The sequence below is a fragment of the Phenylobacterium sp. genome (assembly GCF_035309685.1).
Taxonomy (GTDB): domain Bacteria; phylum Pseudomonadota; class Alphaproteobacteria; order Caulobacterales; family Caulobacteraceae; genus Phenylobacterium.
In genome coordinates this window covers 1-57,671 of the sequence record NZ_DATGEX010000007.1, presented here as the reverse complement: position 1 = coordinate 57,671, position 57,671 = coordinate 1, and the positions used below count along the sequence as shown (strand labels likewise).

The window sequence follows — 57,671 nt, the reverse complement described above, 5'->3', positions numbered from 1 at the left end:
CGGCGGGGGCGCGCTCACCAAGGACAATGTCCGGGTGGCCTACCTGCGCGCCGATGGCGACATGCGCGCCTACGGCTTCGACAGGAACTTCCTGCTGGACGGTTCGCTCACGCTCCGCAAAGGGCTCACCGGCCTGGGCGCGACCCGCCAGGGCGCGGACCTGGCGACCCGCGAGTTCGCCGCGCCCGACGCCTTTCTGGTGCGCGCCACGGCAGGCGTCAGCGCCCCGGTCGCCGGCCCGATCAGCGCCAGCCTGCGCGCGCAGGCGCAATACTCGGACAAGGCGCTGACGCCCTATGAGCAGATTTCGCTGGGCGATCTCAGCGTCGGGCGCGGCTATGACCCGGCGGTCGTGCTGGGCGACACCGGGGCCGCGGCGGCGCTCGACCTGCGCTACGCCTTCGTGCAGCTCTATCCCCAGATTCTGGCCTCGCCCTTCGTCTTCTACGACCAGGGGTTCGTACACAACAACGAGGCGGGCCTCTCGGGCCTGACCCCCAGCCGGACGCTGCGGTCCTTCGGCGCAGGGGTGACCTTGCGGCTGGCCAACCGGGCCAATCTGGAGCTCACCTACGCCAAGCCGATCGACGCGGTGACGGCCGGGGGCCCGCGGCCCGCGGGGCGCCTGCTCGTCAACCTGACCGCCAGTTTCTTCTAGGGGGAGACGCCAGCATGACCTCTTCGCCCGCCCGCCACATCAACCGCCACCGCGGCGCCCCGGCCCGGCGCGATCTCCTGTGCCGCACCGCGCTTTGCGGCGCCCTGATGGGCGTTGTCGTTTCCATCGCCTCGCCGAGCTACGCCCTGCCGGTCTGGACCGGGCAGAGCCAGGTCAATCCGGGCGGCGCCCTGCCCTCGATCAGCAGCACGGCCGGGACCACCAATGTGGGGCTGAACGCGCCGCGCACGGTGATCGACTGGTCGACCTACAACGTCGCCAGCGGCGAGACGGTCAACTACAACTTCAACGCCCGCAACTGGATCGTGCTCAACCGCATCCAGGACAACAAGACGCCGGAAATCGACGGCACGATCGCCGGCCACGTGAACGGGGCGTTCGGCGGCAACATCTGGTTCGCCTCGCACAGCGGCATGATCATCGGCGAGGGCGCCCAGATCGACGCCGGCGGCCTCCTGCTCAGCACCGCCGCGCCGGATCTCGCGACCTTCCTCGATCCGAACAACCTGACCTTCGTCTTCCCCGGCGCCGAGGTCGTCGACCAGCCGGCGATCGGCATGCTGCCCGGCTCTTCGATCAACGGCCACGGCGGCCTGGTGGCGATCATTGCGCCGACCATCATCACGGGCGCCGGGACCGCCGTCACCGGCCAGAACGGCTCCAACGTCCTTTACGGCGCGGCGACGGGCTTCAAGCTCACCCTGGCGCAGAACGCACCCGGCGATTTCGACCTGGTCGACTTCATCATTCCCAACGGCAGCGACGCCCAGGTCCTGATGGACCTGCAGAACTCCACCAGCGCCAACTCGGTGTTCGTGGCCGCGGTCAGCCGAAGCCAGGCCTCCAGCTCGGTGATCAACCTGCAAGGCATGATCACCGCCCAGGCGGTGACCGCCGACGGCGGCGACATCATCCTGTCGGGCCGCAGCGGCATCGTCGGCAAGCAGCCGGGGCCGGACGCCGGCGGCACCCCGACCGACATCTATCTGCGCACCTCCTCGGCCTCGCGCGACATCGTGCTGGAGACCGGCGGCCAGGTGTTCGGCGACCCCTATGTGCGCCCGCCCCCGCCGCCGCCGCCGGACGGGCCGCCGCCGGCCTTCGTGCCGCCGCCGCCGCCTGGCGACGGCTGCAACAATCTCGACGCCATCGGTTGTGACGGCGGCGGCGGCAACGGCTTCGGAGGCGGCGGCGACGACTGCATCAGCGGGTGCGAACTGGCGCTCGGCGGCCCGCTCATCTCGGCGCGCCTGCACAGCGTGGTCAACGACCTCGAGGTCTCGAATCTCACGGCCGGCCGGGACACCATACTGATGGCCAGCGAGGCCATAAACCTTGGCTCGGCAAAAGCGGGCCGGGATCTCATCATCGACAGCGACACCCTGCAGGCCAACAGCCTCTCGGCGGGCCGCGCCCTGACGCTGAAGAGCGAAGGCGGCGACCTTCTCGCCGGATCGGTCACCGCCGCAGGCGCCGGCACGATCAGCTCGGCTGGCTCGGTGCAGTTCGACAGCCTCAGCCTGACCGGCGGCGCCGGCCAGACGCTCAATGTGCAGTCGGCCGGCGACATCGGACTTGGCGACGGATCGGGCTCCGCCTCGGGCGGATCGATCGTGCTCAACGCCGCCGGCAACGTCACGGTCGACCTGGCCTCCGCCTCGCTCACCACGGTGACCGCCGGCGGGACCGCCAATCTGCAGGCGGGCACGCTCAACGTCGGCACGGTCAGCGCCAACGAGGTGCTGCTGCAGGGCGGCGGCATCACGGTCGCCCACGCTGTCAGCGCCAACGACATCTACGTCTCGTCCTCCGGCGGGGCCTCGGTGGGGACCGCCAAGGCGGGCGACGACATCTATGTGCTGGCCAGCGGCGGTGACGCCTCCCTGACCAACGCCACCCTGACCGGGGCCGCTGCGGACCAAGTCGGCCCGGGCTTCGGCGGCAATCCCGACAAGGCCGGCAACGGCCGCGTGCTCGCCGTCCAGTCGGTCTCCGGCAGCGCAACCCTTGGCTCGGCGACCGGCTCGGTGACCGGCGCCACGGCGGTCAGCGTGGTCGGCGGCCTCGACGCCACCGTACAGCTGCCGACCGCCTTGCCCGGCGCCCTGACGGTGACCGCGGGCCGCGACGCCAGCCTGACGGCGCCCAGCGTGACCTTCAACGCCGTGACCGCGGGCCGCGACGTGACCCTGATGACCACCGGCGGCGATTTCACCTCGTCGGCGGCCCTGGTCGCCACCCGCAACCTGAGCATCGGCGCGGTCGGCGCGCTGACGGTCGGCGATATCACCGCGTCCTCCGGCTCGATCACCCTCACCGGCCGCAGCGTCACCGCGGGCGCCGTCATGGCGGGCCAGGACCTGACGCTGAAAGCCTCGAACGGCGCGGTCAACGTCGCCAAGTTCCAGGCCGGCCGCGACCTCATCGTGCAGGGCTCCAGCCTGTCGCTGGGCCAACAGCTCGCCGCCATCGGCCGCGACCTGTCGATCACCACGCCCGGCGCCTTCACCGCCGGCAGCGCCTTGACCGCGGGCCGCAATGTCACGCTCAACGTCGGTGGCATGGCCACGCTGCAAGGCGTCAACGCGCCCGGCAATGTCGACATCATCGCCAACGACCTGACGCTCGGCGGCGCGATCAACGCCCAGAACGTGCAGATCGAATCCGCCACCGGCGCCCTGCAGGTCGGCGGCGGCTCCGCGCCTGCGTCGGGCCTATGGCTCGACAACACCGAGTTCGGCCAGATCCACGCCAAGGGCCAGGTGAACCTCTATGCGGGCCTCGCGGCCGGCGCGACGCGCGGCGATCTGACGATCCTCAACCTGGACGTCAATCCGGCCTCGACACCGCAGGTGAACTTCCTGGTCGGGACCGGGCACAACGCCCTGGTCCAGGGCCTGATCGCGCCCACGGCCTCGGGCGGCGTCGTCCACATCGGCGACAACGCCAACGGGTCCTGGAAGCCGGATTCGATCCTGGTCAGCGGTCAGATCGGCGCGGCGGCCTACAGCAACGGAAGCTATTCCAACGTCCGCGACTTCGACGACGTGCGGCTGTTCGCGACCAACGACATCATCATCGGCTCTCAGCGCTTCATCAGCCTGATCCAGTCGACGTCCAATGCCGACATCGAGATCGGCAAGAACAAACCGGCCGGCGTGGCGGCGACCGCCGCGGAGCAGAACCGTGTGCTGGTGGCGGCCGGCGACCTGGAGCTCTCCGCCTCGGGCAAGGTGGTCTCGCAGAACACCGGCCCGACGCCCGACCAGTCGGTGGGCCTGTTCCTGACCGGCAAGCCCGGCGCCACCGCCGTCACGCCGGACCTGATCATCGATCCGCCGCAGCTCGTCGACCTCTACGGCTCGTTCGTCAGCCAGGGCGGCCAGGTGGTGTCGAGCTTCTCGGCCGGCGCGGGCGTGGCCTTCACCATCGTCGACTCCGCGGGCAATCCGACCTCCGCCCCGCTAGGCGCGATCTACCGCTTCGACAGCTGCACGCTCGGCACCAACCAGTGCGCGGGGGCGACCACGGTGACCAGCAACCTGGCGCAGAACACGCCCACGCTGAATGTCAGCTCGACCGGCGGCGGCGGACTGGGCGCCGACACCGCCGGCGGCGGGTCAGGCGATTCCGGGGACTCCGGCGACGGCTCGTCCGGCGGCGGCTCCAGCGGCGGCGGCAAGGGCAGTGCGGCCAAGGCCGCCGGCGGACGCAACAGCGGGCCGCCGCTGTTGTCCTCGGCGCCGCCGGAAGCCGACGCCGTGCTCACCGATCCGGTCACCACCGGCGCCGGCAGCGAAGAGATCTGGCGCAAGCGTGACAAGGACGCCAAACCGAGCCCGCAGGGGAGCAAGCCATGACCGGCGCGCGGATCCCGCTCATCCGGACTTGGGCCGCACTAAGCGGCGCGATGCTGCTCCTGGGCTTCACGGGCGCGGGCCACGCCCAGACCCGGGCCGACCTGATCCCGCTTGGCCGCAGCGCCGCCTCAGGCGCGGTCTGCGAGGCGGTGCGCGACTACGACGACCCGGTGGTGCAGGCGCAGGGCCGGCGCGGCTGGAACATCCATTGCCGGGGCTGGGACGTGAACCTTGGCCGCATCTATGTGCTGCCCAACGCCGCCGCCCAGAGCGCCTGGAGCCAGGCGCTCGCGACGCGGGCGACCTGCGCGGCGGCGAAACCGGAGACGATCGCCGGCCTGGGCGCCGTCGACCGGCGCGCCTGCCATGCGGCCTCCAGCAACGCCACCTACCTCACCTACGGCGCCAGGAAGGGCGGCGGCCTTTACGTCGCCGAGGGCGCCAGCCAGATCGCCGACGTGCTCGAGACCGGGCTGAAGGTGGTCTCCGGCGCCGCCAGGCCGCCGAAGGTCGCCGAGGTGCAGGTCTCCGCCGCCAGCGCCGAGATCGCCGCCGACTTCGGGGGCGCCTCGGGCGGCCTCGCCCGCGCCCAGGCCGCCGCGGCCACCGATCCGGCCCGCCTGAAGGCGCGCGCCTATGTGCAGAACAACGAGTGGCATTTCGACGAGGCCGAGACCGACTTCCAGGCGCTGGCCACCGACGCCCAGGCGCGCAACGCCTCGCCGCGCGAACAGGGCGAGGCCCTGCTGAACCTGGCGCTCAACATTTCCAACAATGGCCGCTTCGCCGAGGCCGACCGCCAGTTCGCCGCCGCCGATGCGCAGGTCGCCCAGGCCGGCGACCCGGTGCTGGCCGCCCAGGCGCTGAGCTACCACGCCCTGCATCTGCGCAATGAAGGCAAGTTCTCCGAAGCCGTCACGGCCGCGCGGGCGACGCTGCAGGCCCGCGAACAGGTCCGCACGGCCCGCGGCCTGACCGTCAAGGGCCCGACCGTCGTGGCGACCGGCGGCGTCGTGGCCATCGGGTCCGACCTGTCGCACGCGCTCAACACCCGCTCCGGCGGCCAGGACCTGATGGGCGGTGGCGGCGCGGTCTCGATCAACGACCAGTTCCTGGTGCAGGACGCCCAGGCCTGGGAGGTCATCGGCTCGTCCCTGGCCGCCCAGGGCGACGACGCCGGCGCGCGCGAGGCGCTGGCCCAGGCCGGCCGCACCCTGACCGCCAGCGAGGCCGACGGCGCCCTCAACGTCTGGCTGCGCAGCCGCGTGGAGGCCGATATCGCCGACCTGGATCTGGCCGCCGGCCAGCCCGGCCAGGCCGCCGACCGCCTGACCACCTCGATCCAGATCCTGCGCGCCCGCCATGCCGGCACGGCGACCGAAGGCGGCCTCCTGCTGCAGCTTGGCCACGCCCAGATGCTGGCCGGCCGCGACGACGCGGCGCTGGCGAGCTTCGGCCGGGCGTTTTCCCTGTTCCAGAGCCAGCGGGGCTCGCTTGGCGCCTCGGCCGACGACGCCGCGCCCTACTTCGACCTGCTGCTGGCCAAGATCGCCTCCGATCCGAGCCATGCCGACGACTATAAGGGCCGCTTCTTCTCGGCGGCCGAAAGCGTGGTCTCCAACGCCACCGCCCAGACGGTCTCCAAGCTGGCCGCGCGCGTGGCCTCGGGCGACGGCGCGATCACCGGCCTGGTGCGCGCGCTCGACGACACCAAGCGCGAGCTTCGCGCCACCGAGGCCAGGATCGCCAACGCCCAGGCGCAGGGCGCCTATGCCGGCGAGGCCAAGACCACGCTCGACGCCCAGCTGAAGACCCTGCAGACCCAATCCGACACCCTGGAAGCCCAGCTGCTGGCGGCCAATCCCCGCTACGCCCAGCTGGTCGCCTCCACCGCCGCGATCGGCGACCTGCAGAAGGCGCTGCGGCCCGACGAGGTCTATCTGAAGCTGGTGCTGCTGGGCCCGCGCGGCTACGGCATCCTGGTCTCCAAGACCGCCGCGAAATCCTATGCCCTGACCCTGTCGCGCAATCAGGCCGCCGCCGCGGTGCGCGCCATCCGCGCGCCCTTCGAGGCGGAAGACAACCTGCCCGCGTTCGACATCGCCAAGTCCTACGCCCTCTTCCAACAGCTGGCCGGGCCGGTGCGCGGCGAGATCGCCGCCGCCAAGCACCTGATCTACGAGCCGGACGGCGCGCTGATCTCGCTCCCGGTCGCCACCCTGGTGATGGACGACCCGGCGCCGCTGCTGGCGGGCCTGGCCAAGGGCAAGGAGCCTGACTACCGCAAGGTGGCTTGGCTGGGCGCCCGGCTGGACAGCTCGCTCGTCCTGTCGGCGGCGAGCTTCATGCAGTCCCGCGCCTTCAGCCCGTCCCGCGCCAAGCAGACCTTCCTGGCCTTCGCCGACCCGGCCAGCGCCAAGGCCGAGCCCCGCGCCTACGCCTCGGTGCTGAAGCGCTCGGGGACGATCGCCGGCGGCAATGGCGCGAACGTCTGCGAGGGCACCCGCCAGGCCCTGCTGCGCCTGCCGGAACTCCCCGACACCGCCGACGAGGTGCGCAAGGTCAGCGCCAGCCTGCACGACACCCGCCCCGACGATCTCCTGATCGGCAAGGCGTTCACCGACGACGCGGTCAAGTCACGCAGCGACCTGGGCGACTTCAAGGTGCTGTATTTCGCGACCCACGGCCTGCTGCCGCAGCCCTCGGCCTGCCTGCCGGAGCCGGCGCTGGTCACCTCGGTGGGCGCGGGCGCCGACAGCGACGGTCTGCTGGACGCCAGCGAGATCCTCGACCTCAAGCTCGACGCCGACCTGGTGGTGCTTTCGGCCTGCGACACCGGCGGCGCGGGCTCCGACGCCGCCGACCTCACCGGCCTGCAGGGCGGTGGCGAGGCGCTGGGCGGCCTGACCCGGGCGGTGATCTACGCCGGCGGCCGGGCCCTGGTGGTCAGCCACTGGTCCGTGGACTCCGCGGCGACGGTGCGGCTGATGACCGGCCTGTTCTCCACCCAGGGCGGCAGCGAGGCCGAGGCCCTGCAGAAGGCGCAGGTCGTCCTGCAGCAGAGCCCCGACTGGTCGCACCCCTACTTCTGGGCGCCCTTCACCATCGTGGGCGATGGCGCGCGGGCCATGCCGACCTCGTCCGCCGCCGCGGCGGCCGGCCAGCCCTAGCGGACGCCCCGGCATCGCCGCGTCTCGCCCCGCTGCGGCCGGTTCCGGCAACGCCGCGATCTATTTCGATCGCGAGCCCTATGACGCCGCCCTGGCGCGCCCGCTGGGCCGCCAGTCGGCCGGCGAGGGCTTTCTGCGCGGCTTCCTGCAGCACGCCGACGTCGAGCAGGTCTATCTGTGGAACGTCCGCGACCGGCCCGTGGCCGAATTCGCACCGCTGCTCGAGCGGCTGGGTCCGCCCGGCAAGCCCCTGACCTGGATCGGGCCCGACCGCGCCGCGCTCGCCGCGCCGGGCGCGGTGCACATCCCGACGCCGGAGCTGCGGCAGGAGGCCTGGGCGCGCCGCGAGGCCGGCGCTGCCAGCTATTCCCTGACCGGCGTCACCCACACCATCGCCGAGCACCACATCATGGCCGAGATCGCCGGCCTGTTGATCGGGCCGGTGGAGACCTGGGACGCGCTCATCTGCACCTCGCCCGCCGTGCAGAGCGCCGTGCAGACCCAGCTGGCGGCGGTCGCCGAGTACCTGCACGACCGCTTCGGCGTCACCCGCATGCCGGCCGCCCAGCTGGTCACCATCCCGCTGGGCGTCCACACCCAGGATTTCACGCCGGACCCGGAGGCGCGGCGCCGCTGGCGCGACGCGCTCGACGTGCCGCAGGACGCCTTCGCCGCGCTCTATTTCGGCCGCTTCAACATCGCCACCAAGATGAACCCCGCGCCCATGGGCCTGGCCCTGCAGGAGGCGGCCCGCCGCACCCGCCAGCCGGTCTATTGGATCCTGTTCGGCGGCACCTTCTCGCCGGACGCCGACCAGGCCTTCCGCGAGGCCGCCCAGGCCTTCTGCCCCGACGTGCAGCTGCGCTTCGTCGGCGAGGCGCAGCCCGACGCCCACGGCCCGATCTGGTCGGCGGCCGACGCCTTCATCTCATTTTCGGACAATGTGCAGGAGAGCTTCGGCCTGACGGTCCCCGAAGCCATGGCCGCGGGCCTGCCCTGCGTGGTCTCCGACTGGGACGGCTATCGCGCCAGCCTGCGCCACGGGACGGACGGCTTCCTGATCCGGACGACGACGCCCCGGCCCGGCCTCGGCGCCGATCTCGCCTACCGCTACGCCCACGGCATCGGCGGCTACGACCGCTATTTCATCGCCCAATCGCAGTTCACCGCGGTCGATGTCGAACGGGCCGGCCAGGCGCTGGCGGCGCTGATCCAGGACCCGGAGCGGCGGGCGCGCATGGGCGCCTCGGCCATGGCGCGCGCGCGTTCGGTTTTCGACTGGAAGGCGGTGATCCCGCAATACCAGACGCTGTGGCGCGAGCTCGAGCGGCGGCGCAGGGCCGCGCCGGCGCAGGCGCCGGGCGTCGGCCTGGAGAACCCCTGGGCGCTGGACCCCTTCCGCATGTTCGCGGCCTATCCGAGCCACACGCTCGCCCACACCGACACGGTGCAGCTGACCCGGGCGTTCGCGCCGGCCGACCTGGCGGCGATCATGGCCGCGCCTTCGGTGCGCGGCGCGGAGAGCCGGCTGCCCACCTTGCCGCAGACCGAAGCCCTGATCGCGGCGCTGTCGCACGACCGCCCGGCCGCGGTGGGCGCGATCCTGAGCGGATTTCCGCCACAAGAACGGCCTTTCCTGGAGCGCGGCCTCGTGTGGCTGGCCAAGTACGGCCTCGTCAGATTTTCGAGGGTAACGTTAAAAGAATGACAATTGGCCTCACCCTTGCTTGAGGCCAAACGGTACCGCGGCACGTACCTTTGTGGTACTAGAGAAGAACAAACCTCACCGCTTTCGCGCGGTGGTTGAACAAGAGGTTCCGTATGCGTCGCTTCATTCTTGGCGTTCTGCTCGCGGCCGGCGTGGCCGGCGCGGCGAACGCCAGCGACTACATCGTCGTCAACTCAACGGATCCGGGCATCAAGCGCGGCATGGCGCTGGACGCCGGCATGCGCGTGCCCGTGGCGGCCGGCAAGAGCGTGACCGTGATGCGCGCGTCCGGCGAGATCACCACCCTGCAGGCCGGCGCGGCCGGCGTCACGCTCCCCGGCGCGAAGCTCGCCGCCAGCGACGGCGCCAAGTTCGACAGCCTGAAGTCGCTGATCGACCCGCCGCCGGCCGGCCGCACCTTCGGGGCCCGCCGCGGCGGCGCGCTCTGCCCTGACGCCAACAGCCTGGACGACATCCTGAAGCTCGCCGACACCCCTGGGTGCAAGAGCGAGGCCCGCGAGGCGCTCGACGCCTACATCGCCAAGAACGGCGGCGGCGCCAACTAGCCGCCGGCGCCGAGGCGCGCGAACAGGACCAGAGTCAAGGTCACCATGATCGCGCCTCCGATCCGCGTGGCGATCTGGGCGAAGGGCATCAGCTGCATGCGGTTGCCGGCGGTGAGGATCGCCACATCGCCGGTGCCGCCCTGCCCGGAATGGCAGGCGTTCACGATGGCCGCATCGATCGGATAGAGCCTGACGAACCGGGCGACCACGAAGCCCGTCCCCATCAGCGTCGCCACGGTGACGACGATGGTGGTCAGCGTCGGCAGGTTGAAGGCGCCGATCAGCTTCTCCCAGGGCGTCTTGGCGGCCCCGATGGCGAACAGCAGCGGGTAAGTCACCGCCTGGGAAAAGAACTGGAAGTTGGCGAAGGCGCCGCGCTCCAGCCTGGGCGAGGCCACGTGGCCAAACTTCATCAGGACCGCCAGCGCCAGCATCACCACCGGGCCGGGCCAGTTCCACAGCTTCTGGGCGAGCGCGCCGACCAGATAGAGCGTCACCGCCATCACCAGCGCCGCGCCGACGTCGGCCGGGGTCACCGGCGCGCGTTCAGCGTCCGGCGTGGCGAAGGGCTCGTCGTCCTGCTCGCCGGGTTGCAGGCGCCCCTCGCCGGTCAGGTGCGGATAGCGTTTGCCGACGGCGTTCAGCGCGCCCGCGAACAGGATAGCCGTCAGGCTCCCCAGCATCACCGCCGGCAGCACCTGCGCGAACAGCTCGCCCTGCGGCTGGTGCGAGAAATTGGCGTAGCCGATGGTCAGGGGAATCGCGCCCTCGCCGACCCCGCCGGCCATGATCGGCGCCACAACCTTGAAGAAGGTGTGCGACAGCCCCAGCCCCAGCGCCGTCCCGACCGCGCAGCCCACGGCGCAGGCGACGACCGATCCGATGGCCAGCGGCACGAAGATTTTCACGAACCCGGCGATCAGCACGCGCCGGTCCATGCCCAGGATCGAGCCGACGATGATCGCGGCGATGAACAGGTAGAGGAAGTTGGAGTTGTCGGTGAACGCCGTGATCGACTTCACCAGGCTCCCCGGCAGCAGGTGGGCGTAGACCAGGTACGACGGCAGGAAGGTCGCCAGGATCGCCGCCAGGCCCAGGTTCTTCAGGCCGGGCGTGCGCTTGCCGATCTCGGCGCAGAAGAAGCCGCCCACCGCCAGCACCACGATGTTCATCAGGATGTCCGACGGCGGCGCGCCCAGCCAGACGAAGGCGGCGGTGACGGCCACGCCGACAATGGCGACCGGCACGGGCACCATGCCCAGCCGCAGGTCCATGATCCGCCACCAGGCGGCGCGTGGCCCCGGCTCACTCACCGGCGAAATCCAGCGATTCCCATGCGGCGCTCCCCTTTTGAGCTGAGCTTGCCCGCCGCGCGGCGGGAGCGCCAGCCCAGCGGCCTCCCCTCCCCCTTGCGGGGAGGGGTCAGGGGTGGGGGTGCAAGCTGTGAGGACTGCGCTTCGGCCCATAAGCACGGCGATGACACCCCCACTCCCTACCCTCGCCCCGCAAGGGGGCGAGGACGCCAAGAGCACTCGATCCCGCCGATTTTCGATTCAGCCTACTCGTACCTCAGCGCGCGCGAGGGCTCAGCGCGGCTGACCCGGATCGCCTGCTCGGCCACGGTCAGCACCGCTACCAGGACCGCCGCCAGGCTCGGGACCAGGAAGAAGACGGGATTGAGCCCGATCCGCTCATTGAAGCCCGCCAGCCACCAGCTCATGGCGAGGTACGCCACCGGCCAGGCGATCAGGTTGGCCCACAGGACCGGACGCAGGAACTCGCCGATGAGCAGGCGCAGGACGTCGGCGGTCGAGGCGCCCAGGGTCTTGCGGATGCCGATCTCCTTGACCCGCCGGCTGGTGTTGAAGGCGGCCAGCCCATAGAGGCCCAGGCAGGCGATCGCCGCCGAGAGCACGGCGCCGGCGGCGAACAGCTGCCCGCGCCGCGCGTCGCTGTCGTAGAACGGCTTCATGGTCACCTGCACCGTCTCGCCCTGGAACGGCGCGCCGGGCGCGAGGCCGCGCCAGACCGCCTCCAGCCGCTGGCGGACCTCCGCCTGCGTCCCGTCACGCACCCGCACCGCCGCGGACCAGGCGCTCGGTGCGTTCGGCGGACCCAGGCGGCTGTTCAGGAGGTAGAACTGCGGCGGCGGCGGCAGGCGGGGCGAGTCGAAGCGAACGTCGGCGACCACGCCGACGATGGTGGCGATCGCCCGATTGCCCTTGTCGCTCCGACTGAAGATGATCTGCTGGCCCAGCGCCTTGGCGGGATCGGTGAATCCGAGTTCGCGCGCGGCGCCCGCGTTGATCATGGTGTTGATGCCACGGCCGGCGTCAGCGATCTGGTCGTAGGTCTCCCCCGCGCGGTCGTCGGCGCCATGGCTCTCGTCCAGCACCCGGCCCGCGACCAGCTTGAGGCCATAGGTCCGCGCGTAGTCGGACCCGATCCGTTCGTACAGCAGCGAGGGCTTGATCTCCGGCTTCCCGACCAGCTCCACATTGGTGTTGCTGTTGGACTCCGGGTCCGGGTGGCGGTCCGAGGCCGTCACCGAGAGCACGCCCGGCGTATGGCGGAAGGCCTCGACGATGGTGCGCATCTGCGGCGCCACCTGCTGGTCGCCCAGGCCGCGCACGATCAGCAGGCCGTCGCGCCGGAAGCCGACCTCGGCGCCGCGCAGATACTGCATCTGGGCGAAGATCACCGCCGTGCACACCATCAGGCAGATAGCGATGGCGAACTGCCCGACCGCCAGGGCCTCGCGCAGCCGCGCGCCGGCCCGTCCGCCGCCCGGAGCCCGGGCTGAGGCCAGGACGGATGCGGCGCGGAAGCGCGCCAGCACCACCGCCGGATAGACGCCCGCCGCCAGACCGACGACGAGGCACAGGCCAAGCAGGGGCAGGAGCATGCCCCGCGCGCCGAAATAGGTCATGCGGATAGGCTCGCCGAGCACCGCGCTCACCGCCGGCAGGGCGATCTCGATCAGGGCGGCGCCGATCAGTCCCGCCGCCAAGGCGACGGCGACCGACTCGCCGACGAACTGGGCGATCAGCATGCCGCGCGTCGCACCCATCACCTTGCGGATCGCCACCTCGCGCGCCCGCATCCCGGCCCGCGCCGTGGCCAGGCTCACATAGTTGACCACCGCGATCAGCAGGGTGACGGCGCCCATCACGCCCAGGGCGGTCACGAACAGGCCGTCGACGGCGGGCCTGAAAACGTCCACGGTCGAGTCCGTGAGGTGCAGCTTCGCCAGCGGCGCCAGTCTATAGTGGACATGCTGGCTGGCGGGCTTCTGCATATCGGTCGCCTCGCGGTCCACGAAGGCCGGAAATTCGCGGTCGATGGTGGCCGCGTCCGCCGGCGAACCCAGACGCACGAAGGTAGCCATCCAGTTGGACCCCCAGCTGGGCATGAAGTCCTTGCGGCCGGTCAGGATCTCCGGGACCAGCCGGACCACGATATCCAGCACCAGGTTGCTGTCGGGCGGCAGGTCGCGCAGCACGCCGCTCACGCGGTAGTCGCGGGGCTGGCCGTCGATGACGATGGTCAAGCGTCGGCCCACGGCCTGGTCGGTTCCGAAATACTTGCGCGCGGTGGCCTGGGTGATGACTGCGCCGGTGGAGTCGTTGAGCGAGCTCGCCCGGTCGCCCGCCACGAACGGGAACGGGAAGATGTCCCAGACCGACGGGTCGGCGAAGATCACCCGCTCGAAGGCCTGCTGGCCCCCGTTGCGGGCCGTGTTGCGGACCACGTAGCTGTTGTCCATCACCCGGGCGGCGGCGCGGATCTGCGGGAAATCGGCCAGGAGGCGCGACTGCAGAAGGTAGGGCGTCTGCGAGGAATGGTGCGGCGGCTGGCCGGGCCAGGTGGACATCTGGTTGACCCGGAAGATGGCGTCCCGGTGCGGCGCCCAGTGGTCGAAGCCGGTCTCGAAGCGGACCACCAGGAACAGGATCGTGCAGACCGCCAGGCCCAGCGCCAGGCCGAAGGTGTTCAGCAGGGCGTAGAGCCTGTGCCGGCTCAGCGTGCGGTAGAGCGACAGGGCGTAGTTACCCAGCATGGCGATGCTCTCGGCGTGGATTGCGGATGGGGGATGCGGGCGCGCTACTCATGGCGAAGCGCCTTGGACGGCGGCGCGCGGGCGACGAACAGCGCCTGGGCCGCGACGGTCGCCACCGCGATCAGCAGCGTCATGGCCGAGGCGATGAGGAAATAGGCCGGTGTCAGCGCCACCCGCTGGTCGAAGCCGACCAGATAGGCGCTGAGCGCCACATAGGCTAGCGGCCACGCCGCCAGATTGGCCAGCACCACCGGCCGCAGGAACTGGCCCATCAGCAGGCGCAATATATCCGCTGTCGAGGCGCCCAGCGTCTTGCGGATGCCGATCTCCTTGACCCGCTGGGCCGTGTTGAACGAGGCCAGGCCATAGAGGCCGATGCAGCCGATCGCCACCGCCAGGACGGCGGCCAGGGTCAGCATGCGGCTGATCTGCTCGTCGGTCCGGTAGTAGGGCTCGAGCTCGGCCGCCATGGTCTTGGCCAGGAACGGCTCGGTGGGCACGATGCGCCGCCAGTCGGCCGCCAGCCGCGGCATCAGGGCGTCGCTGTCGACGCCGGCGTAACGGACCGCCGCCTCCGCGCCGTCGATGGGGCCCGAGAACGCCAGATAGATGATCGGCGCGAGCTTCTCATGGGGCGACCTGAACCGCATGTCGCTGACCACCCCGATGACAGTGAAGGGCTTGGTCCCCCCCTCTAGGCTCTGGCCGACGGCGTCACGTGGCCTTGCGAACCCCAGCACCTGCACGGCGCGGGCGTTGAGCACGATGTTGATGCTGGCCCCGTCGTCCGGCGAGACGGAGAAGTCGGCGGCCCGGCTGGGATCAGGCAGCCGCCCGGCCAGCAGCCGCGCGCCATAGGTCTGCAGGAAGTTCGGCCCGATCGCGACGGTGTCGATGATCGGCCCATGGCCGGGCGCGCCCGCGCGCTTGAACGTATTCATCAGGCGGAAATTGTAGCCGGGCGCGTTGTTCGCCTGCCCCGCGGCGACCACGCCGGGCTCCGCGCGCCAAGCGGTCAGCAGGCTGGCGCGCTGTTCGGGGGTGAGGTCCTCGTGCGGAAAGGAATCCACCTGGATCAGGCCTTGCCGCCGGAAGCCCAGGTCGGCGCGATGCAGATAGGCGGCCTGGCTGACGATCACCGCCATGCCGATGGTGAAGGCGATGGCGATGGCGAATTGCAGGATCACCAGGGCCTCGCGCAGCCGCGAGCCCACCCGTCCGCCGCCGGGCGAGCGCGCGGAGACAAGCACGCTGGCCGGCTGGAAGCGCGACAGGACGAAGGCCGGGTAAACTCCCGCGCCGACGCCCACCACCAGGACCACGAACGCCATCATTCCGGCGAGCCAGGGGTCGCCGAGATAGTCGAGTTTGAGGGTGACTCCGATGGCCGCGCTGAACAGCGGCAGCACCAGCTCACAGAGGGCCAAGCCCATCAAGGCGCCGCAGAGGGCCACTACCACCGACTCGCCCACGAACTGGGCGATCAGCCCGCGCCGTGTGGCGCCCATCACCTTGCGCAGCGCCACCTCCTTGGCCCGCATCGAGGCCCGCGCGGTCGCGAGGTTCACGTAGTTCACAGCCGCCAGCAGCAGGGTCAGCGCCGCCACCGCGGCGATGGCGGCGACAATCGCCCCGGCGGGCGGGACGATCAGGTGCAGATGGCGCAGGGGCGTCAGGCGAAGGGCGAGGACCTTGCGCGGCGGGTTTTCGCTTGAGGGTGCGTAGTGCCGATCGATGAAGCTCTCGAAGCCCTCGTCCAGCGCCTTGGCCGCGCCCGGCGTCGCGAACCGAAGATAGGTTGAGGCGCTCCTGCGGCACCAGCAACGCCATCGGGGAATCTCATCCGGCGTCGGCTGCTCCATGCGAACCAGGAAGTCGAACATGAAGTCGGTCGTCGGCGGCGGGTCTTTGATCACGCCCACGACGCGGTAGGTCCGCACCTTCTTGTCGAGGCTGAGCGTCAACCGCTGGCCGATGGGATTGGCGGCGCCGAAGTACCTTCGCGCCTTGCTCTGCGCGATCACCATCTCGTCGGGCGCCCGAAGCGCCAGGGTCCGGTCGCCGGCGATCAAGGGCAGGTCGAAAACCTTGAAGAAGCTCGAGTCCACCCACGTCACGTGCTCCGGCGTGATCGTGGCGCCTTGCCGGACGGTGGCCAGATCGCCGTTGGCGCGGGTCCCCACAATCTGCGGGTAGTCGCCCTGAAGCTCGTCCAGAAGCGCGCCCTTCGTACTGGAGTCCCACCCTCCCACGACAAAGTCTTTGCTCTGGACCACGTAGATCTGGTCCGCGTGCGGGATCCAGGCCTCGAAGCTGGTCTCGAAATGCACCACCAGCATCAGCACGAGGAACACCGCCACGCCCAGCGCCAGGCCCAGGACATTGATCGCCGCGTAGAGCCTGTGCCGTGCGACGGAGCGGTAGAACGTCAGGAGCCAGTGGGCGAACATGCCCGGCCTCAGGCGGCGCGGCTGGCGGAGATGACGATGCGGCCGTCCAGCATGTCGATGCGCCGCTGGGCGATGTCGGCGTGGCGCGGCGAGTGGGTGACCATGACGATGGTCGCGCCCTCGCGGTTCAGGCTTTTCAGGATCTCCATCACCTGCTCGCCGTTCTCGCTGTCGAGGTTGCCGGTGGGCTCGTCGGCGAGGATCAGCGAGGGCTGGCCGACGATGGCGCGGGCGATCGCCGCGCGCTGCTGCTGGCCGCCGGAGAGCTGGTGCGGATAGTGCCGGGCGCGGTGGGCGACGCCGACGCGGTCCAGGGCCGCCTCGACGCGCGCCTTGCGGTCCTTGCCGGCCCAGCGGCGGTAGACCAGCCCCAGCTCGACGTTCTCGGCGATGGTCAGCTCGTCGATCAGGTTGAAGCTCTGGAACACGAAGCCCAGGTTGTCGCGCCGCATGCGGGCGAGCTGCGCTTCCTCCAGGTCGGTAACCTCCTGGCCGCGGAACAGGTAGCGGCCGCTGGTCGGCCGGTCGATCATGCCCAGCGTGTTCAAGAGCGTGGACTTGCCGCAGCCCGACGGGCCCATGATCGCCACGAACTCGCCCTCCTCGATGGAAAGGTCGATGGACCGCAGCGCCGTGGTCTCGACCTCGTCTGAGCGGAACAGGCGGTTGATGTCGGCGAGCACGATCATGAGGCGTCTCTCAGCGAAGGATGAGGTGGGCGTAGGGAGCGAGCCCGGCATAGGAGGAGACCACCACCCGCTCGCCGGGCGAGAGGCCGGACGCCACCTCCACCTGCTGCGGATTGCGGCGGCGCACGGTGATGGCGCGGCGGTCGGCCGTGTGGCCATCGGGGCGGACCACGAAGGCGAAGGACCCGCCGGAGCCTTCCAGCCAGGCCTCGTTGGGCAGCACGAGCGCGGGCCGGGTGTCGCCCAGGATCAGGCGCACATCCAGGCTCTGGCCGCGGCGAAGCGTTGCGGGCATCGATCCCTGGAACGCCAGCTCCACATGGAAATGCCCCTGGGTGACCTGCGGCAGGACGCGGGCGACCTTCACTGGCACGGCGTGGCCGTCGATGTCGGCGCTGGCCGACTGCCCGACCGCGACGCGGCCCAGGTAGAACTCGTCGAGCTCGGCGGTGAGCTTGTAGGCGCCCTCGGAATCCACCTGGCCGACGCTGTCGCCGGCCTTCAGCGGCTGGCCGGGCTGCAGCAGGAAGTTGGTCAGGCGGCCCTTCATCGGGGCCTTGATGGTCAGCGCGTCCAGGCTCGCCTGCACCGCGGTCAGGTTGTCGTTCAGCCGCGCGGAGAGCGCCCGCACCTGGCCGGCCTGCGCCGCGCCCAGCGCCGTTTCGCGGCCATTGTTGGCCTGCAGCGCCGCCACGCGGGACTGGTTGTAGGCCGCGTCGTCCCGCGCCGTCTGCAGCGCCACATCGGAGTCGAAGCCGCCATCGTGCAGGGTTTGGCGGCGATCGAGCTCATGGCGCGCCTTCTGCAGCTCGTAGGTCGCCTGGGCCAGGTCGCGCTCGCGGTCCGACTGGGCCTTCTGCAGGGCCAGCTGCTGGGCGCTGACGTCGCCGAGCTTGCCGGAGATTTCCGCCTCCTGCGCCACCACCGCCAGGCGCAGTTGCGGGTTGGTCAGGCGCGCGATCGGTGTCCCGGCCGCCACCTCCGAGCCGTCCAGCACCAGGACCTGGCTCACCTGGCCGCCCTCGATGGCGGTGACGAACTGGGTGGTCAGCGGCGCGACCTCGGCGCGGACCGGCACATAGTCCTGGAAGGGCTCGCGCCGCACCTGCGCGATCTGCGTCTCGCTGGCCTTCACTGCGATGGAGTTGGCGCCGGGCAGCAGCCAGACGATCAGCGCCACGATGGCGATCAGCGCCACGCCGATCGCCGCCAGCAGCGGCCAGCGCCGGCGCCCGGGCTTGCCGATCACCCGGTCCATGCTCTCGGCGGCGGTGTGCAGGTAGGAGACTTCGGAACTGGACGTCATGGGCCTGGAATGCAAGGTTCGCGGTCAGCGTAACCCCGGCTTGGCCGTAAACTAAGTCACCGTTTTTATTGGGGTTTCTCGCGTGGCTGCGCGGCGTTCGCCCGCTTTCGGACGAGGTGTTCGTTTCCGGACATGGTCGAGGGTCTGTCAAGTGAAACCGGCGCCAGCGTCCTGTTCGTCGACGACGACCCGGACGTCCTGACCTCGGCCCAGGTATTGCTGGAGCGGAACGGCTTCCGCTTCTTCGTCGCCCGCAGCCCGGCGGAGGCCTGGAGCGTGCTGGCGGCCGAGCCGATCGACGTGATCCTGCTCGACCTCAACTTCGCCCGCGGCGCGACGTCGGGGGCCGAGGGCTTCGCGTGGCTGGCGGAGATTCGCGCCCACGACCCCGACGCGGTCGTCGTGGTGGTCACCGGCCACAGCGGCATCAACATCGCCGTCGCCGCCATGAAGGCCGGCGCCAGCGACTTCGTCATGAAGCCCTGGAACAATCCGCGCTTCCTGGAGACCGTCCGCGCGGCCGCCGCGCTCCGCCGCCGCAGCGGCGGCGACGACACGCCCGCGCTCGACGACGACCTGCTGCTGGTCGGTGACAGCCCGCCGATGAAGCGGGTCCGCGACCTGGTCGCCCGCGCCGCGCCCACCGGCGCCGCGGTGCTGATCCATGGCGAGGCCGGCACGGGCAAGGACCTGGTCGCCCGCCTGCTGCACGCCCGCTCCGGCCGCGCCGGCGCCTTCGTCCGCATCGACGTCCGCGGCCTCGGCGAAGACGCCGCAGACGCGGTCGGCGAGGCCGCGCTGGAGGCCCGCGGCGGCACCCTGTTCCTCGACGAGGTGGCCGACCTCTCCACCCCGGCCCAGGCCAGGCTGCTGGCGGTGCTGGACGCCGGTCCCGACCTGCGGCTCGTCTCCGCCACCCGGCGCGGCGGCGAGGGCCTGATCCGGCTGCGCGACGACCTGCTGGGCCGGCTGAACACCGTCGAGATCGCGCTCCCCACCCTCGCGGCGCGCGGCGACGACCTGACCCTGCTGCTGGAGCATTTCGTCCGCCTGTTCGCCCGCCGCTATGACCGTCCGCCCAAGCCACTCGACACCTCGGCTGTGGAGATGCTGCGCGTCCAGCCGCCGCCCGGCCAGGTCCGCGGCCTGCGCCAGGCCGCCGAACGCGCCGTGGTCCTCTCCGAGAGCGACGTCCTCACCGCCGCCGACTTCGCAGCCCCCGCGTCCGGCGCCGAACGCCCCACCGGAGCCCCCGACTTCAACCTCTCCCGCTCCGAGCGTTCCATGGTCGAAGCGGCGCTCAAGCGGCACGGCCACAACGTCAGCCAGGCGGCCCGCGACCTGGGCCTGACGCGCGCGGCGCTCTATCGGCGCATGGTCAAGCATGGGCTCTAGGCGCTTCTGGACCGGCCTCTTCGCCCAGGCCATCGTGTTCGGCTGCGGCGCCGTGGCGATCCTCGCCTGGCGCGCGACGCTGCCGGCCAACGCCCTGCTGTTCGCCATCGCAGGCGCGGCGGCCGCGGTCTGGCTGGCGGGCCGGGTCGGCGGCCCCGACGACGCCGGCAAGCCCGAACCCGAGATCCCCACCGAGAACCTCGACCGCGAGCGAGCGCGGCGCACTCTACAGGCCTTCCTTGACCAGGCCCCGACGCCCTTGGTCACCTGGCGGCGCGGCGAGCCCGCCAACGCGGTCAACCGCGCGGCGCGCCGCCTGTTCCGCACCGACGACGTGCTCACCGGGCCGGCCGCCGAGCTGGTGGCCGCGGCCCTGGAAGGCTCGGCCGACAGCCGGCGCACGGTGCGCCTGACCGAAGGCGGCGTGGCGCGGACCTACGCCATCTCGGTGGCCGACGTGGTGGGCGCGGGCGGCGCGCTGCGGCTGGCGGCCCTCACTGACATCGAGGCCGAAATCCAGGCCGCCGAAGCCGCGGCGCTTCGCGAACTGCTGCAGGTGCTGAGCCACGAGCTGATGAACTCGCTGACGCCGCTCGCCTCCCTCGCCCAAAGCGCCGCCGAGGCGCTGGCCGACGAGGACCCCGCCGACCTGCCGGTGGTGCGCCAGTCCGTCGAGGTGATCGCGCGCCGCGCCGAGGGGCTGCACCGCTTTGTCGAGGCCTATCGCCGCCTCGCGCGCCTGCCCGCCCCGGCCCCGCGCCGGGTCAGCCTGACCGACCTCATGAACGAGGCGGGGCAGCTCTTCGAGACCCGCTGGGCGCCGCTCGGCGTGCGCCTCGACCTCACCCGGCCCAAACCGGACATCCTGATCCGCATCGACCCGCACCTCACCGCCCAGGCGCTCCTGGGCCTGATGACCAACGCCGCCGAAGCCGCGCTGGCCGGCAAGGCCGCGACGCCCACCGTCCGGCTGTCGGCCCACGCCTCCGGCGATGGCGCGGCCATCTCGGTCGAGGACAATGGCCTAGGGGTGCCCGACGACCAGGCCGCCGACGTCTTCCGCCCGTTCTTCACCACCAAGCCGGAGGGCGCCGGCATCGGGCTCAGCCTCGCGCGCCAGGCCATCGTCAGCCAGGGCGGGCAGCTCTTGCTGGAGCCGTCGGATGAGGGCGCGCGGTTCCTGATCGCCTTCTGATGCGGGGCCGCTTGAGCTGCTGTAGAGATTCCGTCCCGCTTCGCTGACCGGACGCGCCATGACCCGCTACATCGCCGCCATCGACCAGGGCACGACCTCCTCGCGCTGCATCGTCTTTGACCATGACGGCGCGATCGTCGCGGTGGACCAGAAGGAGCATCGGCAGATCTTCCCAAGGCCCGGCTGGGTCGAGCACGACGCCGAGGAGATCTGGACCAACGTCCAGGCGGTGGTGAAGGGCGCGCTCGCCAAGTTGAAAATCACGGCCAAGGACCTGGCCGCCGTCGGCATCACCAACCAGCGCGAGACCACGGTCCTCTGGGACAAGGCGACCGGCAAGCCGGTTCACAACGCGATCGTGTGGCAGGACACCCGCACCGACCGCCTGGTCCGCGAGCTCGGTGGGGCGCGCGGCCAGGACCGCTTCCGCGACCTCTGCGGCCTGCCGCTCGCGACCTATTTCTCGGGCCCGAAGGTCCGCTGGCTGCTGGACCATGTGGACGGCCTGCGCGCGCGCGCCGAGGCCGGCGAGGTGCTGTTCGGCACCATGGACAGCTGGATCATCTGGAAGTTGACCGGGCGCCACGTCACCGACGTGACCAACGCCAGCCGCACCATGCTGATGAGCCTGAAGACCCTGGACTGGGACGACAGCCTGCTCGCCGCCATCGGCGTGCCGCGCGCCATGCTGCCGGAAATCCGGCCGTCGTCGGAGGTCTATGGCGAGGCGTCTGGCGACCTGGCCGGCGTGCCGGTGGCCTCGGCGTTGGGCGACCAGCAGGCGGCGCTGTTCGGCCAGACCTGTTTCGCGCCCGGCGAAGGCAAGAACACCTACGGCACCGGCAGCTTCCTGCTGGTCAACACCGGCGGCAAGCTGGTGCACTCGAAGAACGGCCTGCTCACCACCGTCGGCTACAAGATCGGCGACCAGCCGGCGGTCTACGCGCTGGAGGGTTCGATCGCGGTCACCGGCTCGCTCGTGCAGTGGGTCCGCGACAACCTGGGCTTGATCGACAAGGCCTCCGACATCGAGGCGCTCGCCCGCACGGTCGAGGACAACGGCGGCTGCTATTTCGTGCCGGCTTTCTCCGGCCTCTTCGCGCCCTATTGGCAGTCGGACGCCCGCGGCGTCATCGCCGGCCTCACCGGCTACATCACCAAGGGCCACATCGCCCGCGCGGTGCTGGAAGCCACGGCCTGGCAGACCCGCGAGGTCGTCGACGCCATGAGCGCCGATTCCGGCGTGGCGCTGACCACCCTGAAGGTCGACGGCGGTATGACCGCCAACGAGCTCCTCATGCAGTTCCAGGCCGACGTGCTGGGCGTGCCGGTGGTGCGGCCCGTGGTGCCGGAGACCACCTGCCTGGGCGCAGCGTATGCTGCTGGGTTAGCCGTAGGGTATTGGCCCGACATCGAGAGCCTGCGCGCCAACTGGAAGAAGTCCGCCGAATGGACCCCGGCCATGGCCGCCGACGAACGCAACCGCCACTACCGCAAGTGGAAGAAGGCCGTGCAGCGGACCATGGCCTGGCTGGACGCCGACGACGAAGGCTAGGGTTTGCGCATGATCCAGTCGTGGGCGGGGTCGTTGCGGAAGATCCACTGCCGCTTCGGGCCGGCCATGACGTTCAGGTAGTAGAGATCGTAGCCGTGCGGCGCGCCGACCGGATGGTAACCTCGCGGCACCATCACCACGTCGCCATCCTCCACCGCCATGGTCTGATCCAGACTGCGGTCGTCCGTGTACACTCTTTGGAAGGCGAAGCCCTGCGGCGGGTTGAGACGATGATAGTAGGTCTCTTCCAGCGCCGTCTCCTCGCCGGCCGTGGCGGTGTCGTGCTTGTGCGGCGGATAGCTCGACCAGTTGCCGCCCGGCGTGATCACCTCCACGACCAGCAGGCTCTCCGCGGGCTCGGTCTCCGGCAGGATATTGCGCACATGCCGCGTGTTGGTCCCCGACCCGCGCACCTCGCGGCTCATGGCCTCGGCGGCGATCTCGCGAGGGGCGCCGGCGCCGGCGGCGGGCGCGGTGCAGACGGCAAGCTCGACCGGGCTCGCCGCCGTCACGGTCCAGGCCGCGCCGCCCGGAGCGTAGACCGCGGCTGGCGCCCGATCCTCGAACACGCTGGCGCGGCCGCCGAGCCCTGCGAAGGTCTGGCCGCCGACGCTGATGTCCGCCGCCCCGCTCAGCAGCACCAGACAGGCTTCTCGCCTGGCCTCGCCGCCGGTCGCGGTCTGGCCGGCCGCCAGTTCGATCACCTTGAAGCCCACGTGGTCCCAGCCGGCGCTCTTGGGCGTCACTTCCAGCACGACGCCGTCAGCGTCGGGGGCGTGCTTGCGGACCAGCAGGTCGGTCATCTCAGGCGGCCTTCTTCAAACCGGCGGCGGCGGCTTCGCGCTCCAGGGTCGCGAGGCCCAGCTCGGCATATTTGCGCGGATCGTAGATCGCCGGGTCCTGCTCCGCCTCGATGATGATCCAGCCGGCGTAGCCGATGTCGGCCAAGGCGCGCATCACCGCGCCATAGTCCAGCGCGCCGTCCCCGGGGACCGTGAACATGCCGGCCAGGACCCCGTCCAGGAAGCTGCTGCCCGCCGCCTTCACGCCGCTGAACACGCTGGTTCGGACATCCTTGCAGTGCACATGGGCGATGCGTTCGGGGTGAGCGCGGATCGTCGCGACCGGATCGACACCGCCCAGCGCCGCGTGACCCGTATCCAGGGTCAGTCCCACCGCCGCGCCCGTCGCCCGCAGAAAGCTGTCCAGGTCGTCCGGCCCCTCGACGACCGTGCCGAGATGATGGTGGTAGGCGAACTTCAGGCCCTGGCTCTGGATGTACTCGGCAAAGCCGGTCACCCGCGGCCCGAACAGCTTCCAGTCGGCCGCGTCGAGACGCGGCGTCTGGCTCAGCGGGACCGTGCGCTGGCCGTGGATGGCGTTGCTGGTCTCGGCGTGTACGAAGACGGTCGAACCCAGGGCTTTCAGCAGCGTCAGGTGGGCCTGCGCCGCGGCGATCTCGGCGTCTACGTCGCGGGTCAGCAGTTCGCCGGAATACCAGCCGCCGACCAGGTCCAGGCCGTAGCCGGCGAGGAGCGGCTTCAGCACCGTCGGATCGCGCGGGAACTTGCCGCCGAGCTCGACACCGGCAAAGCCGATGTCGCGGGCGTCGGCCAGGATGGTCTCGAGCGGCGTCTCGCCGCCCAGCTCCGGCATGTCGTCGTTGACCCAGGCGATCGGGCTGACCCCGAAACGGATACTCACACTCAATCTCCCCGGCGCTGGTTCTGCCTGGCGGCGTCGTAGTCGGCGCGGGCGGCCCGCACCTCGGCCCGCTGCGAGACCTCCGGAACCGCCACATCCCACCAGGCGCCGCCGGCTTCTGTGGACGCCAGCGGGTCGGTGTCGATGACCACCACATAGGTGCGGTCAGACGCGCGGGCACGGCCCATGGCGGCCTCGAACTCGGCGATGCCGCTCACCTTCTCCGAGCGCGCGCCGAGGCTTGCGGCATGGGCGGCGAAGTCGACCACGGGCGCCGCCTCGTCCAGCAGGTTGTTGAACGCAGCGCCGCCTGTCCCGGCCTGCAGACGGCTGATGCAGCCGAAGCCGCGGTTATCCAGCACGGTGACGATCAGCTTGGCGCCCATGGCCACCGAGGTGGCGATCTCGGAATTCAGCATCAGGTACGAGCCGTCGCCGACCATGACCACGACCTCGCGGTCGGGCGCGGCAAGCTTCACGCCCAGGCCGCCGGCGATCTCATAGCCCATACAGGAAAAGCCGTACTCCACGTGGTAGCCGCCAGGCTCGCGCGTGCGCCAGAGCTTGTGCAGTTCGCCCGGCAGGCCGCCGGCGGCGCAGACCACGATCGCGCCCTCGTGCACGGCGCGCCAGACGGCGCCGATCACCTGGGCGTCGGAGGGCAGTTCCGCATCGGTCACCGCCATGGCGGCGTCGGCCTCGTCGGTCCAGAGGGCGATGGCCTCGGCGGTGCGGTCGCCCCAGGCCCGCGGCGCGCGCCAGTCGCCGAGCACGGCGGCGAGCTGGTCCAGCACCGCGCCCGCATCGCCCACCACCGGCTCGGCGCTGTGCTTCACGGCGTCGAAGGTGGCGACATTCACCTGGACCAAGGTCCGGTCAGGATTGGCGAACAGGGCGCGCGAACCGGTGGTGAAGTCCTGCAACCGCGTGCCGATAGCGACCACGAGGTCGGCTTCCGCGGCCGCCGCATTGGCGGCGCTGGAGCCGGTGACGCCGATGGCCCCCAGGGCCTGGGCGTGGTCCCAGGTGAGCGCGCCCTTGCCGGCCTGCGTCTCGGCGACCGGAACGCCGGTCCGCGCGGCGAATTCGGCGAGCGCCGCCTCGGCCTTGGCGTAGAGCACGCCGCCGCCGGCCACGATCAGCGGCGCCTTGGCGGCCCGCAGGCGCCTGGCCAGGGCCTCGATCTCGCGTGGGTCCGCCGGCTGGCGGCGCGTCAGCCAAAGGCGGCGGCGGAAAAACGCTTCCGGCCAGTCATAGGCCTCGGCCTGAACGTCCTGGCAGAAGGCCAGCGTCACCGGCCCGCAGTCGGCGGGATCGGTCAGCACCGCCAGGGCGCGCGGCAGGGCCGCGAGCAGCTGCTCGGGCCGGACGATGCGGTCGAAGTAGCGCGACACCGGGCGGAAGCAGTCGTTGGCGCTGACCGTGCCGTCGGCGAAGGCCTCCACCTGCTGCAGCACCGGATCGGGCGCGCGGCTGGCGTAGACGTCGCCCGGCAGCAGCAGCACCGGCAGGCGGTTCACGTGCGCCAGCGCCGCGGCCGTCACCATGTTGGCAGCGCCCGGCCCGATGGACGTGGTGCAGACCATGGCGCGGGCCCGGCGCATCTGCTTGGCGTAGGCGATGGCGGCGTGGGCCATGGCCTGTTCGTTGTGGGCCCGGAAGGTCGGCAGCACGTCCTGGGCGGCCTGCAGCGCCTCGCCGAGCCCCGCGACATTGCCGTGCCCGAAGATCGCCCAAACCCCGGCGAAGAACGGGACGACGCCGCCGTCGACCTCGACATCCTGCGCCGCGAGATAGCGCACCGCGGCCTGGGCCGCCGTCAGCCGAACCGTGCTCATGCCGCCTGCCCCACAGCCGCCCGCGCGCGCCGCCAGCCCTCGACCAGGGCCGCCAGATTGTCGGCCAGCACGGTCACCGCCGCCGCATCGTCGATCTCGCCGGCCAGCCAGGCCCGGGCGGCCTCGGCGAAGATGGTTCGGCCGACCGCGAAGCCTTTGACCACCGGGATATCGGCGACCGCCGCGAAGGCGGCCAGCAGAGCCTCCGTCGGCTGCGACAGGCCCAGCAGCACCACGCCACGGCAGAAGGGATCGCGGCTCTCGATAACCGCGGCCACGCCGCGCCAGGCGGCCGGATCGTCCAGCGGCTCGAGTTTCCACCAGTCCGGCTTGATCCCCAGGCCGTAGAGGCGGTCCAGGGCGCGGGCGACGGTCGTGGCGTCGCTCGGCATCTCGGCGGGCAGGATGATCTCGACCAGCAGCTCGTGGCGGGTCTTGCGGCAGGCATCGAAGAGGCGGGCAAGCTGCCGCTCCTGCCGCTCACGCAGGTCGGGTTCGTCGTCCGGATGATAGAGGCACAGCACCTTCACGACGTGGTTGAGCGGCCATTCGGCGATCTCGGTGGCGACATCGGCCGAACATTCGAACGCCAGCGGCCGCGACCTCGGAACCTCGATGGGCCGGCCGATCCAGTAGGGACGGTCGGCCGCCGCAGCGAGGGCGTCGAAGCCGAAACGGCCGTCGAGCAGGATGCCGAAACTCGGATCGCCGCCAGCGACCCGATCGAGCGCGGCCAGAGCCAGGCGTTTGAAGGCAGGGACGCGGGCGAGATCGGCGCCCAGGTCGCGCGCCATGTCCTCGAACTGGCTGCGATGGTCGATGGCGAGCACGGTGAGCTGATCGTAGGTCCCGGCCCGCGTCGTCGCCCAGTGGATGTGCTCCAGCTCGGCGTCCTGGCGCAGGCGGAACGGGCGCTCGCGCATCGCCAGGAACGCCTGCATCTCCGGCCAGGTCGGCATGGCGGGCGCGCAGCCGTGGCGGGAGACGACGATGGCGCCCGCGGCGTTGGCGAGCTCACAGCAGCGCTCCAGCGGCTCGCCCCGCAGCCAACCCCGCAGGAAGCCGCTCATGAAGGCGTCGCCGGCGCCCAGCACGTTGAACACCTCGACCTTGAAGCCCGGACCCGCCACGCCGTCATCCAAACTGCCGGGGATCGCGCCCGGGAAGGCCGAGCAGCCCTCGGGCCCGCGCTTGCAGACCAGCAGCGCATCTGTCCGTGTACGGATAGACCGCAAAGCGGCGACGGTGTCGGTCGAACCGCCGAGGATGTGCATCTCCTCTTCCGTGCCCACGACTAGGTCGCAGGCCGGCAACACCTGCTGCAGGATCGCCGTCACCGCCTCGTGCGCCACGAAGCGGTCCTCGCCCATGTCGCGCGCCGTCAGCCCCCAGAGGACCGGACGGTAGTCGACGTCGAACACCACCTTGCCGCCGGACGCTCGCGCCAGTTCGGCGGCCTTCATCGAACAGTCGCGGACGCCGGGTTGCGACAGGTGGGTTCCGTTGACAAGCACGGCGCGGGCGGCGCGCACCTGGGCTTCATCCACGTCGGCGGCGGTCAGCGCCATGTCGGCGCAGGCCTCGCGGTAGAAGATCAGCGGGAAGCTCTCGCGGTCGCGGATGCCCAGGATCACCAGGGCGGTCAGCCGCGCCGGGTCGGCGATCACGCTGGCCACGTCGACGCCCTCGCGGACCAGCTGCTCGCGGATGAACCGGCCCATGTGGTCGCCTCCGACCCGGGTCAGCAGCGCGGTCTTCAGTCCCAGGCGCGCGCCGCCGATGGCGGTGTTGGTCGGGCTGCCGCCGACGTACTTGGCGAAGGAGCCCATGTCCTCCAGCCGACCACCGACCTGCTGGCCGTAGAGATCGACGCTGGAGCGGCCGATCGCCAGAAGGTCGAGGGTTTTGCCGTCGCTGGACACGTCTGGGGACACTTCGGGGGCGCCATGACCGCGCATTGGCGCGTGCTGGAATCTGTAGTCCACGATACGTGAGCTCTGCGCAACGTTTCGAGGCCCCGCCACCGCCATGTTCAAGATCGCCCTGCTCGGCGCCGGCCGGATCGGCAAGATCCACGCGGCCAACGCCATGGCGCACCAAGCCCTGACGCTGAGCCACGTGGTGGACCCGGTGGCGGCGAGCGCCGAGGCGCTGGCCGCCGAGACCGGCGCTGCCGTGGCCGCTCTGGAAACCGTGCTGGCCGACGGCGGGGTCGACGGGGTGATCGTCGCCAGTTCCACCGACGCCCACCTCGACCACTGCCTGGCTGCGGCCGCCGCCGGCAAGGCGATCTTCTGCGAGAAGCCGCTGGACATGGACCTGGGCCGGGCCCGCGCCGCGGCCGCGCAACTCAGGGACGCCCGCCTATTCCTGGGCTTCAACCGCCGCTTCGACCCCAGCTTCCGAGCCCTGAAGGCGCGGCTAGACGCAGGCGCGGCCGGCGCGCTTGAAACCCTGCAGATCACCAGCAACGATCCCGCGCCGCCGCCGGTTTCCTATGTGAAAGTCTCCGGCGGCCTCTTCAAGGACATGGCCATCCACGACTTCGACATGGCCCGCTGGCTGCTGGGCGAAGAGCCGTCGGAGGTGTTCGCCTGGGGGAGCTGCCTGGTGGACCCGGCCATCGGCGAGGCCGGCGACATCGACACCGCGCGCACCATGCTCAAGACCGCGTCCGGCAAGCTCTGCGTGATCGCCAACAGCCGCCGCTCCGGCTTCGGCTACGACCAGCGGATCGAGGCCTATGGCGCGGCCGGCATGGTCCGCGCCGACAACGCCACCGAGAGCACGGTCCAGGTCTGGCGGGAGGACGGCGCGGCGGCCGACCGGTTCCAGAACTTCTTCCTCGACCGCTACGCCGCCGCCTACCGCGCCGAGATGGCCCATTTCGCCGACATCCTGGCCGGCAAGGCGGAGCCGGCGATCGGCTATGCGGACGGCGTCGCGGCCCTCGCGCTCGCCGAAGCAGCGGCTCAGTCCTTGAAGACTGGCCGCCCGGTCAGTCTATAAGGCCTCCATGGCTCACCCTCCCCGCCAACGCCGGATGAAGATCGTCGCGACCCTCGGGCCCGCGACCTCCGACCTCGAGCGCATCGACGCGCTGTTCCGGGCCGGCGCCGACGTCTTCCGGCTGAACTTCAGCCACGGCGCGCAGGAGGACCACGCTCGCAACGTCGAGGCGATCCGCCGCGTCGAGAAGAAGCTTGGCCGCCCGATCGCGATCCTGGCCGATATGCAGGGGCCGAAACTGCGGGTCGGCCGCTTCGCCGCCGGCCACGTGGTGCTGCAATGGGGCCGGCCGTTCCGACTGGACCTGTCGCCGCAGCCGGGCGACGGCTCGCGGGTGCAGCTGCCGCATCCGGAGATCATGGCCGCGGCCTCGGTGGGCTACAGCCTGCTGCTCGACGACGGCCGCATCCAGCTGGAGGTGGTGCGCCAGACGCCGGAGTATCTGGAGACCCGGGTGACGGTCGGCGGCCGGCTGTCGGACCGCAAGGGCGTCAACCTGCCGGGCGCGATCCTGCCGATCCCGGCCTTGACCGTGAAGGACCGCTCCGACCTCGCCTTCGCGCTGGACTGCGGCGTCGACTACATCGGGCTTTCCTTCGTGCAGCGGCCGGAGGACGTGGCCGAGGCGCGCGAGCTGGTGAAAGGCCGCGCGCACCTGATGTCGAAGATCGAGAAGCCGCAGGCGCTGGAGAAGCTCGACGAGATCTTCCAGCTTTCCGACGCGGTGATGGTGGCCCGCGGCGACCTCGGCGTCGAACTGCCGCCCGAGGACGTGCCGCTGATCCAGAAGCGGGTGATCCGCGCCGCCCACCGCTGGGGCAAGCCCGTCGTCGTGGCGACCCAGATGATGGAGAGCATGACCGAGCAGCCCTCGCCGACCCGGGCCGAGGCCTCGGACGTGGCGACCGCGGTGTTCGACGGCGCCGATGCGGTGATGCTGTCGGCCGAGACCGCCACCGGCAAGTACCCCATCGAGACCGTGCGGATGATGGACCGGATCCTTTCCCGCACCGAGCGCGACGAGGACCTGCGCGCCACCCGCGCGGCCATGCGCCCGACCCCGGAAAAGTCCTCCGCCGACGCCATCTCGGTGGCCGCACGCCAGGTCGCAGAGACCATCGAGGCCAGCGTGATCGTGGCCTTCACCACCAGCGGGGTCACGGCGCTGAGGATCGCGCGCCAGCGGCCGGACTGCGTGATCCTCGGCCTGACGCCGTCGGTGGAGACCGCACGCCGCCTCGCGCTGCCGTGGGGCGTGCACCCGCTGGTCTGCGAAGGCACCTTCACCATGACCGAAACGGTGGCCATGGCGACCCAGCTGTCCTCCCGCGCCGGGATCGCCCGGCGGGGCGACGAGATCGTGGTGGTGGCCGGCGTGCCCTTCGGCAAATCCGGCGGCACAAACTCGCTCCGCGTGGCGCGCGTCGGCGCCGTCTCGCGGGACTGAGAGCAGGGCCGTGGCGCCCTCACGCCGCGAGGCGCTGGTCGGGTCGCTGAGCGCGGGGCTCGCCGCCGCGACGCCCGCTCTGAGCGCCGGCGCAGACGCCGCGCGAGGCGTGCTGACGCGCCTGTTCGGGCCTGCCGCCGGCAAGATCAGGCTCTCGCTTGAGCCGCCGGCTGCGCGACCCTGGTACGCCGCCGAAGGCCGCGGCGGGACGCTCGCCGTGCGCGGCGACGGCCCCGTGGCCCTGGCCCGTGGCGCCTACGCCGCCATGCGTCAGCTCGGAGCGGCGCAGGTGAGTTGGGACGGCGACCGCGTCGCCCTGCCCAAGCGCTGGCCCGACATCGCCAGCGGCCGGGTGGAGAGCCCGTTCGCCCACCGCGCCTACCTGAACACCTGCACCTTCGGCTACACGACGCCCTGGTGGGGCTGGCCGCGCTGGGAGCGCGAGATCGACTGGATGGCGGTCCACGGGATCGACATGCCGCTGGCCATGGAGGGCCAGGAATACGTCTGGCGCGCGCTGTGGCGTGAGATGGGCCTGACCGAAGGGGAACTGGCTGAGTATTTCTCCGGCCCGGCCTTCACGCCCTGGCAGCGGATGGGCAATTTCGAGGGCTACCGTGCGCCCTTGCCCGCTGCCTGGATCGATAAGAAGCGCGACTTGCAGCGCCTGATCCTGGCGCGCATGCGCGCCCTCGGCATGAGCCCGATCCTGCCGGCCTTCGGCGGCTATGTGCCCAGGGCGTTCGCGCAGAAGAACCCCGCGGCGAAGATCTACCGCATGCGCGCCGGCGCCGGCTTCCACGAGACCTACTGGCTCGACCCCGGCGACCCGCTGTTTCCGAAACTCGCCGCGCGCTTCCTGGCGCTCTACAGCGAGACCTACGGCCCGGGGACCTTCTACCTCGCCGACTCCTTCAACGAGATGACCCCGCCCATCGCGCAGGATGGCTCCGACGCCGGCGGCGCCTTCAACGATGCGGCCGGCAAGGTCGCCCAGGCTAAGGCGCCCGTCGATCCGGCGCTGAAGGCGAGGCGCCTCGCCGCCTACGGCAAGGCGATCCACGACGCCTTCCAGCAGGCTCAGCCAGACGCGGTCTGGGTGATGCAGGGCTGGCTGTTCGGCGCCGACCAGGCGTTCTGGACGCCCGACGCCATCGCCGCCTATTTCAGCCAGGTCCCCGACGACAAGCTGATGGTCCTCGACATCGGCAACGACCGCTATCCGGATATCTGGCGCAGGGCCCGCGCCTTCGGTGGCAAGCGCTGGATCTACGGCTACGTGCACAACTACGGGGCCAGCAACCCGGTCTACGGCGACCTCGGCTATTACCGCACCGACCTGGCGGCGCTCACCGCCAGCAAGGACACCAGGGCGCTGGCTGGTTTCGGCCTGTTCCCCGAGGGCCTGCACAACAATTCCATCGTCTATGAGGCCGCCTACGACTTGGCCTGGAACGCGGGCGGCGCGTCGCAAGGCGACTGGCTCTCGGCCTATGCGCGGTCGCGGTATGGCCGCACGAGCCCCGAGTTGGACGCCGCCTTGGCGAAGCTGGCCGACAGCGCCTATCGCACCCGCTACTGGACGCCGCGCTGGTGGGACAACCGCGCCGGCGCCTACCTGTTCTTCAAGCGTCCGACCGCGACGATCGTGAACTTCGAAGGACACCCGGGCGACCGCGCCGAGTTGGACGCGGCGGTGCGGGAGCTTACCCGCCTCGCCCCGCAGCTTGCGGGCGAGCGGCTCTTCGTCCTCGATCTGGTCGACGCGGTCCGCCACCTGGTCAGCGAGCGCGTCGACCTTCTGCTGATCGAGACGGTCTCGGCCTACCGACGCGGCGACCTTGCGGCGGGCGACGCCTCGCGCCGCAAGGTCGAAGACCTGGCGCTCGGCCTCGACGCCCTGCTGGGCGTCCAACCGCAGACGCTCGCGACCTGGATCGCCGAGGCCCGCGCCTATGGCGACGCCCCCGCCGACGCCCGGGCCTATGTCCTGAACGCCAAGGCCCAGGTCACCATCTGGGGCGGCGACGGCAACCTCAACGACTATGCGTCGAAGGCCTGGCAGGGCCTCTACCGCGACTTCTACCTGCCGCGCTGGCGCCAGTTCCTGGACGCCCTGCGCGCCGCCGGAACCGGCCCTTTCGACGAGGCCGCCGTCGTCGCGACGATCACCGGCTGGGAGCACGCCTGGGTCGGGCGCGACACCGCCTACGTCCGCGAGCCGCCGGCCGATCCCGTCGCCTCAGTCCGGGCGCTTCTCGCCACGCTGGATCGCGCCTAGGCTCGGCCCCATGGCCAAGCCGGCTGAGCGCTTCCTGTCTCTGGATGTCTTCCGCGGCCTCGCCGTGGCCCTGATGATCGTCGTCAATACGCCGGGACCGGGCGCGCAGCCCTTTCCCTGGCTGGTCCACGCCAAGTGGTTGGGCTTCACCGGCGCCGACTGGGTCTTCCCGTCCTTCCTGTTCGCCGTGGGCTGCGCCATGGCCTTCAGCTTCAGCAAGCCGGCCACGCACGGGCAGTTCGCGCTGAAGGTCCTGCGGCGCACGGCCCTGATCTTCCTGCTGGGCTTCCTGATGTACTGGTACCCGTTCGTGCATCGGGACGGCGGGGTCTGGAACCTTAGCCCGCTCGCCGACACCCGGATCATGGGCGTGCTGCAGCGGATCGCGCTCTGCTACGGGCTGGCCGCCTTCGCCGTCCGCTACCTGTCCGTGCGGATGCTGGCGGCGCTCTCGATCCTGCTGCTGGCCGGCTATTGGGCCGTCCTGGTCGCTTACAATCCCGTCGACCCGTTTTCCAAACTCGGCAACGCCGGGGCCCGGCTCGACCTGCTGGTCCTGGGCCAAAGCCACCTCTATCGGCGCGGCGGCGGCTTCGATCCCGAGGGCCTGCTGGGAACCCTGCCGGCGACGGTCAACGTCATCGCGGGCTACCTCACCGCACGCTACCTGACCGGCGCGGCCGACCGACGGCAAGCCGTGCCCCGAATGGCCGTGGCGGGCCTGGTCCTGATGCTGGCGGCGCTCGCCTGGAACCCGCTCTTTCCCATCGCCAAGAAGCTCTGGACCGGCAGCTTCGTCCTGCTGACCGTAGGCTCGGACCTGGTCATCCTCGCGGGGCTCGCGGCCCTCCTCGAAGGCCGTCCGCCGAACCCGGCCAGCCGCTTCTTCGAGGTGTTCGGGCGCAATCCCCTGGTGATCTACCTGTTCTCCGAGCTCTTCGTGACCACCCTGCAGCAGGCCGAGGTCGCGCCGGGCGTCGGGCTCTACGACTGGGTGGGCGAGACCCTGTTCCAGGCGGCGGTTCCTGGGCCGATCGGCTCTCTCCTCTGCGCCATCGCCTACACCCTGGTTTGCTGGCTGCTGGGCTACGTGCTCGACCGGCGCGGTGTCGTCGTGAAGCTCTGACCCGCGCGTCTCCGCGAAGAGCCCTAATCGAATCTTAGCCAATTCAGCGTCTTGCTCTGCGCAATCGTTTGCAGCGCCCCTAAGCGGTTATTCGGGCGGGAGACACGGCATGTCTATGACCAGGACCAGTACGCGCAGGATCATCGGGGACCATTTCGAGCCCGACGCGGCGATGGATCCGAAGGCCCAGCGCGCCCTGCGCGGGCATCTCGAGCAGATCGACTACATCGGCTACGCGGCCAATCTGAAGGTGATGAGCGCCACGCTCGCCGGCATCGACACCAAGAAGTTCGAACGCCTGGCCCTGGCCACTGCCCAGGCCCGCGCGCTCTGGGTCGCCACCGGCATCGCGCTCAGCGAGTCCAACCGGTCCATCACCGCAGAGCAGCTCGCGGAACTTACCCGGCTGCGGACCGTCTATGAAGAACTGACCGACGTCTACGAAGGCATGCGGCGCATGGTAGAGCGCGGCTATCTCGGATTCGGCGGCGCCTAGGGCTCGCATCGCCCGGCATGGCGCCTCCTTTGGAGGACGACATGCAGCTGGGCGTCATCGGACTAGGGCGGATGGGCGGCAACATCGTTCGCCGCTTGATGAACAACGGACATGCGTGCGTCGTCTATGACCGCGACGGCAAGGCCGTCGACGGGCTGGCCCAGGACGGCGCAACCGGCGTCAAATCCCTTGAGGAGATGGTCCGGGCGCTTCAGGCCCCGCGTGCGGTCTGGGTAATGCTGCCGGCCGGCGCGCCGACCGAGGACACCGTCGTCGCGCTCGGCAAGCTGATGCAGGCGGGCGACACGATCATCGACGGCGGCAACAGCTTCTACAAGGACGACATCCGCCGCGCGCAGGCGCTGGCGCCCAGCGGCGTCACCTACATGGACGTCGGCACCTCCGGCGGCGTCTGGGGCCTCGAACGCGGCTACTGCATGATGATCGGCGGCGACAAGGCGAGCGTCGAACGGCTCGACCCGATCCTGAAGACCCTGGCGCCTGGCGCGGGCGATATCCCGCTCACCCGCCGACCGGACGGCGCGGACCCCAGGGCCATCGAGGGCTATATTCACGCCGGCCCGGTGGGCGCGGGCCATTTCGTCAAGATGATCCACAACGGCATCGAATACGGTCTGATGCAGGCCTATGCCGAGGGCTTCGACATCCTCGCCGGCAAGAACTCGCCGAACCTGCCGGAAGCTGAACGCTTCGATCTCAACCTGACCGACATCGCCGAGGTGTGGCGGCGGGGCAGTGTGATCTCCTCGTGGCTGCTGGACCTCACCGCCCAGGCCCTGGCCGGAGATTCCCGGCTCGAGGGCTACACTGGCGCGGTGGATGACAGCGGCGAGGGCCGCTGGGCGATCGATGCGGCCGTCGAGGAAGCCGTGCCCGCCGTCGTCTTGTCCGCGTCGCTTTTCGCGCGTTTCCGGTCGCGCCAGGCGCACACGCTCGGCGAAAAACTGCTCTCAGCCATGCGCTTCGGCTTCGGCGGCCATGTGGAGGTTCCGGGCAAATCCTGACGCCGCCGGATTCCGCCATCCGGAACTGATGGACGATTGCGCTGTCGCCTTCCAGGCCCGCCGCCTAGGGTTTCCGTCCTGACATGGGGCGAGATTCAGATGCATCTGCGCGCGCTGTTGCTTACCACCGCCATCGTCGCCGCCGGCGCCGCCACCGCGGCCTCCACAGACATGCCGGCCAAGCCGCCGCCTGCCCCAGCCGCCGCCAAGACCGAGCCGGCCGCGCGGCGCGCCTTTTTCGGGGAACTGCACCTGCACACGGTGATGTCCTTCGACGCCTGGACCTTTGGCACCAAGGTGACGCCGGACCAGGCCTACAAGTTCGCCCGCGGCGAGACCGTGATGGTGCCCGCCGTCCAGGTGGCCAAACAGCAGGGCCTCAATCCGGCCGGCGCCGTCCCGGCGAAGCGCGCCTGGCCGCTCGACTTCACCGCCGTCACCGACCACTCCGAATACCTGGGCGCCATGACCCAGCTCGACATCCCAGGCAGCCCCTTCTCCCAGACCTCCATCGCCAAGCAGGTCGGCGGCGGCGGCCAGCGCGCGTTCCTGCGGGCCGGCGAGGCCATGCGCGGCGGCGACACCCAGGACACCCGCGACATGACCGCCGCGGCCCAGGCCGCAGACGGCTGGAACGTCGAGATGAAGGCCGCCAACGCCAACTATCAGCCCGGCAAGTTCACCACCTTCGTCGCCTACGAATGGACCGCCTCGCCGGGCCAGGGCATCCACATGCACCGCAACGTGATCTTCAATTCCGATCACGCGCCCAACCCCTTCACCTCGGTGGATTCCAACCATCCCGAGGACCTGTGGAAATATCTGGAGGCCGTGCGCAAGCAGGGGATCGACGTGCTGGCGATACCGCACAATTCGAACCTCAGCGACGGGCGCGACTTCGACTGGAACATGTCGGACGGCCGCCCCATAGACGAGGCCTACGCCCAGGCCCGCGCCCTGAACGAGCCGCTGGTGGAGATCAGCCAGACCAAAGGCTCCTCCGACACCGCCCCGGAACTGTCGCCGAACGACGAGTTCGCCAACTTCGAGATCATGGACCGGCTCTATCGCGGCGAGACCAAGTCGGTGCTGCACGGCTCCTACGTGCGCGAGGCCTATGGTCGGGGCCTGGTGATCCAGAGCCAGGTGGGCGCCAATCCCTTCAAGATGGGCGTCGTCGGCGCGTCGGACATCCACAATGGCCTCTCCGTCAGCGACGAGAACGCCTTCGCGGGACGGATCAGCGGCCTCGATCGCAACACCATGCTGCCCAAGGGCCAGGCCGCGCGCGTGGCGCTCGGTATGAACGAGGCCGAGGGCGAGACCCGCGTGCGGCCCAACGGCCAGGCGGAGAACGAGCCGCTGCAGTTCGCCGGCGCGGCGATCACCGGCGTCTGGGCGGAGGAGAACACCCGCGGCTCGATCTTCGCGGCGCTGAAGCGCAAGGAGACCTTCGCGACCACCGGCACCCGCATCCGGCTGCGCATGTTCGGCGGCTTCGGCTTCGCGCCGGACCTGCTGAAGAAGGCCGACTGGGTGAAGACCGCCTATGCGCAGGGCGTGGCCATGGGCTCCGACCTGCCGACCGCGAAGAGCGGCGCGCCCAGCTTCGTGCTGCAGGCCATGAAGGACCCGGACGGCGCCAACCTCGACCGCATCCAGGTCATCAAGATCTGGCTGGATGGGAAGGCCTACAAGGAGGCGGTCTTCGACGTGGCGCTCTCCGGGGGGCGCAAGGACGATCCGAAGACCGGCAAGGCGCCGGCCGTGGGCAATACCGTCGACCTGACCACGGGCAAGTACGCCAACACCATCGGCGCGCCGACGCTGAACGCGGTGTGGCGCGACCCGAGCTTCGATCCGCATGTGGCCGCGGTCTATTACGCCCGGGTGCTGGAAATCCCGACGCCGCGCTGGACGACCTATCTGGCGATCGCCAACCACCTGCCGATCCCGGACAAGGCGCCCGCGACCATCCAGGAGCGCGCCTGGACCTCGCCGATCTGGTTCACGCCGCCCAAGGGCGCCCGCGCCAAGGGCTAGGCGGCGGGCCGCTCGGACCCGCGCTCATAGACCACTTCGCCGCCGACCAGGGTTGCGGCGACCCGCTCCGCGTCGGGCTCGACGAGCGCCTGCGCCAGGGGCGTCGTCAAGAGGCAGAGGTCCGCCGCTGCGCCGACCGCCACGCGGCGCGGTGGACCGCCTGGATCCTCGAAACCGCCCAGCCAAAGCCCCAGTGCGCGAGCAGGAGCTACGCCCTCGCCCGCGCCGACCGTCTGGCCTAGGCGCGTTCGCCGCGCGGTCGCCGCGGCGATGGCGAGCCAGGGATCGGGGCTCGAATAGGGGGCGTCGGAACTGCCGGCCACGGACACGCCGGCGCCAAGCAGGCTGTCGATGCGGTAGAGGCTGTCCTGGTCGGCGGCGGCGACCTCGGCCAAATAGCGGTCGCCGCGTTCGAGTATGAAGCCCGGCTGGGTGACAACCGTCAGCCCGAGCGCCTTGAGGGACCCGATCGCGGCCTCCGGGATGAGCCCGCCATGCTCGATCCGGTCGCCCGGCGCCGCGCCGGCCGCCTCGAACGCCGCCAGCGAGACCGCCAGCTCCACGGCGGTGACGCAGTGGATCGCGACGCGCCGGCCCCAGCGGCGCGCCAGGCCGATGCGGGCGGTCAGGTCGTCGAGGTCCGGCAGGTCGTGCTCGTCCAGCAGCACCTTCACCGGCCCCACCATCACGCCGGGCTGGGCGCAGAGTTCGCCGGCGCTCATCAGCATCAGCCGCTGCGGCAAGGCGCCGGCCCGGCGCGCGGCGGCCAGCAGATCGGCTGCGGCGGCGTCGGTGGTGGCGCTGGCGTCGGTCAGGCCAGTGACTCCACAGGCCGCGAAAACCCGGCCGATCGGCGCGAGCGGCGGCGGGGCTGAGCCGATGCGGGTGCGCAACCAGTCGTCGCCGCGCCAGATGCGTCCGGTGGGCCGCCCGGCTTCGTCGATCTCGACGCAGGGCGGCGGCGGTTCGGCGCCCAGAACGCGCTCCAGAGCCAGGCTGTTCAGCATCCAGAGCGCGCCGCTGCGGTGCTGCACCCGCAGCGCATGACCAGGCGCCAGCCGGTCGAGTTCTGCGGCGCCCAAGACGCCCGCGACACGCTCGTGATAGCCGGTGGCCCGCAGCCAGGCGCCCGGCGCCCGCCCAGCCGCTGCCGCGCCGATCCGCTGGGCCAGGTCGGCGGCGGCTTGGGCCGTGTCGAGCGCGATGGAGTCCGCCTGCGCCGCCAGCGCCAGCAGGTGAACGTGATGATCGATCAGGCCCGGGATCAGCCCCCCGCCAGCGCCGTCGAGCTCGGGCCCGCCGCCCGCCAGGCTGCGCCCGATCGCTGCGATCCGGCCGCCATCGAGCCGCACGTCCAGACCGCCGACGCCCTCCACCTCGACATTGCGCAGGGTGAGCCGCCCGCTCATACCGCGGCCTCCAGTCCAACCCGAGCGGCCACGCCCGCAGCGGTCCGCGCCATGGCCACGTCGACCAGTCCGCCACCGCCCTGGGCGAGCGCCTTGAGCGTCCCGGCCGCCGCGGCGAGTCCGGTCAGAGGGTCGGCGAGCGCGTCGCCCATGAACTCCGGCCGTCCGTCGCGCCAGCGGACCAGGCCTCCGGCCGCGGCGGCGTCGTCGCCGAAGGCCACGCGATGGCTCAGCGGCCCCTCCCAGCCGTAGCCAGTGATCGCCGTCCAGACGAGACCGGGATTGGCCGCGAACACAGCCTCCGGCGGAAGGCCGAGCTGGTCGAAGGCGCGTGGCCGGGCGCTGGTGATCAGGACATCGGCCCGGCCGATCTCTTGCCTCAGCCGGTCAAGGTCGTTCGGATCGGAGAAGTCGAGGGCAAGCTGGCCTTTGCCGCTGTTCAGCTCGGCGAAGAAGCCGGGGGTCGAGAGCCGCGCGACGTCGGGCCGCGCGGCGCTCTCGATCTTGCGGACAGCGCATCCGGCCCGCGCCAGCAACGCGCCGCAGAGCGGGCCGGCCCAGAGGCTCGAGAGGTCGATGACCCGCAGCCGCCGCGACCCCGGCTGGGTCGCACCTGCGCCGGACCGGCGGAACGGCGCGTCGGCGCCGGCGGCCCGAACCGCGCCGACGACCGCGACCGGCAGGCCCAGGCGCTGTGCGTCCTCGGCCAGGCGCACGGCGGGTCGGGTCCGGGCCGCCGCCTTGATCGCCGCCCACGGCTCATCATCCAGGCCACAGCCAATCCAAGCCGGGACCGCCGCGCGATCGTCCTCGCGCGGCAGGTTGACCGCGATCCAGCCGTCGGCGGCGCGCACCATGCGGCAGCTGCCGTTGGGGGAGCGCTCGCCGGGCGTCGCCAGGGTCATCCAGGGGGCGCGGGCGTCCAGCACCGCCTCACTCACCTCGACGCGGGTCCCCAGCGCCGCCGAACCGGCCGCGATCTGCTGGCCGAAGCGGCGCACCGCGGCGGCGAGCGCGCTCACGCCTTGGCCTCGATGGCGTCGACCAGGCCCCAGGCCAGCGCGGTGGCGGCGTCGATAGCGCGGCCGCTAAGCGCCATGTAGCCGCACCGCTCGCGCCCGATACGGCGCGGGATCGTCGCCGTGCCACCGGCCCCCGGGATCAGGCCCATCGACACTTCCGGCAATCGAAACCACGCGTCCCGCGTGGCTGTGACGCGAGCCGCCCCGGCCGGGATCTCGATGCCCGCGCCGATGCAGGGGCCGTGCAGCCGCGCGGTCAGCCGCCCACCCAGCGCGTGCGCCAGGCGGGCCGGCGATTGCTGCACGCGGACGGCGTGAGCGAGCGCCAGGTCGGTCGCCTGGCCAAACTCGTTGAGGTCGCCGCCGGCGCTGAACGCCGGACCCTGGCCGGCCAGGATCACGGGGCCAGCGTCGGGATCGACCAGCGCGAACTCCAGCGCCTCGACCAGTTCGTCGCGCAGCCGCGCGTTGACCGCGTTGCGCGCCTCGGCGCGCGCCAGCGTCACCATCAGCCCGTCCTCGCCGCGCGCCAGGCGGACCCAGGGCGCATCGGCGGCCAGGCCGGCGGCTCGGGGCCTCGCGCGGACCGGCGTCGCCGCGCGCCAGGCGGCGAACTCCGCGCCGCCGAGCAGGGTCGAATAGGCCAGCGACTCCGCCACCAGGGCGTCCTCGAACGGCAGGGCCAGCGACATCCGCAGCACCTGGATCAGGACCGCTGTAGCGATCGGCCGGGCGACGGCCGCTGCGGAAAGCTCGTCGACCTGGGCGTCGAGATCGGCCGCCTTGACCCCGACCCAGGGCGCCGGCGGATCGGGGTCGGCGGTGAGCGCGATGTCGGCGCCGCTGGGCGTCGGGCGTGGTCCCGCGCGATGGACGCCGAGGCGAAGCGCGCCGTCCGCGAGCTCGACGATCTCCCAGTCGGCGCCGGTCGCGCGCACCGGCGGGCCTCAGGCCGCCGTGCGGGCGGCCAGCTCCTGCTTCAGTACGCGGCGCAACAGCTTGCCGGTCTCGTTGTAGGGCAGCTCGGCGCGGAAGTCGTAGCTCTCCGGGGTCTTGGTGGACCGCAGGCGCGCCTTCACCCAAGCGCTGAGCTCATCGGCCGTGGGGGCATCGCCCTTCGGTACCACGAAGGCCGCGACCCGCTCGCCCCACTGGTCGTCCGGCGCGCCGACCACCGCCACGTCGGCGACCTGCGGATGGGCGCGCAAGACGTCCTCGATCTCGCCCGGCGAGATGTTCTCGCCGCCGCGCACGATCACATCGTCCAGCCGGCCCTCGACGAAGAGGAAGCCTTCGGCGTCCAGCCAGCCCTGGTCGTTGGTCGGGAACCAGCCGTCGGCGTCGAGCAGGCTCTTGCCGAGATACTCGCCGGCCACCTGTTCGCCGCGCACATAGACCTCGCCCGCCGAGCCGGTGGGTATGACCTCGCCCGACGGCCCGCGGATCTCCAGCTCCAGACCCGGCAGCACCCGCCCGACCGAACCCAGCCGGCGGCGGACATCGGGATCGTCGGAGGCGATGGCGACGCGGTGGTCGTCGGGGCCCAGCACCGAGATGGTCGAGCTGGTCTCGGTCAAGCCGTAGGCGTTCACGAAATTCACCTGCGGCAGAAGCTTCAGCGCGCGCTCGATCACCGCCGCCGGCATGCGGCCGCCGCCATAGGAGAGCGCCCGCAGGCGTGGCAGGCGCTCGCCCTTGGCCTCCAGCACGTCCAGCACGCGGCCGAGCATGGTCGGCACCAGCATGGCGTGGGTGATCTCTTCCGCCGCGGCGGTCTCGACCCAGGCCTCCGGCGTGAAGGCCGCCAGGTGCACGAGCCGCCGCCCGCCATAGATGCTGGTCAGCACCGCCGAGACGCCGGCGATGTGGTAGGGCGGCACGCTGACCAGAGCCGCCTCGTCCTCCTCCGCGCCCATGAACTCGACTGTGGAGATGACGTAGGACGCGAGGTGTCGATGCCGCAGGACCGCGGCCTTGGGCTCGCCGGTGGTGCCGCTGGTGAACAGCAGGACCGCGATGTCGGGGTCGACGAACGGCGGCTCCACGGCGCGGTTCGCCGGGTCGAGGCAGGCCGCGTCGAAGGCGCTGTGGGCGACGGCGATCACGCCGGGGATGCCGGAGATCCGCGCCAGCATGTCGTCGTCGGCGATGGCGACCGACGGCGCGGTGCGGGCCGCGAGGCGCCTGAGGTCGTCGTCCGGCAGGCGATAGTTCAGCGGCGCGAAGGGGCGGCCGAGCACGCCGCTCGCGAACAGGGCCACCGGCAGGGTCGGCCCGTTCAGGCCCAGCCAGACCACGCTGCCCTCGCCCTCATCGGCGAGCCAGGCCGCGCCGCCGCGGGCGCGGGCCTGCAGCTCGGCGAAGCTGACCGGCGCGGCGCGGGGGCCCAGCGCGGCGCGGTCGGGGAAGGCGTCGGCGGCCATCTCGAGAAGCAGCGCGGCGTGCATGAGAAGACCTAGTCCGACGCGGGAAGCTTCTTGGCTTCCTTCATGGTCAGCGGCCGGCCGTCCAGCGAGAGCGAGCCCGCGCCCGGCTTGCTGCACAGGGCCTCCAGGCCGGTTTCTTCGTCCACATATCGCTTGCCGAGCAGGCTGCCGGCGGCGCGATCGGGCGATATCGTCGCCCCGGCCGGCCGTTCGGCGGCGTGCGGCAGCATCGGCTGGCCGCCGCACTCCAGGCTGCCCGACGCCGACGGCGGGCGGACGAGCACCACTTCGGTGTCGCAGACCGCGCTCTTCCAGCGCGATCCGGGCTTCAGATCCATCAACTCACCCCTCAAGCAAAGGCCGTAGCGAGGCCAACCTCTTACGCTGCCCGCCCAATCTGCGCGATCTTGCTTTCGAGGGGAACCGCCGGATCGCGGAAGGCCGTCAGGACCTCGGGCCGCCCAGGGCGAACACCACTACGGCGGGCTCGCCCTTCGGCGTGTCGGCAACCCCGCCGCGGGCCCGCCGGAAGGCCTGGTAGCGCCGCGAGAGGTCGCCGATGTGGTTGTTGCGCAGACCTGTGACCACCGCGACGTACTGCGTCTGACCGACGCTGTAGGTGATCACGCTGGAGCTCGGATAGTTGTCGAGCGGGGCCTGCCAGAGCAGCTTGCCGTCGCGGTCGTCGAAGGCCTTCAGCGCGGGGTCGAGGTCGCCCGCGAAGACGACGCCGCCGGCCGTGGCCAGCGCCGAGGTGGAGATCGGCGCGGTGAGGTCGTGCTTCCAGGCCAGTTTGCGGCCCTTCAGGTCCATGGCCTGCAGCCGGCCCATCATGCCGCTCTTCGCCGCCTCCGGATGGTCGGCGGGGGTCAACCCCACGCCGGAGCTCAACAGCTGGTAGCCGCTGGGCGGGCCGAACAGCATGCACCACTGGGTCAGCGGCGCGAACAGCAGCCCGCTGTGCGGATTGGTCGAGGTCGCGGGCCAGGACCGCGCGCCGGACGGCCCCGGGCAGATGACCGTCGGCCGCGCCAGGTCCGGCACCCGCTGCGGGTCGATCGTCTTCGCTCCGGTCTTGCGATCGATCGCCGAGATGACGTTCTGCGTGCCCGGGTCGATGGAGAACAGATAGGCGCCGGTCTTGGCGTCGAGCGCGTCGAGGATGGCCATCTTGCCAAGCGTCATCACCACCCGGCGCGGCCGCCCATCGATGTTGAGCGTCGCGAGCGTGCGCTCGAACACCCAGTCGAGGTCCCACTGATCGTTCGGCAGGTGCTGGAAGTGCCAGACGAGCTTGCCGGTGTCTGGGTCCAGGGCGAGCGTGCTGTCGGTGTAGAGCGCGTCCTGCGTCGTCCCAGGAACGCCCGACGGCTTCAGGAGCGGGCCCGTGTCGTAGGTCTGGCCGACCCCGAAATAGACCAGGTTGAGCGCCTTGTCGTAGGTGCCCTGGTCCCAGACCGAGGCGCCGCTCCGCTTGTCGAGCGAAAGGCCGTTCCAGCTGTCCCCGCCGGGCTCGCCGGGCCGCGCGATGGTGTGGAAGCGCCACAGCTCCCGCCCCGTGGCGATGTCCATCCCAATGATGAAGCCGCCGCCCGGGGCGCCGCTGGCGGTGACGCCCTGGATCACCTTGTCGCCGACGATCAGCGGCGCGCTGCGCAGCACGAAGGCCTTGCGGTCCCTGGCCGGCGCCTCGATGGCGATCTCGTGGTCCCAGACCTGCTCGCCGGTCCGCGCGTCGAGCGAAATCACGTGCAGGTCGGAGGTGGGCACGAACACCCGCCCACCCGACAGCGACAGCCCCATCTTCTGGTTGGACGGGACGGTCGGCTTGTAGGTTCGCCGCCAGAGCACCGTCCCGTTCGCCGCGTCCAGCGCCACCACCATGTCCGGGCTGGTCTGCAGGAACATCACCCCGTCATGGACGATGGGCGTCGGCATGCTGGGCCCGCTCGGCAGCGGGGCGCGCCAGGCCGGCGAGAGCGACTTCACCGTTTCGCGGTTGATGGCCGTCAGCGGGCTGAAGTTCTGGCCGTCGTAGGTGCGGCCCCACTGCAGCCAGTCGCCGGGCGAGGGGTCGTGCAGCATGGCGGGCGAGACGGCGCGCACCTTGCCGAGCTGAATCTGGGCGGCGGCGCTCGGCGCGACGGAGACCGGCGCGGGCTGGGCCGGGAACTGCGCCGCCTGCGCCTGGACACTGCGGCCGGTCAGGAAGGTGGCCACGGCGGTCAGGTCGGCCGCCGAGAGGCCCGTGGCCATGGGCTTCATGATCCCGCCGGTCAGGGCCTCCAGGATCTCCTGATTGCTCCGGCTGCGCAGCTGGTCGCGGCTGGGCGCGCGGGCGACCGGGGGCTCGTGGCAGCTCTTGCAACGGGCCTCGAAGACGGCGGCGCCGGCGGCGTTCGGCGTGGGCGCGCCTTCCTGGGCGGCTGCGGACCCGCCGGCGCTGGCGGCCAGCAGGACCGCGGCGAGAAGGCGGCTCGCCGCGCGGCGCAGGATCATTCGGTCAGCCCGTTCAGTTCGAGGCGACCGGGCGGCCGCCGGCCGACTCCGAGGCCGTCTGCTTGGGCCGCACCAGATTGGGCCCGCGCACGGTGGCGGCCGCGAGCTCCTCGGCGTCCAGGACCCCGTCGTGGTTCTTGTCCAGCGCTGCGAAATTGGCCTTCAGCTTCTGGCCGACGGTCCCGCGCAGCTCCGACGGCTCCAGCTTGCCGTCCATGTTGGAGTCCAGCGCGCCCATCAGCTGGCCCTTGGCCATCAGCTGATCGTAGTCGCCGTGCGGCTTGGCCACCGTCTCGCCGATCCACCGGTAGTGGATGAAGAAGGTCAGCATCTCGTCGGTCGTCTGCTCGCCGAACACGATGTCCTTCTTCGGGTCCGGGTTGCCGTGGTTGCGGGTCGAGTTGTCGTAGGTCCAGCGGTTGATGATCCGCGAGCCGGCCGGGACCATGATCGGCTTTTCGAGATAGAACTCGCACTGCCAGTTGAAGTCGTAACGCGGCACCGCCAGCACGATCTCCTCGTGACCGTCGGGATAGAGGATCGAGACCTGGGTCGATCCCCCGCGCACATGGGCGTGCGCCGTCAGGCCGTAGACCAGCATGTCCTTCGGGATGTCGGCGTAGGCCACCTCCGGGTGGTACTCCTCGCCGGCGGGAATGGTGATGCCGGTCCCGTACACCCCGTAGGTGCGCATCGGGTACTTCGGCTCCTGCCCCTTGGGATAGAAGTAGAGCCCGACCTTCGTCGCCTCGGTCGTGGGCTTGCCGTAGGGCGTGTAGTGGGTCTGCATGTGGATGTCGGCGTTGGCCGGCACCCAGACGCCCATGTCCTTCGGCACCAGGTTGATCACCCGGCCGGGCCCCTGTCCGCCAATGCCGCCGGCCGCCATCTCCTGACGGATCATGGCGCCGGTCTCGCCGGGCGAACTGAGCGTGGTGGTGACGTGATGCAGCACCTTCTTGTCGGTGACGAGGAACTCGCTGGCCTTCAGCCAGCGGCCCTCGCTCATGTTCGTCGCCACCACCGGATTCTGGTAGGGCAGCACGCCCGTGGCGGGCACATCGACCGGCGGCAGCGCCAGAACCACGTCCGGCGTGCCCAGCTTCCAGGGCGGCGCATGGAAGCTCTGGTTGGCGAGCGGATCCTCGCCGGCGCCGCGCGGCGAGCCGGCCTCGATCCAGTGCACCAGGGTCTTGAGCTGATCGGAGGACAGGCCCTCGTTGGGCGCCCAGTGGCCGACCGTGACGTCCGGCTGGAACGGCGGCATGCGGTGGGTCTGCAGCACCTCGCGGATCATCGGCGAGAAGCCCTTGATCTGCTCGTAGGTGGTGAGTTGCATGGGGCCAAGGCCCCCCGGCTGGTGGCAGACGACGCACTTGGCCTGAACGATCGGAACGACGTCGCGGGCGTAGGAAATCTCCGCCCATTTGGCCTCCGCCTTCTGCGGATAGGCGATGGCCTCGCCGCGCGCAGGCTCAGGGCGAAGGCTGACCGATTGGCCGGCGACCAGCCCGTCCAGCGCCCGCTTGGCCGACGGCGAGTCCACGGGACCGCGGAAGGCCACCGTCCAACCCTTCGGGTCGAGCACCAGGATCTCGGCCGAGCGGGTCAGGCCCAGGCTCTCGCCGACCAGCTGCTCGTAGTCGAACAGCACCGGGATGTTCAGGCCCGCGGCCGCGGCGTCGGCGGCCAGCTTGGCGCGCGTGTCGCCCAGGCGCGGATCGACGATCAGGAACTCCACGCCCTTGCCGCCGTAGGCCGCCTTCAGCGCCGCCAGCGCCGGCGCGTCCGCCCGGAACCGGCCGTCGCCGGCGGCGTAGGAGACCAGGACCACGGCCTTGTCGTCGTCCATCTTGTAGAGGCGGCGCCCGACATAGTGCTGATCCGACAGCTGGAAGTCGGCGACGCGCTGCGGCGCGGCCGCGGTAAGAGCGGGCGCGCCACCCGACAGGCTCAGCAGAGCGCCGGCCACGGCCAGCCCGGCCAGCTTTGCGTATACCGCCATCCTCGCCTCCCATTGGCGGCCGCATTTGACTTGCGGCCTTTCCCAGCGTCGGATCGTCGGCGAAGCCTATGCCGATTTATGGTGACGTCCAGTCTTCGAAGGAGCGGTGCGATGAAGCAGGTGTCCCTCGGTCTGATCGCCGTCGCGGCGCTGGCCCTTTCCAGCCCAGCCTTGGCCGCGTCCGCGCCCTATCACGCCCCGCGCGCCGTCGACGGGCAGCCCGACCTGCAGGGCGCCTGGACCAACGCCAGCCTGACTCCGCTGGAGCGGCCGCCGGCGACGGGCGATCGGCTGGTGATGACCCCCGACGAAGTCAAGGCCGTCGAGGGCCGCCGCGCCGACATCAAGGCTAAGGACGCCGCGCCCACGCCCACCTCGCTCGACGCCAACAAGCTGCCCTGCTACGCGGCCAACCTGACGGCGGGAGGCGACAACGTCGACTGCGGTTACAACGCCTTCTGGACCGACCACGGCGATGCGGTGATGCGCGTGAACGGCGAGCCCCGCACCTCGCTGATCACCTTCCCGGCCAATGGCCGCATGCCGGCCCGCCTGCCGCGCAAGCCCGGCGCGCCCGCGCCGGTGCGCGGCGTCTATGGCCGGGCGGGCGAAAACCCGGAGAACCAGACGCTGGCCGAGCGCTGCATCACCTCCTTCGCCAACCATGCCGGCCCGGTGATGCTGCCCAGCTTCTACAACTCCAACTACCAGATCGTGCAGGGCCGCGACTCGGTCGCCATCCTGGTCGAAATGATCCACGACGTGCGGATCGTGCGCCTGAACAGCCAGCACAGCCCCATGAAGGTCTGGTATGGCGACTCCATCGGCCACTACGAAGGCGACACCCTGGTGGTCGAGACCACCAACTACAATCCCAACCAGCAGATGTTCGGCGGCACGTCCGACATGAAGGTCACCGAGCGCTTCACCCGCGTCGGGCCGAAGCGCCTGCGCTACGAGTTCAAGGTCGAGGACCCCAACGTCTGGGCGACGCCCTGGGGCGGCGAATACGAATTCAGCCCGGCCAAGGGCCCGGTCTACGAATACGCCTGTCACGAGGGCAACTATGCCCTCCCCGACATCCTGGCCGGCGCGCGGCTCGAGGAAGCCGAGGCCGCCAAGAAGATCAGCGCCTCGGCCGACGTGAAGGGCCGCCCCTAGGGCGCCCGCGCCGCCTCGCTGGTGGGCCCGGCAGGACTCGAACCTGCAACCAGACCGTTATGAGCGGCCGGCTCTAACCATTGAGCTACAGGCCCCAGCAGCGACGCTGGTCCGGCGGTACCACGGCCGGACGAGGCCTTAAAGCTTGCGTTCATCCGCGGCCTGCGATGGCGTGGCGCCTGGGCGGGCAGATGGAGATTTGCGATGAAGATGCCTCTGCGCGCCGGCCTGCTCGCCCTGGCGCTGGCCGCACCCGCTCCGCTCTCGGCGGCGCACGCCCAGGCCGCGGGACCCAGCGCGGCCGAGAGCCTGTTCCACGCCACCACGCTCAACCTGTCGGCCTATGGCGAGAGCAAGCTCAGCCCGGACATGGCGACCATCAGCCTGGGCGTCGCCACCGAGGGCGGCACGGCCGCGCGCGCCCTTTCCGACAACGCCGCGCGGATGAACCAGGTGCTGGGGGCGCTGAAGGCGGCGGGCGTGCCGCAGAAGGACATCCGCACCTCGGGCCTCAACCTCAACGCTCAGTACGCCTATGAGCAGGGCCAGGCGCCGCGGCTCACCGGTTATCACGCAACCGACCAGGTCACGGTGACGGTGCATGACCTGAGCAAGGTGGGCGCGATCGCCGACGCCACGGTCGGCGCGGGCGCGAACCAGGTGAACGGCGTCAGCTTCGGCCTCGCCGATCCGACGGCGGCGGCGAACGCGGCGCGTGAGGAGGCGGTCCGGGCGCTCGCCGCCAAGGCCGAGCTCTATGCGCGCGCCAGCGGCTATCGTGTCGCGCGGCTGGTGTCGCTGAGCGAAGGCGGCGGCGTCGAGGCCTATCGGCCGCAAGCGATGACGGTCATGGCCCAGGCGCGGGTGCAGAACGTGCCGACCACCGTCGCGCCCGGCGAACTCACCGTTCGGGTCGACATCAGCGGCCTCTACGAGCTGACGCGCTAAAGCCCCGCGGCCTTGAAGGCGTTGGCGAGGCGATCGGCCATCATCCGGCCGGGGAAGGCGCGGTCGCCCTCCATCATGGCGGCGTAGACCAGGCCCTTGCCGGGGATCGGCCCCGACGCCCAGCCGACGCCGCGCGAGGCGTCGTTGGTGGAGCTGCAGCTCAGCATGTGGGTCTGGCCGTCCTTCTCCGTGGCCTTCAGGAGCTGGTCGATGGTCTGGGTGTCGTTGTTCGTGCCGTCGCAGGCCGGGAGCGCGCGCGCGCAGGCGCTGTGGGTGTTGTAGCGGTAGACCAGCTTGCCGCTGGCCTGTTCGGCGATCAGCAGGCAGGAGGCCGGGTCGCCGATCGCCTGGGAGATGGCCGCGTCCAGCGTGTCCTTGTCGACGCCCTTCGGGGCGTCGGGTGAACAGGCCGTCAGCACGACGGCGGCGAGACAGACGGCGGCGGCGCGGGAAGCGGTCATGCCGCCTCCAATACGCAGGAAGCGGTTGGGGTTCAACGCGGGGTCCGGCGCGGCCTCAGCCGGCGTGGGCGTGCAGGAAGTCGGTCAGCTGCTGCAGCACCGGCGCGCGGCCCCGGAATGGCCTTGAGAGCGCCAGCACCATGCGCACGTGATCGACGCCGGCGTAGTGCTCCTCCTCCACCGGCACGCCGGCGGCGCGCAGCTTGGCCGCCAGTTTCACGGTGTTCTTCGGGAAGACCATGGTGTCGGCGTCGCCGGTGGCCAGGAAGGCGGGCGGCGAGTCCTTGGTCACGAAGCTGGTCGGCTGGGTGCCTGGCAGGTCGGCCGCCTCGCCGAAGGTGCGTTCCGCGATCGGATCGGTCAGCGGCAGGAAGTCGTAGGGTCCAGACAGGCCGCCCAGCGCCCTGATGTGCTTGGGGTCGACGCCGGCCGCCTTCAGATAGCGGGTGTCGAGCGCGATCATCGCGGCGTTGTAGGCGCCCGCCGAGTGGCCGACGAGCACGATGCGGTTGGGGTCGCCGCCGAACTCCGCCGCGTGGTCCTGCGCCCAACGCACGGCCTGGGCGCCGTCCTGCAGGAAGCCCGGATAGCGCACCTGCGGATAGAGGCCGTAGTCGGGGAGCACGGTCACGAAACCGCGTGAGGCCAGCGCCTGGCCGACCCAGCCGTAGTCCTGCCGGCGCCCGGTGTCCCAGGACCCGCCATAGAAGAACACCGCCACCGGGGCCGGTGCGTCGCCCTTGGCGCGGTGCGGGCCGAAGACGTCGAGGCGCTGATGTGGCTGCGGCCCAAAGGCCACGTTGCGCGCCTGGCGCGCGGCCGGGTCCTTGGGCGTCAGCGCTGCGAACAGGCTCAGCGGCGCGCAGGCCGCGGTCAGGGCCGCGCCCACAGCCGCCAGGCTCAAGCGCCGGGTCAATCGGCCAGTCTCGCTCATGGTCTCCAGCTAGGCCACGGCCCCGCGGCGGGCAACTGTACTATTCGCCTCAGCTAGTACGAAGGAAGCTTGAACAGGGACGCGCCGCTGACGGCTTGACGGGCCGCCTTGGCGCCTGCGCAATGGCCACCTGAACGCCGGTCACCGGCACCGCCCGATCCCGGGCGTTGGGAGTTTGCAGCATGGACGGCGATCAAGCGGGCGGCGGGTTCGTCGAGGCGGCGCTGGCGCAGATTCCGCCGGCCCTGCAGGCGGTGATCGACGCGGGCGATCTCTCCGGTTTCGTGACGCTCGTCTGGCGCAAGGGCGAGGTCGCCCAGGTCCTGACGCTCGGCCAGCGCGACATCGAGGCCGGCCTGCCGATGACCCGCGACACCCTCTTCCGCATCGCCTCGATGACCAAGCCGGTGACCTCGGTCGCGGCGCTGATGCTGTGGGAGGAAGGCAAGCTCAAGCTCGACGACCCGATCGTCAAATGGCTCCCCGAGTTCGCGGACATGCGGGTGCTGAAGGAGGCTGCCGGCCCGGTCGACGACACCTATCCCTCGCCGCGCGAGATCACCGTCGAAGACCTGATGACCCACCGGGCGGGCCTCGCCTACGCCTTCACCTCGATCGGGCCGATCGGCCAGCTCTATGAGGACACGCTCGGCCCGCCGCTCGGCGGGACGATGACGCCGGATGAGTGGCTCAAGCGGCTGGGGAGCCTGCCGCTCAGCTATCCGCCGGGCGAACGGTTCCACTACAGCCACGCGACCGAGGTGCTGGGCTATCTGGTGGCGCGGATCGAGGGCAAGCCGCTGGGCCGGGTCCTGAAGGACCGCATCTTCGCGCCGCTCGGCATGGGCGACACCGACTTCTGGTGCCCGCCGGAGAAGCGCGGCCGGATGGCCAAGCTCTATCGGGCCAAACCAGGGAGCGACACCCTGGAGGATGTCTCCTTCCCGCACGTCGACAGCCAGCCGGCGCTGGAACCGGGCGGCGGCGGCCTGATCTCCACGGCCGACGACTATCTGAAGTTCGCCCGCATGATGCTGGGCAAGGGCGAGGTCGACGGCGTGCGGCTGCTGAAGGCCTCGACCGTCGAGATGATGACGCAGAACCGCCTGACAGACGCCCAGCGGCAGATCCCGTTCATGGGCATCCCGTTCTGGCTGGGCCAGGGGTTCGGCCTGGGCGTTTCGGTGATCACCGACCCGGAGAAGCAGGCCTGGATGGGCGCTGGCTCCGCCGGCGCGTTCGGCTGGCCGGGCGCCTTTGGCACCTGGTGGCAGGCCGACCCCGCCGAGGACATGGTGATGATCTACCTGATCCAGAACTCCATGCCGCTCGGCCCGGAGGCCGCCGCCGAGCTCGCCACCGGCCAGCGGATGGGCGGGCGCGTCGCCCTGCCCATCTTCCAGAAGACGGTCTACGCAGCGCTCGGCAAATAACCGCTACGGGCGCTGCGGGGCCACGCACATGGCCTGGCCTTTCCAGTTGGCGTTCACCAGGCTGCCGTGGCTGACGGCGGCCAGCCGTGCCTGCTCATAGGCGGCGCTCTCGCCGGGCGGATTGACGCCGGGCGGGCAGAGCGAGGCCTTCACCTGCCGGGTCGCCGCCGGGCAGATGCAGATGTCTTCCTGATAGCTGAGGCGGCTGGCGTCCTGCGACTTGCAGTGCGGGGCGAGCTGACGGCCGCCGCTGTCGAGGCAGATGGTGGTCGTGGTCTTGTCGATCACGTCGGCTGACGCGGCGCCGGCGCTGATCGCCAGGGCGGTCGCCGCCAGGAGGATGGATAGCTTCATGGCGTTCTCCGTCTCGTCCCCCGAACGGGTCTATTGAGCCGCCGAACTTCCCTTCGCGTCAACCTGCTCCGATGGCGGAAACGGCCCGCAAAGGTTGTCGCCGGTTCACCACGAAACCTCGCGATAGCTTAACCGTGGGCGGCCTATGACTGGCCTCATGGACCCGATCTCGATCGCCCGTTACGGCATGATGGCCGCAACCCAGCAGCTGACGGCGTCGGCGACCCGCGTCGCGGGCGCGGCGAATGACAGCAGCGTCGATTACGCCAGCGAAGCCGTGACCCAGATCGAGGCCTCGACGGCGTTCAAGGCCGACGTGGGCGTGATCAAGGTCGCCGACGAGATGTGGCAGTCCCTGCTCGACCTGCAGAGCGCGCCAAAGCACAGCTAGGCTTCACGTCCTACTGGTAGGCGATCCACCGCCCGGCCGTCGCGCCCAGCACCCACACCAGAATGCCGAAGTAGGCCATCAGCTTGGTCAGTGGCCCGCCCTCTTCGCCCTTGTTGCGGAAGAGGGTGATCAGCGCGGTCCCGACGATCCAGACGGCGTAGAGCGCCGTGTAGGTCTTGTTGACCGGGTTCAGGTGGTCGTAGTCGTCCGGCTTGATGATGATGTGGGTGTGGACGAACTGGGCGACGATCAGGGCCGCCATGCCGGCGATATAGCCCCAGCGCAGCCGCCCGCGCGTCACGGGGAGCAGGATCAGGGCCGCGGCGGTGATGATGTGATAGACGCCGACGTTGATCAGGTCGGTCGTGCAGAGAATCCAGAGGCCGACCAGGAAGAGGGCGCCGCCGAGCGCGAACCAGATCTTCGGCAAGACGCCCACTGCGCCGTTGGCCGCGGCGACCGGACGGCTGACGCCATAGGTCAGCATGAGGCCGGAGAGCAGGGCGATCATCTTCACCGTGAAGGCGCTCGAGTTATAGAGCTTCACCGCGTTGGAGGAGCCGATCAGCACGCCGGTGACGATGATCCCGACGATGCCGATGGTCTGCCAGAGCCTTAGACTTCGGGCGATCTCCCGTGGCTCCTCATTGGTGATGCCCGCGCCCAACAGGCGCAGGTTGATGAGGATCGTCGTGCCGCCGATCAGGATCAGCGACAGGATGTGGCCCACCTCCCACGAGGCGTAGCCGAACTTCGGACCGCTGACCAAAAGGGCCATCGGGGTGGCGGCCAGGCCGTCCACCCAGTGCGAAGCCTGGGGGAAGAAATGCTGAAAGGTCAGACCGCCGCTCATGACTGGGGCTTCCACATCTGAGCATCGAACCGCTGCCCGGCCATATTCTGTTCACCCTTCTCGGAGGTCTTGCACTGCTGCACCCAGTTGACCCAGTCCGGCTGTTTCTTGCCGCATTGGTACACGTCGTAGGGCGTGAACCGGCCGCAGATGATCACCAGGGTCCAGAGGATCAGGGAGGCCGCGGCGGACATCCGCGCCGGCCTCGGCGGGACCTCGTCGGCGTCCCAGCTTCCCTGCGTCGCCTGCACCCGGCCGTGGAAGATCACGATGTTGAGCAGGGCCAGCGCCAGGAAGACCATTTTCGCGAGGAACCAGACCGTGTGGTAGTAGGTGATCGGTCGGGAGAACAGCAGGGCCACGCCCGTCACCACCACGAAGGCGAAGCTGAACACGGTCATCGGCAGGACCGCGTCGCTGACCACCGACACGCGGGTCTTGCGCAGCGTCACGCCCAGGAGCCGCAGGTCCACGATCATGATGGTGCCGGCGAACAGCATCAGCACAATGAGATGCGTGCCCTCAAGCAGGCTCCAGAAGTTCAGCGAGCCCAGCAAGAGTTCGCTGAAGGACTGGCCGTCCGGCGTCGGGCCCTTGCCCCATACGTGCTGGACCCAGTTCAGGAGGGCGTTTATCGACGCCGCCAATCCGTTCATTCCGTTCCTCACCTTCGGACGACGATCTGCGCCATCGCCTTTGTCGCATAGACTCCGGCTGCGGGGCGCCAATCAAGCAGCTTACGGTTCCGGCGCCGTTACGCTTTGGTTACAGCCCTGAATTCTGAGCTTCACCAAGGGCTAAGCGCAAGCCCCGGGCCGTTCGACCTCCGGGCCACTGATCTTCCGCGCCGCGCCGGTAACCCATCGTAACCCGCGGATCGTCGCCTCGTTTGGGCGGTTCGCAGCCAGAAAAAAGGGGGGCGAAACGCCCCCCTTCCTCGAATTCCAGAGACGCCGACTACGGCTTCTCGGTGGCGTCGGCGCCGTCCTTCGGCGCGCCGGTGCCCGACGAGCCCATGAACAGCTTGCGGCCGTCCGGGAAGGTCACGTCGCGGCCGTTGGCCTTGCAGATCGGCGTGCAGGCCTTGTCCTTGGACTGATAGCCGCGGACCACGATCTCGGTGCCGACCTTCAGCGAGTTGCGGTCGATGCCGGCGCGCAGCAGGGTGTTGGGCGTGCCGCCCTCGACCATCCACTCGACCTGGGCGAAGTCCGGGTTGGTGTTCATCACGTGAACCCAGGCGTGCGGGTTGATCCACTCGACCTTGACCACCTTGCCGCGGAGCAGCACGGGGGACTTGCCGTCAAATTCGGCGGCGAAGGCGTGGTGGGCGACGGCCTGGGTGACGCCGATCGAAGCGGCAGCCAGGAGGCCGGCGGAAATCACGGCGGGAACAATGAGCTTACGGAAATTCATTTGGGCGTCTCCGGCGGAGGATGCTGATATTCTTGCATCTTCCCACGGCGTCTTTGCGGCGTCACGGGAAGACAGGTGGGTCAGATCGTCACTTCAGCGGTTCTTTCCGCAGGTGACCATACATCAGTTCTTCGACGAATTCGACGCACTTGAATTGCTGCAGGCGCGCGTCCTCGCCGACGTGCTTGTAGAGGTTCATGCTCATCTTCCACGGGCGGGTGAAGATCGAGGGATCCTCGATCGTCGCCTCGTAGCGCATCACGCCGGGGCCGGTGGGGGTCCAGCGCTCGGTGACCTTGAGATCGCCGGTGTGGAAGTTGCCGGCGCGGTCGAACCAGGAGGAGTCCAGCATGCCGGTGACGACGACGACCAGCGTGTCGCCTTCCCAGTGGGCGACCGACTGGCCCATCCAGCTGTCGACCGGCGCGGGGCCGGGATCCTTGAACTGCAGATTGCGCACCGCGCCCGCATATTCGTAGGCGATCAGGGTGGCGCTTTCCGATTGGAAGATCTGGAACGGCAGGGCCATGTAGTTGGCGCGCGGCACGCCCGGCAGGTAGCACTTGATCTCCGGATCCTTGTGGATCCAGTCAGCGTGGTTGGCGTCGCGCGTCTTCAGGGCTTCGGCCGTGTAGGGGATCGTGCCCCCTTCGACGACGCTCAAGCCGGCGGGCACCGAGCCCACGGCGCCCAGCGCCAGGACTTCCTTGGCCGGCACCGGCACCACCGGACCCGGGCGCATCTGCAGCGCCGCGCTCGAGGCGTGGGCTTCCAGGTTGTAGTTGGCGGTGTTCATCACCTGCCACACGCCGTTCAGGTCGGGATGCTTGCCATCCGGGCCCCTGGGCGCGCGGTAGGCGCCGGCCTTGGGGGCCGCTTTCGCCGCCGCAACCGGCTTCGGCTTGGCGGGCGCGGTCTGGGCTTGCGCCTGACCGCCAATAACCGCGCCGGCCAAAGCCAGCACAACCAATGTCCTGATCATAATTTCGCTCCCCAAATCCCCATCTCGAAACCGACGGAGTCGTCTTTCCTCAAATACCTATCGGACCTTTGGGCGAAGCGCCAGCACCCCTGCTTACAGCGTCTCGGCTTTTGACAATCGCGCCGCAGGCGACTAGCGCCAAACCATGGCGCTCCGACACCTGTTCGCGACTCCCGTCCTTGAGCTGTCGCTTAGCACAGACCCGAGTTTCGAAAATTTCAGGGCCGAATTGGAAGCCGCCTGCCGCATGCTGGCCGCCGAGGACGCCGCCGGGCGGGCCTGGTGCAAGGCCAACGGCTATGGGGGGTACACCTCCTATGCGTCGCTGGACGACCTGCCGACCCGGGTCAGCGTGTTCGGCGAATTGAAGGCCTTGCTGGACCGCCACGCCAAGGCCTTCGCGCAGGATCTCGCCTTCGATCTGAAGAGCGGCCGGCTGAAGCTCGACAGCCTGTGGGTCAATATCCTCAAACCCGGCGCGGCCCACTCCGGCCACATCCATCCGCACAGCGTGATCTCCGGCACGGTCTATGTAGCCACGCCCAAGGGTTCGAGCGCGCTCAAGCTGGAGGATCCGCGCCTGCCCCTGATGATGGCCGCCCCGCCACGCCGCGCCGATGCGGCCGAGGAAGCTCGACCGTTCGTCTACCTGACGCCGGAGCCCGGCACGGTCTTTATGTGGGAAAGCTGGCTCCGGCACGAGGTCCCGGCCAACCGGGCGAAGACCGACCGCATCTCGATCAGCTTCAACTACGCCTGGAAATGAAAAAGCCCCGCCGAAGCGGGGCCTGATCGATCTAGCTGTCGAGGAAGCTGCGCAGCTTCCGGCTCCGGCTCGGGTGCTTCAGCTTACGCAGCGCCTTGGCCTCGATCTGGCGGATGCGTTCGCGGGTCACGCTGAACTGCTGGCCGACTTCCTCAAGCGTATGGTCGGTGTTCATGCCGATGCCGAAGCGCATGCGCAGCACGCGCTCCTCCCGCGGCGTCAGCGAGGCGAGCACGCGGGTGGTGGTTTCCCGCAGGTTCGACTGGATGGCCGCGTCGATCGGCAGGACCGCGTTCTTGTCCTCGATGAAGTCGCCCAGGTGGCTGTCTTCCTCGTCGCCGATGGGGGTTTCGAGGCTGATCGGCTCCTTGGCGATCTTCAGGACCTTGCGGACCTTCTCCAGCGGCATGGCGAGCTTTTCGGCCAGTTCCTCCGGCGTCGGCTCACGGCCGATCTCGTGCAGCATCTGGCGGCTGGTGCGGACGATCTTGTTGATCGTCTCGATCATGTGCACCGGGATGCGGATGGTCCGCGCCTGGTCGGCGATCGAGCGGGTGATCGCCTGGCGGATCCACCAGGTGGCGTAGGTCGAGAACTTGTAGCCGCGGCGGTACTCGAACTTATCGACCGCCTTCATCAGGCCGATGTTGCCCTCCTGGATCAGGTCCAGGAACTGCAGGCCGCGGTTGGTGTATTTCTTGGCGATGGAGATCACCAGGCGCAGGTTCGCCTCGACCATCTCTTTCTTGGCCTGGCGGGCCTCGCGTTCGCCCTTCTGCACGGTCTGGACGATGCGGCGGTAGTCGTCGATCGGCACGCCGGTCTCGGTGGCGAGCGCGGCGATCTCGGTGCGGATGTCGCCGATCTGGCCGTTGTCGTTCTCGGCGAACTTGGTCCAGCGGATGCCCAGCGCCTTGACCTGATCGGTCCAGTCGGGACGCATCTCCGAGCCGAAGTAGGCCTTCAGGAACTCCGAGCGACTGATGCCGTAGCTGTCGGCCAGGCGCAG

44 protein-coding genes and 1 tRNA gene (1 of these 45 running past the window's edge) are annotated in these 57,671 nt (G+C 70.5%); 20 read left to right on the top strand and 25 right to left on the bottom strand.

Annotated features, from left to right (window positions below; translation table 11 throughout):
* The 5 genes from VKQ35_RS01580 to VKQ35_RS01560 form a co-directional block, all read left to right on the top strand.
* Positions 1 to 658: the end of a ShlB/FhaC/HecB family hemolysin secretion/activation protein gene (locus VKQ35_RS01580; RefSeq protein WP_324358292.1), read on the top strand. Its footprint begins 1,106 nt before the window's first position; 658 of the gene's 1,764 nt are visible here — the last part of the coding sequence; its start codon lies off the left edge, out of view; the stop codon is at positions 656 to 658.
* A gap of 14 nt (positions 659 to 672) precedes the next feature.
* Entirely contained in the window at positions 673 to 4,539 is a 3,867-nt protein-coding gene (locus VKQ35_RS01575; protein WP_324358291.1) for a filamentous hemagglutinin N-terminal domain-containing protein, read from the top strand.
* Positions 4,536 to 7,709 carry a CHAT domain-containing protein gene (locus VKQ35_RS01570; RefSeq protein ID WP_324358290.1) on the top strand — a complete coding sequence of 1,058 codons (3,174 nt, stop codon included), beginning with the start codon at positions 4,536 to 4,538 and terminating at the stop codon, positions 7,707 to 7,709. Before VKQ35_RS01575 ends, VKQ35_RS01570 begins: the two co-directional genes overlap by 4 nt.
* Positions 7,654 to 9,417 (top strand): glycosyltransferase family 4 protein, encoded by a 1,764-nt coding sequence (locus VKQ35_RS01565; protein ID WP_324358289.1) that lies wholly within the window; start codon positions 7,654 to 7,656, stop codon positions 9,415 to 9,417. Before VKQ35_RS01570 ends, VKQ35_RS01565 begins: the two co-directional genes overlap by 56 nt.
* 113 nt (positions 9,418 to 9,530) lie before the next feature.
* The gene (locus tag VKQ35_RS01560; RefSeq protein WP_324358288.1) at positions 9,531 to 9,983 is read left to right on the top strand and encodes a hypothetical protein; all 453 of its coding nucleotides are present in this window, start codon (positions 9,531 to 9,533) and stop codon (positions 9,981 to 9,983) included.
* Here the strand turns inward: VKQ35_RS01560 and VKQ35_RS01555 are convergent.
* The 5 genes from VKQ35_RS01555 to VKQ35_RS01535 form a co-directional block, all read right to left on the bottom strand.
* On the bottom strand, positions 9,980 to 11,296 hold the full coding sequence (locus VKQ35_RS01555; protein WP_324358287.1) for a 2-hydroxycarboxylate transporter family protein: 1,317 nt from the start codon (positions 11,294 to 11,296) through the stop codon (positions 9,980 to 9,982). The two genes, VKQ35_RS01560 and VKQ35_RS01555, sit on opposite strands and share 4 nt — an antisense overlap.
* A gap of 245 nt (positions 11,297 to 11,541) precedes the next feature.
* Positions 11,542 to 14,043: an ABC transporter permease gene (locus tag VKQ35_RS01550; protein ID WP_324358286.1), complete on the bottom strand. Its 2,502-nt coding sequence runs from the start codon at positions 14,041 to 14,043 to the stop codon at positions 11,542 to 11,544.
* 44 nt (positions 14,044 to 14,087) lie between these two features.
* Positions 14,088 to 16,493: an ABC transporter permease gene (locus tag VKQ35_RS01545; RefSeq protein ID WP_324358285.1), complete on the bottom strand. Its 2,406-nt coding sequence runs from the start codon at positions 16,491 to 16,493 to the stop codon at positions 14,088 to 14,090.
* An 8-nt stretch (positions 16,494 to 16,501) separates the two neighbouring features.
* Positions 16,502 to 17,182: an ABC transporter ATP-binding protein gene (locus VKQ35_RS01540; protein WP_324358282.1), complete on the bottom strand. Its 681-nt coding sequence runs from the start codon at positions 17,180 to 17,182 to the stop codon at positions 16,502 to 16,504.
* Positions 17,183 to 17,192: 10 nt separating this feature from the next.
* A complete protein-coding gene (locus VKQ35_RS01535) occupies positions 17,193 to 18,488 on the bottom strand; it encodes an efflux RND transporter periplasmic adaptor subunit (RefSeq protein ID WP_324358280.1) in 1,296 nt (431 codons plus the stop codon).
* A gap of 132 nt (positions 18,489 to 18,620) precedes the next feature.
* Here VKQ35_RS01535 and VKQ35_RS01530 point away from each other — a divergent pair, with 132 nt between their 5' ends.
* From VKQ35_RS01530 to glpK, 3 genes are read left to right on the top strand one after another with little or no spacing between them, the layout of a single operon-like run.
* On the top strand, positions 18,621 to 19,883 hold the full coding sequence (locus tag VKQ35_RS01530) for a sigma-54 dependent transcriptional regulator (protein ID WP_324358278.1): 1,263 nt from the start codon (positions 18,621 to 18,623) through the stop codon (positions 19,881 to 19,883).
* A complete protein-coding gene (locus VKQ35_RS01525; protein ID WP_324358276.1) occupies positions 19,873 to 21,078 on the top strand; it encodes a HAMP domain-containing sensor histidine kinase in 1,206 nt (401 codons plus the stop codon). The genes VKQ35_RS01530 and VKQ35_RS01525 overlap by 11 nt, the downstream gene beginning before the upstream one ends.
* Before the next feature lie 58 nt (positions 21,079 to 21,136).
* Positions 21,137 to 22,633 carry a glycerol kinase GlpK gene (gene glpK / locus VKQ35_RS01520; RefSeq protein WP_324358274.1) on the top strand — a complete coding sequence of 499 codons (1,497 nt, stop codon included), beginning with the start codon at positions 21,137 to 21,139 and terminating at the stop codon, positions 22,631 to 22,633.
* Here glpK and iolB read toward each other — a convergent pair.
* From iolB to VKQ35_RS01500, 4 genes are read right to left on the bottom strand one after another with little or no spacing between them, the layout of a single operon-like run.
* Complete coding sequence (gene iolB, locus VKQ35_RS01515) at positions 22,630 to 23,436, bottom strand: 5-deoxy-glucuronate isomerase (protein ID WP_324358271.1); 807 nt, start codon at positions 23,434 to 23,436, stop codon at positions 22,630 to 22,632. The genes glpK and iolB overlap by 4 nt on opposite strands.
* A 1-nt stretch (position 23,437) precedes the next feature.
* Positions 23,438 to 24,337, bottom strand: coding sequence for a myo-inosose-2 dehydratase (gene iolE / locus VKQ35_RS01510; RefSeq protein WP_324358269.1), 900 nt, complete (start codon positions 24,335 to 24,337; stop codon positions 23,438 to 23,440).
* A 2-nt stretch (positions 24,338 to 24,339) separates the two neighbouring features.
* On the bottom strand, positions 24,340 to 26,175 hold the full coding sequence (gene iolD, locus VKQ35_RS01505; protein WP_324358267.1) for a 3D-(3,5/4)-trihydroxycyclohexane-1,2-dione acylhydrolase (decyclizing): 1,836 nt from the start codon (positions 26,173 to 26,175) through the stop codon (positions 24,340 to 24,342).
* Positions 26,172 to 28,109 carry a bifunctional 5-dehydro-2-deoxygluconokinase/5-dehydro-2-deoxyphosphogluconate aldolase gene (locus VKQ35_RS01500; RefSeq protein WP_324358265.1) on the bottom strand — a complete coding sequence of 646 codons (1,938 nt, stop codon included), beginning with the start codon at positions 28,107 to 28,109 and terminating at the stop codon, positions 26,172 to 26,174. Before VKQ35_RS01500 ends, iolD begins: the two co-directional genes overlap by 4 nt.
* Positions 28,110 to 28,203: 94 nt before the next feature.
* On the opposite strand from VKQ35_RS01500, the gene iolG reads away from it, so the two are divergent.
* The 7 genes from iolG (at position 28,204) to VKQ35_RS01465 (ending at position 37,602) form a co-directional block, all read left to right on the top strand.
* Positions 28,204 to 29,184, top strand: a complete 981-nt coding sequence (iolG, locus tag VKQ35_RS01495) for an inositol 2-dehydrogenase (protein ID WP_324358264.1) — start codon at positions 28,204 to 28,206, stop codon at positions 29,182 to 29,184.
* A gap of 7 nt (positions 29,185 to 29,191) precedes the next feature.
* Positions 29,192 to 30,631: a pyruvate kinase gene (pyk, locus tag VKQ35_RS01490; protein ID WP_324358262.1), complete on the top strand. Its 1,440-nt coding sequence runs from the start codon at positions 29,192 to 29,194 to the stop codon at positions 30,629 to 30,631.
* Between the two features lie 10 nt (positions 30,632 to 30,641).
* Positions 30,642 to 32,912 (top strand): alpha-N-acetylglucosaminidase, encoded by a 2,271-nt coding sequence (locus tag VKQ35_RS01485; RefSeq protein ID WP_324358260.1) that lies wholly within the window; start codon positions 30,642 to 30,644, stop codon positions 32,910 to 32,912.
* A 10-nt stretch (positions 32,913 to 32,922) separates the two neighbouring features.
* Positions 32,923 to 34,038, top strand: a complete 1,116-nt coding sequence (locus VKQ35_RS01480; protein ID WP_324358258.1) for an acyltransferase family protein — start codon at positions 32,923 to 32,925, stop codon at positions 34,036 to 34,038.
* Positions 34,039 to 34,147: 109 nt separating this feature from the next.
* Entirely contained in the window at positions 34,148 to 34,534 is a 387-nt protein-coding gene (locus VKQ35_RS01475; protein ID WP_324358256.1) for a hypothetical protein, read from the top strand.
* 41 nt (positions 34,535 to 34,575) lie between these two features.
* Positions 34,576 to 35,559, top strand: coding sequence for a phosphogluconate dehydrogenase (NAD(+)-dependent, decarboxylating) (gnd, locus tag VKQ35_RS01470; protein WP_324358254.1), 984 nt, complete (start codon positions 34,576 to 34,578; stop codon positions 35,557 to 35,559).
* Between the two features lie 99 nt (positions 35,560 to 35,658).
* The gene (locus tag VKQ35_RS01465) at positions 35,659 to 37,602 is read left to right on the top strand and encodes a DUF3604 domain-containing protein (protein WP_324358253.1); all 1,944 of its coding nucleotides are present in this window, start codon (positions 35,659 to 35,661) and stop codon (positions 37,600 to 37,602) included.
* On the opposite strand, the gene VKQ35_RS01460 is transcribed toward VKQ35_RS01465, so the two are convergent.
* The 7 genes from VKQ35_RS01460 to VKQ35_RS01430 all read right to left on the bottom strand — a co-directional run bounded on the left by VKQ35_RS01460 (position 37,599) and on the right by VKQ35_RS01430 (position 46,963).
* Positions 37,599 to 39,011, bottom strand: a complete 1,413-nt coding sequence (locus VKQ35_RS01460) for an amidohydrolase family protein (protein WP_324358252.1) — start codon at positions 39,009 to 39,011, stop codon at positions 37,599 to 37,601. The genes VKQ35_RS01465 and VKQ35_RS01460 overlap by 4 nt on opposite strands.
* Positions 39,008 to 40,033 carry a CoA transferase gene (locus VKQ35_RS01455; RefSeq protein ID WP_324358250.1) on the bottom strand — a complete coding sequence of 342 codons (1,026 nt, stop codon included), beginning with the start codon at positions 40,031 to 40,033 and terminating at the stop codon, positions 39,008 to 39,010. The genes VKQ35_RS01460 and VKQ35_RS01455 overlap by 4 nt, the downstream gene beginning before the upstream one ends.
* Positions 40,030 to 40,971: an enoyl-CoA hydratase/isomerase family protein gene (locus tag VKQ35_RS01450; protein WP_324358249.1), complete on the bottom strand. Its 942-nt coding sequence runs from the start codon at positions 40,969 to 40,971 to the stop codon at positions 40,030 to 40,032. Before VKQ35_RS01450 ends, VKQ35_RS01455 begins: the two co-directional genes overlap by 4 nt.
* Before the next feature lie 9 nt (positions 40,972 to 40,980).
* On the bottom strand, positions 40,981 to 42,480 hold the full coding sequence (locus tag VKQ35_RS01445) for a class I adenylate-forming enzyme family protein (RefSeq protein ID WP_324358247.1): 1,500 nt from the start codon (positions 42,478 to 42,480) through the stop codon (positions 40,981 to 40,983).
* Between the two features lie 8 nt (positions 42,481 to 42,488).
* Positions 42,489 to 42,797 (bottom strand): hypothetical protein, encoded by a 309-nt coding sequence (locus VKQ35_RS01440; RefSeq protein ID WP_324358245.1) that lies wholly within the window; start codon positions 42,795 to 42,797, stop codon positions 42,489 to 42,491.
* 106 nt (positions 42,798 to 42,903) lie between these two features.
* A complete protein-coding gene (locus tag VKQ35_RS01435) occupies positions 42,904 to 44,958 on the bottom strand; it encodes a PQQ-binding-like beta-propeller repeat protein (RefSeq protein WP_324358243.1) in 2,055 nt (684 codons plus the stop codon).
* Between the two features lie 13 nt (positions 44,959 to 44,971).
* Positions 44,972 to 46,963, bottom strand: a complete 1,992-nt coding sequence (locus VKQ35_RS01430) for a redoxin domain-containing protein (RefSeq protein WP_324358241.1) — start codon at positions 46,961 to 46,963, stop codon at positions 44,972 to 44,974.
* A 111-nt stretch (positions 46,964 to 47,074) separates the two neighbouring features.
* Between VKQ35_RS01430 and VKQ35_RS01425 the strand changes: the two genes are divergently transcribed.
* Complete coding sequence (locus tag VKQ35_RS01425; protein WP_324358239.1) at positions 47,075 to 48,124, top strand: hypothetical protein; 1,050 nt, start codon at positions 47,075 to 47,077, stop codon at positions 48,122 to 48,124.
* Between the two features lie 19 nt (positions 48,125 to 48,143).
* On the opposite strand, the gene VKQ35_RS01420 is transcribed toward VKQ35_RS01425, so the two are convergent.
* A tRNA-Ile gene (locus tag VKQ35_RS01420) sits at positions 48,144 to 48,219 on the bottom strand.
* 109 nt (positions 48,220 to 48,328) lie between these two features.
* Here VKQ35_RS01420 and VKQ35_RS01415 point away from each other — a divergent pair.
* The gene (locus tag VKQ35_RS01415) at positions 48,329 to 49,072 is read left to right on the top strand and encodes an SIMPL domain-containing protein (protein ID WP_324358237.1); all 744 of its coding nucleotides are present in this window, start codon (positions 48,329 to 48,331) and stop codon (positions 49,070 to 49,072) included.
* Here VKQ35_RS01415 and VKQ35_RS01410 read toward each other — a convergent pair.
* Positions 49,069 to 49,533, bottom strand: coding sequence for a hypothetical protein (locus VKQ35_RS01410; protein ID WP_324358235.1), 465 nt, complete (start codon positions 49,531 to 49,533; stop codon positions 49,069 to 49,071). The two genes, VKQ35_RS01415 and VKQ35_RS01410, sit on opposite strands and share 4 nt — an antisense overlap.
* A gap of 55 nt (positions 49,534 to 49,588) precedes the next feature.
* Positions 49,589 to 50,467, bottom strand: coding sequence for an alpha/beta hydrolase (locus VKQ35_RS01405; protein ID WP_324358233.1), 879 nt, complete (start codon positions 50,465 to 50,467; stop codon positions 49,589 to 49,591).
* Between the two features lie 182 nt (positions 50,468 to 50,649).
* Between VKQ35_RS01405 and VKQ35_RS01400 the strand changes: the two genes are divergently transcribed.
* Complete coding sequence (locus VKQ35_RS01400) at positions 50,650 to 51,900, top strand: serine hydrolase domain-containing protein (RefSeq protein WP_324358231.1); 1,251 nt, start codon at positions 50,650 to 50,652, stop codon at positions 51,898 to 51,900.
* A gap of 3 nt (positions 51,901 to 51,903) precedes the next feature.
* Here the strand turns inward: VKQ35_RS01400 and VKQ35_RS01395 are convergent, their stop codons facing one another.
* On the bottom strand, positions 51,904 to 52,254 hold the full coding sequence (locus tag VKQ35_RS01395) for a hypothetical protein (protein WP_324358230.1): 351 nt from the start codon (positions 52,252 to 52,254) through the stop codon (positions 51,904 to 51,906).
* 145 nt (positions 52,255 to 52,399) lie between these two features.
* Here VKQ35_RS01395 and VKQ35_RS01390 point away from each other — a divergent pair, with 145 nt between their 5' ends.
* The gene (locus VKQ35_RS01390; RefSeq protein ID WP_324358227.1) at positions 52,400 to 52,645 is read left to right on the top strand and encodes a flagellar basal body rod C-terminal domain-containing protein; all 246 of its coding nucleotides are present in this window, start codon (positions 52,400 to 52,402) and stop codon (positions 52,643 to 52,645) included.
* Positions 52,646 to 52,655: 10 nt separating this feature from the next.
* Here the strand turns inward: VKQ35_RS01390 and VKQ35_RS01385 are convergent, their stop codons facing one another.
* The 4 genes from VKQ35_RS01385 to VKQ35_RS01370 all read right to left on the bottom strand — a co-directional run bounded on the left by VKQ35_RS01385 (position 52,656) and on the right by VKQ35_RS01370 (position 55,896).
* Entirely contained in the window at positions 52,656 to 53,498 is an 843-nt protein-coding gene (locus tag VKQ35_RS01385; protein ID WP_324358225.1) for a DUF6644 family protein, read from the bottom strand.
* Entirely contained in the window at positions 53,495 to 54,145 is a 651-nt protein-coding gene (locus VKQ35_RS01380) for a DUF6644 family protein (RefSeq protein WP_324358224.1), read from the bottom strand. Before VKQ35_RS01380 ends, VKQ35_RS01385 begins: the two co-directional genes overlap by 4 nt.
* 310 nt (positions 54,146 to 54,455) lie before the next feature.
* Complete coding sequence (locus VKQ35_RS01375) at positions 54,456 to 54,914, bottom strand: DUF6152 family protein (protein WP_324358222.1); 459 nt, start codon at positions 54,912 to 54,914, stop codon at positions 54,456 to 54,458.
* 88 nt (positions 54,915 to 55,002) lie between these two features.
* Positions 55,003 to 55,896: a hypothetical protein gene (locus VKQ35_RS01370; RefSeq protein ID WP_324358221.1), complete on the bottom strand. Its 894-nt coding sequence runs from the start codon at positions 55,894 to 55,896 to the stop codon at positions 55,003 to 55,005.
* A gap of 145 nt (positions 55,897 to 56,041) precedes the next feature.
* Here VKQ35_RS01370 and VKQ35_RS01365 point away from each other — a divergent pair, with 145 nt between their 5' ends.
* Positions 56,042 to 56,662, top strand: a complete 621-nt coding sequence (locus VKQ35_RS01365) for a TIGR02466 family protein (protein ID WP_324358219.1) — start codon at positions 56,042 to 56,044, stop codon at positions 56,660 to 56,662.
* A 31-nt stretch (positions 56,663 to 56,693) separates the two neighbouring features.
* Here VKQ35_RS01365 and rpoD read toward each other — a convergent pair.
* A partial coding sequence (gene rpoD, locus VKQ35_RS01360) for an RNA polymerase sigma factor RpoD (protein WP_324358218.1) occupies positions 56,694 to 57,671 on the bottom strand: 978 nt, incomplete at its 5' end.

Bases quoted from the DNA above. Each gene is read 5' to 3' on its own strand.
- VKQ35_RS01575 (WP_324358291.1), top strand. From the start codon at position 673: ATGACCTCTTCGCCCGCCCGCCACATCAACCGCCACCGCGGCGCCCCG.
- VKQ35_RS01570 (WP_324358290.1), top strand. From the start codon at position 4,536: ATGACCGGCGCGCGGATCCCGCTCATCCGGACTTGGGCCGCACTAAGC.
- VKQ35_RS01565 (WP_324358289.1), top strand. From the start codon at position 7,654: ATGGCGCGCGGGCCATGCCGACCTCGTCCGCCGCCGCGGCGGCCGGCC.
- VKQ35_RS01560 (WP_324358288.1), top strand. From the start codon at position 9,531: ATGCGTCGCTTCATTCTTGGCGTTCTGCTCGCGGCCGGCGTGGCCGGC.
- VKQ35_RS01550 (WP_324358286.1), bottom strand. From the start codon at position 14,043: ATGCTGGGTAACTACGCCCTGTCGCTCTACCGCACGCTGAGCCGGCAC.
- VKQ35_RS01545 (WP_324358285.1), bottom strand. From the start codon at position 16,493: ATGTTCGCCCACTGGCTCCTGACGTTCTACCGCTCCGTCGCACGGCAC.
- VKQ35_RS01540 (WP_324358282.1), bottom strand. From the start codon at position 17,182: ATGATCGTGCTCGCCGACATCAACCGCCTGTTCCGCTCAGACGAGGTC.
- VKQ35_RS01535 (WP_324358280.1), bottom strand. From the start codon at position 18,488: ATGACGTCCAGTTCCGAAGTCTCCTACCTGCACACCGCCGCCGAGAGC.
- VKQ35_RS01530 (WP_324358278.1), top strand. From the start codon at position 18,621: ATGGTCGAGGGTCTGTCAAGTGAAACCGGCGCCAGCGTCCTGTTCGTC.
- VKQ35_RS01525 (WP_324358276.1), top strand. From the start codon at position 19,873: ATGGGCTCTAGGCGCTTCTGGACCGGCCTCTTCGCCCAGGCCATCGTG.
- glpK (WP_324358274.1), top strand. From the start codon at position 21,137: ATGACCCGCTACATCGCCGCCATCGACCAGGGCACGACCTCCTCGCGC.
- iolB (WP_324358271.1), bottom strand. From the start codon at position 23,436: ATGACCGACCTGCTGGTCCGCAAGCACGCCCCCGACGCTGACGGCGTC.
- iolD (WP_324358267.1), bottom strand. From the start codon at position 26,175: ATGAGCACGGTTCGGCTGACGGCGGCCCAGGCCGCGGTGCGCTATCTC.
- iolG (WP_324358264.1), top strand. From the start codon at position 28,204: ATGTTCAAGATCGCCCTGCTCGGCGCCGGCCGGATCGGCAAGATCCAC.
- pyk (WP_324358262.1), top strand. From the start codon at position 29,192: ATGGCTCACCCTCCCCGCCAACGCCGGATGAAGATCGTCGCGACCCTC.
- VKQ35_RS01480 (WP_324358258.1), top strand. From the start codon at position 32,923: ATGGCCAAGCCGGCTGAGCGCTTCCTGTCTCTGGATGTCTTCCGCGGC.
- VKQ35_RS01475 (WP_324358256.1), top strand. From the start codon at position 34,148: ATGTCTATGACCAGGACCAGTACGCGCAGGATCATCGGGGACCATTTC.
- gnd (WP_324358254.1), top strand. From the start codon at position 34,576: ATGCAGCTGGGCGTCATCGGACTAGGGCGGATGGGCGGCAACATCGTT.
- VKQ35_RS01465 (WP_324358253.1), top strand. From the start codon at position 35,659: ATGCATCTGCGCGCGCTGTTGCTTACCACCGCCATCGTCGCCGCCGGC.
- VKQ35_RS01460 (WP_324358252.1), bottom strand. From the start codon at position 39,011: ATGAGCGGGCGGCTCACCCTGCGCAATGTCGAGGTGGAGGGCGTCGGC.
- VKQ35_RS01445 (WP_324358247.1), bottom strand. From the start codon at position 42,480: ATGCACGCCGCGCTGCTTCTCGAGATGGCCGCCGACGCCTTCCCCGAC.
- VKQ35_RS01440 (WP_324358245.1), bottom strand. From the start codon at position 42,797: ATGGATCTGAAGCCCGGATCGCGCTGGAAGAGCGCGGTCTGCGACACC.
- VKQ35_RS01435 (WP_324358243.1), bottom strand. From the start codon at position 44,958: ATGATCCTGCGCCGCGCGGCGAGCCGCCTTCTCGCCGCGGTCCTGCTG.
- VKQ35_RS01430 (WP_324358241.1), bottom strand. From the start codon at position 46,963: ATGGCGGTATACGCAAAGCTGGCCGGGCTGGCCGTGGCCGGCGCTCTG.
- VKQ35_RS01425 (WP_324358239.1), top strand. From the start codon at position 47,075: ATGAAGCAGGTGTCCCTCGGTCTGATCGCCGTCGCGGCGCTGGCCCTT.
- VKQ35_RS01415 (WP_324358237.1), top strand. From the start codon at position 48,329: ATGAAGATGCCTCTGCGCGCCGGCCTGCTCGCCCTGGCGCTGGCCGCA.
- VKQ35_RS01410 (WP_324358235.1), bottom strand. From the start codon at position 49,533: ATGACCGCTTCCCGCGCCGCCGCCGTCTGTCTCGCCGCCGTCGTGCTG.
- VKQ35_RS01405 (WP_324358233.1), bottom strand. From the start codon at position 50,467: ATGAGCGAGACTGGCCGATTGACCCGGCGCTTGAGCCTGGCGGCTGTG.
- VKQ35_RS01400 (WP_324358231.1), top strand. From the start codon at position 50,650: ATGGACGGCGATCAAGCGGGCGGCGGGTTCGTCGAGGCGGCGCTGGCG.
- VKQ35_RS01395 (WP_324358230.1), bottom strand. From the start codon at position 52,254: ATGAAGCTATCCATCCTCCTGGCGGCGACCGCCCTGGCGATCAGCGCC.
- VKQ35_RS01390 (WP_324358227.1), top strand. From the start codon at position 52,400: ATGACTGGCCTCATGGACCCGATCTCGATCGCCCGTTACGGCATGATG.
- VKQ35_RS01385 (WP_324358225.1), bottom strand. From the start codon at position 53,498: ATGAGCGGCGGTCTGACCTTTCAGCATTTCTTCCCCCAGGCTTCGCAC.
- VKQ35_RS01375 (WP_324358222.1), bottom strand. From the start codon at position 54,914: ATGAATTTCCGTAAGCTCATTGTTCCCGCCGTGATTTCCGCCGGCCTC.
- VKQ35_RS01370 (WP_324358221.1), bottom strand. From the start codon at position 55,896: ATGATCAGGACATTGGTTGTGCTGGCTTTGGCCGGCGCGGTTATTGGC.
- VKQ35_RS01365 (WP_324358219.1), top strand. From the start codon at position 56,042: ATGGCGCTCCGACACCTGTTCGCGACTCCCGTCCTTGAGCTGTCGCTT.